Origin of the sequence: Crenobacter caeni (genome assembly GCF_010435965.1) — a bacterium.
Classification (GTDB): Bacteria; Pseudomonadota; Gammaproteobacteria; order Burkholderiales; family Chromobacteriaceae; genus Craterilacuibacter; species Craterilacuibacter caeni.
This window is the reverse complement of the sequence record NZ_JAAGAA010000002.1, coordinates 220582-275922: the sequence shown is the minus strand read 5'-3', so window position 1 is coordinate 275922 and position 55341 is coordinate 220582. Positions and strand designations below refer to the sequence as shown.

The following is a 55341-nucleotide window of genomic DNA, read 5'->3' as shown; positions in this document are numbered from 1 at the left end:
GTCGACACCGCCGTGATGGAACGCGTCGAAGGCGCGCTCAAGGCGCACCAGATCACGCCGGACGGCGTCTACCTTGACGGCGGCAGCCTCAAGGTGCGCTTCAAGGACACCGACGTGCAGATCAAGGCGCGCGACGTGATCGAACAGGCGCTGGGCGACAACTACATCATCGCGCTCAACCTGCTCTCCGCGTCGCCGCAGTGGCTGACCAAGATCCACGCCAACCCGATGTTCCTCGGCCTCGACCTGCGTGGCGGCGTGCACTTCCTGCTCGAAGTGGACATGAAGGCCGCGCTCGACAAGACCATGGAGCGCTACGCCGGCGACATCCGCCGCGAGCTCAAGGACAAGAAGATCCGTTACGGCACGATCCGCCGTGACGGTGAAACGCTGACCGTACAGCTGCGCGACCAGGAAACGCTCGCGGCCGCCGAGAAGGCGATCGTGCGCACCCTGCCCGGCCTTAACCTGAAGGCCGACGACGCGAACTACACGCTGAAACTCGCGCTCAAGCCCGAAGAGATCACCCGCATCGAATCGGATGCGGTCAAGCAGAACATCACCACGCTGCACAACCGCGTCAACGAATTGGGCGTCGCCGAGCCGGTGATCCAGCAGGCCGGCCCCAACCGCATCGTGGTGCAGTTGCCGGGCGTACAGGACACCGCCAAGGCCAAGGACATCCTCGGCCGCACCGCGACCCTGCAGGTACGCCTGGTCGAGGACGACCCGGGCAAGGTGAACGAGGCGATGGCTGGCAGCGTGCCGATGGGCTACGAACTGCTCGACGAGATGACCCCGCGTGGCCCGACCAAGATCCTGGTCAAGAAGGACGTCGAGCTGACCGGCGACAACATCAACGACGCGCAGCCGGGCTTCGACGAGAACGGCGCGCCGGCCGTGCACATCGGCCTGGATTCGACCGGCGCCGGCATCTTCCGCCAGGTCACCGCCGAGAACATCGGCCGCCGCATGGCGATGATCCTGGTCGAGAAGGGCAAGGCCGAGGTGGTGACCGCGCCGGTGATCCGCTCCGAGATCGGCGGCGGCCGCGTGCAGATTTCCGGCTCGATGAACCCGGCCGAAGCCAACGACACCGCGCTGTTGCTGCGCGCAGGCTCGCTGGCGGCGCCGATGCAGATCATCGAGGAGCGCACCGTCGGCCCGAGCCTGGGCAAGGAAAACATCCAGAAGGGCTTCAACTCGACGCTGTGGGGCTTCGCCGCGATCGCCGTGTTCATGCTGGTCTACTACCACGTGTTCGGCCTGATCTCGGTGCTCTCGCTCGGCGTGAACGTGCTGATGCTGGTCGCGCTGTTGTCGATGCTGCAGGCGACGCTGACGCTGCCGGGCATCGCGGCGATCGCGCTGACGCTGGGCATGGCGATCGACGCCAACGTGCTGATCAACGAGCGGGTCCGCGAGGAGCTGCGTAACGGCATGCCGCCGCAGTCGGCGATCCAGGCCGGCTACCAGCACGCGTGGGCGACCATTCTCGACTCGAACGTGACGACGATGATCGCCGGCCTTGCGCTGCTGATCTTCGGCTCGGGCCCGGTCCGCGGCTTCGCCGTCGTGCACTGCCTGGGCATCCTCACCTCGATGTTCTCGGCGGTGCTGGTCTCGCGCGGCTTCGTCAACCTGTGGTACGGACGCCGCCGTCGCCTGAGCTCGATTTCGGTCGGCCAGATTTGGAAACCGGAACAAGAGGCCAAGTAAGGGGACACCATGGAGCTTTTCCGCATCAAACGGGACATCCCGTTCATGAGCTACGGCAAGCTCACCACGACCATCTCGCTGGTGACCTTCATCCTTGCCGTGTTCTTCCTGTTCAGCAAGGGGCTGAACCTGAGCGTCGAATTCACCGGCGGCACGGTGATGGAAGTGCAGTACACGCAGTCCGCCAACCTCGCCGACGTCCGAGGGCGGGTCGACCGCCTGAAGCTCGGCGAAGCGCAGGTACAGAGCCTGGGCACCAGCCGCGACGTGCTGATCCGCCTGCCGGTGAAGAAGGACGTCAGCGCCGCCCAGCTCTCCAACCAGGTGCTCACCGCGCTCAAGGCTGGCGACACCCAGGTCGAGCTGCGCAAGGTCGAGTTCGTCGGCCCGTCGGTCGGCGCCGAACTGGTCGAGAACGGCCTGATCGCGCTGACCGTGGTGTGCCTGGGCATCATCGCCTACCTCGCGCTGCGCTTCGAATGGCGCTTCGCGGTGTCGGCGATCATCGCCAACATGCACGACGTGGTGATCATCCTGGGCTGCTTCGCGCTGTTCCAGTGGGAGTTCTCGCTGACCGTACTCGCCGGCGTGCTCGCCGTGCTCGGCTACTCGGTCAACGAGTCGGTGGTGGTGTTCGACCGGATCCGCGAGAACTTCCGCAAGCCCGGCATGAAGCACATGACCACGGCCGAAGTGATCGACCACGCGATCACTTCGACGATCAGCCGCACCATGATCACCCACGGCTCGACCGAGGCGATGGTGCTGTCGATGCTCTTGTTCGGCGGTGCCGCGCTGCACGGCTTCGCGATGGCGCTGACCATCGGCATCGTGTTCGGCATCTACTCGTCGGTGCTGGTGGCAAGCCCGCTGGCACTGGCGCTGGGGATCAAGCGCGAGCACATGATCAAGCCGCCCAAGCAGAAACAGGAAGCGGTGGTCTGACCGACCCCGCCCGCAAAAAGGGCCGGCACCGCCGGCCCTTTTCGCCTCCCCCACCCTGCTTGCCCGAGCCCCTGCCCCGCAGCGGGGGTTCCGGCAAGCACCGAGGACCCTGATATGGAATACCTGCAGTTCATCATCGACTTCATCCTGCACATCGACGTGCACCTGGCGGAGCTGGCCGCCGCGTACGGGCCGTGGATCTACGCGATCCTGTTCCTGATCGTGTTCTGCGAGACCGGCCTCGTGGTCACGCCCTTCCTGCCGGGCGACTCGCTGCTGTTTGTCGCAGGCACCTTGGCCGCGCTGGGCGAGATGAACATCCACGCGATGGTCGCCCTCTTGATCGTCGCCGCCGTGATCGGCGACGGGGTCAACTACGCGATCGGCCGTTATTTCGGCGAGAAGCTGGCGGCCCGCTTCCCTAGGCTGATCCGCCCCGAGTATCTGGAGAAGACGCACGCCTTCTACGAGAAGCACGGCGGCAAGACCATCATCCTCGCCCGCTTCGTGCCCATCGTGCGCACCTTCGCGCCGTTTGTCGCCGGCATCGGCAAGATGGGCTACCGCCACTTCGCCTTTTACAACGTCACCGGCGCCGTACTGTGGGTCGCGAGCTTCGGCTACGCCGGCTACTTCTTCGGCAACATGCCCATCGTCAAGCAGAACCTGACGCTGTTGATCTTCGGCATCATCTTCGTGTCCATCCTGCCGGGCATCATCGAGTTCTGGCGCCACAAGCGCGCCGCGGCGCGGGCCGGCGCACGATGAAGCGCATCCGCAAGCTGCCCGACCACCTGGTCAACCAGATCGCCGCCGGCGAGGTGGTCGAACGGCCGGCCTCTGCTCTCAAGGAGATGCTGGAGAACAGCCTGGACGCCGGCGCGCGGCGCATCACCGTCGACATCGCGCAAGGCGGCATCAAGCTGATCCGCGTCAACGACGACGGCAGCGGCATCGCCGCGGACGACTTGCCGCTGGCGCTCGACCGCCACGCGACCAGCAAGATCGGCTCGCTGGACGAACTGGAGCGGGTGGCGACGCTGGGCTTTCGCGGCGAGGGCCTCGCCAGCGTCGCCTCGGTGTCGCGACTGACGCTGGTGAGCCGCCCGCATGGCGAGGCACACGCGCACCAGATCATCGCCATCGACGGCACCCTGCACCCGGTCGAGCCGGCCGCGCACCCGGAAGGCACCACGGTCGAGATGGTCGACCTCTACTTCAACACGCCGGCGCGCCGCAAGTTCCTGAAGAGCGAGGCGACCGAGTACGCGCACTGCGCGGCCGCGTTCGAGCGCGTCGCGCTGGCCCACCCCGGCGTCGAGATGATCCTGCGCCACAACGGCAAGGTCACCGCCCGCTTGCCGGTGCAAAGCCTGGCCGACCGCGTCGGCGCCATCCTCGGCCGCGACTTCGTCGACGCCTCGCTGATTGTCGACAGCGAGGCGGGCGGCCTCACCCTACGCGGCCTCGTCGCGTCGCCCACCTTCTCCAAGGCGAGCCGCGACGCGCAGTTCTTCTACGTGAACGGCCGCTTCGTGCGCGACAAGACCGCGCAGCACGCGCTGCGCCAGGCGTACCGCGACGTGCTGCACCACGAGCGCCACCCGGCGTACGCGCTGTTTTTCACCCTCGACCCAGCCGGCGTCGACGTCAACGTGCACCCGACCAAGGTCGAGGTGCGCTTTCGCGAGAGCCAGGCCATCCACCAGTTCCTGTTCCACTCGGTGCACAAGGTACTCGCGGCGGGTGCGGGCGAAGGCCGCGCTGCCGTCGACGCCCAGCTCGCCGCGCCCGATGCCGCGCAGCCGGCGCCGTCCGCCACGGCGCCGCTGTTTCCCGCCGCGGCTGATACAGCGCCCCGCGCGGGCACGCCCGGGCGCGCCCCGCTGCCGCAACGCTTCGAGCAGCAGCGCATCCCGCTTGCCGTCGCCCGCGAGGCGGTCGGCGTGTACGACGCGATGTTCTCCGCCATCCGCGCCGAGGAACGCGCGGCGGACGCATCCCCCACCATCAGCGCGCCGGCGCCGATGCCGGATGCCGACACCGACGGCGTGCCGCCGCTGGGTTTCGCGCTGGCGCAGCTGCACGGCGTGTACATCCTCGCGCAGGCGGCCGACGGGCTGATCCTGGTCGACATGCACGCCGCGCACGAGCGCATCGTCTACGAGCGCATGAAATGCGCGCTCGAGACCGACAACCTGCCCTTGCAGCCCTTGCTGCTGCCGGTATCGTTCGGCGCCGACCGCTTCGAGGTCGCCACCGCCGACGAGCACGGCGACGCGCTGAAGCGGCTGGGGCTGGAACTCGCGCCGCTGTCGCCAACCCAGCTCGCGGTGCGCGCGGTGCCGCTGTGGCTGGCCGACGCCGACCCGGTCGAGCTTGCGCGCGCGGTGCTCGCCGACGTGCGTACCCACGGCGTCAGCGCCGCGCTGACCGAGCGGCGCAACGAGCTGTTGGCGACCATGGCCTGCCACGGCGCGGTGCGCGCCAACCGCGCGCTCAACCTTGCCGAGATGAACGCGCTGTTGCGCGACATGGAGGCAACCGAGCGCTCCGGACAATGCAACCACGGCCGCCCGACCTGGACGCGGCTGACCATGAAGGACCTGGACCGCCTGTTCATGCGCGGCCAGTGAAGAACCCATGCAGGACAATTCGCGCGAGATCGTGAGCGCGCAGGCGGGCATCCATGAGCGCCTCGCTGACGTGCTCGGCCGCCACGCGGCCCACCCCTACCGCAAGCCGTACGCGGCGTTCAACGTCGACGCCTGGCGCCAGGTGCGCGCGGCGTGGGGCGGCGCAGCGCCCCTGATCCTCGACACCGGCTGCGGCGTCGGCGTCTCCACGCTCAGGCTCGCCCGCGAGCACCCCGACCATTTCGTGGTCGGCGTCGACCAGTCGGCCGACCGCCTCGGCCGCGGCAAGGCGGAGCCCGTCCCCGACAACGCGCTGTTCGTGCGCGCCGACCTCATCGATTTGTGGCGGCTGATGGCGGACGATGGCGTACGGCTCGCCCAGCACTGGATGCTCTACCCCAACCCGTGGCCCAAGCCGCAGCACCTGCAAAGGCGCTGGCACGGCCACCCGGTGTTCCCGCTGCTGTTGCGCCTGGGCGGCGTGCTGGAATTGCGTACCAACTGGCGGATCTACGCCGACGAGCACGCGTACGCGCTCAAGGCGCTGACCGGCGAAACCGTGCCGGTCGAGGCCTGGCACCCCGACGATGCGCTGACCGCGTTCGAACGCAAGTACCTGGGCTCCGGCCACCGGCTGTGGCGGGTACGCCACGACCTTGGCCGCCCGGACTGACACCGGTGGCGGCAGAAATGCCGGCCACCGTCTTCAATGAAGGCTGACCAAGTTTTCGCCACGCCATGACCGAACCGCTATCCGATCCTGCTTTCGCGCCGCGCACCCTATGGGAAGTCGGCCTCATCCTGTTCTTCACGCTGCTCGCCTTCGCCGGCTGGTATCTGCTGCTGCGCCGCCTGGCGCGCGGCGAAGCCTCCTTGCGCCGCGGCCTGCTCAAGGCGTTCTGGCAGCAGGCGTCTCCGGTCGCGCTCGCGGTGATCGGCGTTGTCAGCGCCAGCCTGCTGCTCGACGTCGCCGCGCGCCACCTGCTGCCCGAACTGCTGCCGTGGATTGCGCCCTTACGCGCCTGCGCGCTGGCGCTCTCCGTGCTGTGGGGCGCGTTCCGCTACATCGACGCGTCCGAGCACATCCACGTCGACGCCGGCAGTGATGCGACCTCGGCCAACGCGGTCGCCAAGCTCGCCAAGGCCAGCGTGCTGCTGGTGGTCTTCCTCGGCGTCGGCCAGCAGTTCGGCCTCAGCCTGTCCGGCCTGCTCGCCTTCGGCGGCGCGGGCGGCCTGATCATCGGCCTGGCCGGCAAGGATATCCTCAGCAACTTCTTCGGCGGGCTGATGATCTTCCTCGACCGCCCGTTCAAGGTCGGCGACTGGATCAGCTCGCCCGACCGCAATATCGAGGGCACGGTCGAACATATCGGCTGGCGGCTGACCCGCATCTTCACCTTCCAGAACCGCCCGCTCTACGTGCCCAACTCGGTGTTCTCGACCATCGCCGTCGAGAACCCGCAGCGCATGAGCAACCGGCGGATCACCACCACCGTTGGCCTGCGCTACGAGGACAGCGCGCGCGTCGCGCCGGTGGTCGCCGACATCCACGCGATGCTCGCCGCCCACCCCGAGATCGACCAGACGCAGAGCCTCTTGGTCAACTTCAACGCCTTCGGCGAGTCGTCGCTGAACATCATGGTGTACTGCTACACGCGCACCACCGACTGGGCCAAGTGGCTCGCGGTGCAGCAGGAGGTGCTGCTCGCGATCGTCGACATCGTGCACCGCCACGGCGCCGACTTCGCCTTCCCCAGCCGCACGCTGTTCGTCGAAGCCGACAGCGCGCCCCGCGCCTGAAAACGAAACGCCCCGGCTGGGATGGCCGGGGCGTTCTAGATAGTGCGACGACGTTCAGTCGTGGTGCCGCCACTTGCGGTACTTCTTCTTGTGCTTGTGGCCGTGATGGTACGGGTAGTAGGTGGGCTTGCTGTGCTTGTTGACGACGGCGACGCCGACGCCGGCGCCCAGCGCCCCGCCGATCACCGCGCCGTCCCGCCCGCCGACCGCATCGCCGATCACCGCACCGGCAGCGCCACCGAGCGCGCCGCCGACGATCAGATCGGAAGTGGACGCAGCCTGCGCTCCGACGGAAGAGAAGCCCAACAGGGCAATGGGCAACAGGTATCGCAACTTCATGTTCGTTTCACTCGGGTTCGATCGTATTAGCCTGCATTCTCGCCAGCGTTGCCGGCGCGGTCGAGCAGCAAACTGTTGGCAAATGTAAATGCGAACGGGCGCCTGCAGCGCCCGTTGCTGTCCAGCCCGCAGACTGTCAGGTGCGCGGCAGCGTGACGCCGACCTGCCCCTGGTACTTGCCGCCGCGGTCCTTGTACGAGACGTCGCAGACTTCGTCCGACTCGAAGAACAGCACCTGCGCGACGCCCTCGTTGGCGTAGATCTTGGCCGGCAGCGGCGTGGTGTTGGAGAACTCCAGCGTCACGTAGCCTTCCCACTCCGGCTCGAACGGGGTCACGTTGACGATGATGCCGCAGCGCGCATAAGTCGACTTGCCCAGGCACACGGTCAGCACCGAGCGCGGGATGCGGAAGTACTCGACGGTGCGCGCCAGCGCGAAGCTGTTGGGCGGGATGATGCAGTAGCCCTTGCCCGACACCTCGACGAAGGAGTCCGGGTCGAAATTCTTCGGGTCGACGATGGTGCTGTTGATGTTGGTGAACACCTTGAACTCGTCCGCGCAGCGGATATCGTAGCCGTAGCTCGACGTGCCGAAGGAGATCACCTTCTGGCCGTCGATGTGGCGGACCTGGTCGGCCTCGAACGGCTCGATCATCGGGTGCTCGGCCACTTCGCACTGCCGGCGAATCCACTTGTCGGACTTGATGCTCATCTTGCTGATCCCTTCATTTCAATCGCGCGATTTTACTGCCTGCGCCCGCACATAGCCATCCCTTGACCCAAGTCATTGACACCCTGTTTGCCACAGGCATAGATTGGGAATCGTTCCCAATCAGACAGACGGCTTTTGCATGACGCTTGACAGGCTACGCGCGGGGACGCGCGGCATCGTGACCCGGCTTGACCTGGACGACGACACCCTGCGCCGGGTCGCCGCCTTCGGCTTGCGCCCCGGCCAGACCGTTCACCTCGCGCGCCGCGCCGCCTTCGGCGGCCCGCTGATGCTGGAAGTCGGCACCACCCAGTTCCTGTTGCGCGGCAGCCTCGCCCGCCATATCGAAGTCGACCAGCGCGCATGAGGCAGTTCGCGCTGGTCGGCCTGCCCAACACTGGCAAGTCCTCGCTGTTCAACCGGCTCACCGGCCTCTCGCAGCGCGTCGGCAACTGGCCCGGGCTGACCGTCGAACTCGCCCACGCGCGCCTGCTTCTGGGCAACCAGATGGTCGAGCTGACCGACCTGCCCGGCATCCACGACCTCTCCGGCTACACCGACGACGAGGCGGTGGTGCGCGACGTGCTCGGCGCGCGCGACTTCAACGCGCTGGTGCTGGTGCTCAACGCCGCCCAGCTCGACCGCCAGCTGCCGCTGGCCATCCAGCTGACCGCTACCGGCCTGCCCTGCCTGATCGTGCTCAACATGGCCGACGAAGCCGAACTGCTCGGCATCGACATCGACGCTGCGGCGCTCTCCCATCGCCTGGGTGCACCGCTGGTGCTGGTGAGCACCCGCAGCGGCCAGGGCTGGGCCGAATTGCAAAAGGCACTCGCCACGCTCGCCCGCCAGGCAGGCACCCCGCAACGCGCGCGCCTGGCCGGGCTGCCCGACACCCATGAGGCCGTCGAGCAGGCAGAGGCACTGCTCGCGGGCGTCTGGCGCCTGCCGCCGACCTTGCCCAAAAGGCTGAGCCACCGCCTCGACCAGGTGCTGATGCACCCGTGGCTGGGACTTGCCGCCTTCGCGGCGATCATGGCCGCGCTCTTTAACGGCACCTACCTGATCGGCGGCCCGCTGCAGGAAATGCTGGGCAACGCGCTGCAGGGCATGCGCGAGGCGTGGCTCGCGCCGCTGGCTACGCACCTGCCTAGCTGGCTGGCGAGCCTGCTGCTGGACGGCCTGTGGCAGGGGGTGAGCACGGTCGCCACCTTCGCGCCGATCATCTTCGTGTTTTTCGTGCTGATGGCGCTGATCGAGGACAGCGGCTACCTCGCGCGCGCCGCCTACCTGACCGACGCGCTGATGGCGAGGCTGGGGCTGGACGGCCGCGGCTTCGTGCTGCAATTGATGGGCTTCGGCTGCAACGTGCCGGCGGTGATGGGCACCCGCGTGCTGCGCGAGCGCAGGCAAAGGCTGCTCTCGATGCTGATCATCCCGTTCTCGCTGTGCTCGGCGCGGCTGCAGGTGGTGCTGTTCTTCAGCGCGGCGCTGTTCTCGCCGCGGCACGCGCCCTGGGTGCTCGCCGCCTTCTACGCGGTGAGCCTCGCCGCCGCCATGCTGACCGCCTGGCTCTTCAAGCGCCGGCTGTGCGCGTCCGAGGCCTATTTGCTCGAAGTGCCGCCCTACCGGCTACCTTCAGCGCGCCACGTGCTCACCCGCGCCTGGGGCGAGGTGGCCGCCTTCCTGCGCCTGGCGTCGACCTTCATCGTCGCCGGCGTCGTCCTCGTCTGGCTGCTGACCCGCCTGCCCGCCGGCGGCTACGGCAGCGTCGCCGACGCGATCGGCCACGTGCTCTCGCCGCTGCTTGATCCGATCGGCATTCCGGAGCCGCTGGCGGTCGTGCTGCTGTTCGGTTTCGTCGCCAAGGAAATCCTGCTGGGCTCGCTTGCCGTCGTCTACGGTGTCAGCGACGGCCAGCTGACCACCGCGCTCGCCGCCCAACTCGACTGGGTGTCGGCGATGAGCTTCCTGCTGTTCACGCTGATCTACGTGCCCTGCCTGTCGACCGTCGCCGCGATCCGCCGCGAGTCGAAGAGCGCGCGCTTCACCCTGCTGTCGGTCGGCTGGTCGCTGCTGCTGGCCTGGCTGGTCAGCTTCGTCTTCTTCCAGCTTGCCAGCCGCCTGTAGGACGCCCTTCCTCCGCGCTAGCGGCCCGTCCCCGGCTCATGCAAAAAAACCATTTGCACTTCGCCAAAAACAGACTTAGCATATCAACAAATCCTAATTTAGGATTCAATGATATGGCAGCACCAGAATGCTGCCACGCCAATAAAAGCCCTACCCAAAGGAACATGGCATGCTTGCAAACCTGTACGTCACGGAGTGCGCCAACAGCGCTGAAGAAGAAGAAAACGAACTGAGGGCGGACGACGCGCCGGATGAAATCGCCAGCGCCGACGCCCAGAACGACGAAACCTTCGACATCGCCCAGATCTACCTCAACGACATCGGCCGCCGCCCGCTGTTGAGCGCCGAAGAAGAACGCCAGCTCGCCCTCCGGATCAAGGAAGGTGATTTCAAAGCCCGCCAGGAAATGATCGAACGCAACCTGCGTCTGGTCATTTCGGTCGCCAAGCGCTACACGGGCCGCGGGGTCAGCTTCCTTGATCTGGTGGAAGAAGGCAACCTCGGGCTGATGCACGCGCTGGACAAGTTCGACCCGTCCCGTGGCTTCCGCTTCTCGACCTACGCGATCTGGTGGATCCGCCAGAACGTCGAGCGCGCGATCATGAACCTGTCGCGCACGGTGCGCCTGCCGGTGCACGTGGTCAAGGAGCTGAACGGCTACCTGCGCACCGCGCGCGCGCTGGAAAACGCCAACGGCCACGCGCCCAGCGAAGACGAGATCGCCGCCCGGATGGACGTGCCCGTCCAGCAGGTCCGCCAGATGCTGCTGCTGAACGAGCGGACCTGCTCGCTCGACGCGCCGCTGGACGACGACCCGATGCTGACGCTGGGCGACGCCATCTGCGACGAGGAACAGGAAGCGCCCGAGCTGCAACTGCACCACGGCCGGGTCGACGCCTACGTGCAGGACTGCCTCGCGCAACTCTCCGAGCGCCAGCGCTACGTGATCGAGCGCCGCTTCGGGCTCAACGCGCACGACACGCAGACGCTCGAATCGCTGGCCGGCGAGCTCGGGCTCAGCCGCGAGCGGGTGCGCCAGACACAAATCGAGGCGCTCGACCACCTCAAGCGCATCCTGCGCCAGCAGGGCATCGACGCCACGCTGCTGCTGTAAGCGTCAGCGCGCTGCCTCTTGGGCGAGCACGCCCGCCAGCGCGGGCGTGTCGAACAGGCCGCCCGCAGGCGGGCAGGTGAAATCGAACGCCTCGCCGCCCAGCCGGAACGCCAGGCGGTAGGCGTGCAGGTAGACGCGGTCGGCGGGACTGCCGCCGTACAGCGCGTCGCCCAGGATGGGCGCGGACACGCTCTTGAGCGCGACGCGCAGCTGGTGGGTGCGTCCGGTCTGCGGGTAGAGCATGAAGAGCCGCACGCCGGGCGCGAGCGATACGCTGTCAAAACGGGTGACGGCCGGCGAATCCAGCGTATGCGTGAGCCGCCACGCGCCGCCGCGCGCCTTCACCATGTCGCCGCGCACCCACCCCTGCTTCTTCTTCGGCTTGCGGTCCGACAGCGCAAGGTAGGTCTTCTCCACCTCGTGCGCGGCAAACGCCGCGCCCAGCGCCGCGGCGACAGCGGCCGAGCGGGCGACGACAATCAGCCCGGAGGTGACCAAGTCCAGCCTATGCACCGGCCACAGGGCCGTATCGGCCAGCCCCTCGCGCAGGTAATCCATCAACCCCGGCGTGTCGCCCTCGCGGTGGAAGCCGACGCCGGCGGCCTTGGCGACCACGTAAAAGCGCGCGTCGGCGTGCACCAGCGTGAAGGGCGGCGCGCTCATGCGTCACCCCCGACCTCGCGGCGCATCCGCTCGGCAGCCTCGACGCGCATCTTCTTGCGGATTGCCGCCTCGCGAAAACGCTTGTGCTGCGCCTCGTCGCGCAATTCCAGCGGCGGCACCGCCGCCGGCTGGCCGTCTTCCATCGCGACCATCGTGAAGTAGCAGCTGTTGGTGTGGCGGACGGTGCGCGCGCGGATGTCCTCGGCGACCACCTTGATGCCGACCTCCATCGAGGTGCGGCCGACATGGTTGACCGCGGCGAGGAAGGTCACCAGTTCGCCGACGTGAATCGGCTGCTTGAACAGCACCTGGTCGACCGACAGCGTGACCACGTAGTGGCCGGCGTAACGGCTCGCGCACGCGTACGCGACCTGGTCGAGCAGCTTGAGCAGCACGCCGCCGTGCACGTTGCCGGAGAAATTCGCCATATCGGGCGTCATCAGTACCGACATCGTCAATTCATGCGGGTTGATCGCGTCCATCGCTATCCTTCAAAACGGGTCATGTCCGAAATGCGCCATCCGGCATGAGCTGCCCGACATGGGCTACCGGCGATGGCAATGCAGGATGGTACTATCTAACATTGGTTTTGCAACTTCGCACGCCTGCCCGCGGCAGGCCGTGCCTCACCCACCCCGAGGGAGAACAAGACATGCTGAACAAAAAGCAGGTACTGATCGCCGCCATCGTCGCCGGCGCGCTCGCTGTCACCGGTTGTACCACCAATCCGCTGACCGGCCAGCAGGAAATGAACAAGACCGCGACTTACGGCCTGGGCGCCGCCGCCGCGTGCGGCATCGCCGGCGCGCTGATTTCCGGCGGCAAGGGCGCGCGCAACGCCGCGCTCGCCTGCGGTGCGATCGGCGCCGGCGTCGGCCTCTATATGGATAACCAGGAAAAAGAGCTGCGCGCCAAGCTCGCCAACACGCAGGTCCAGGTCGAGCGCGTCGGCGACCAGATCAAGCTCGTCATGCCGGAGAACATCACCTTCGCGCTGAACAGCTACGCGGTCAGCGGCGCGGCGCAGCGCGCGCTGGGCGATGTCGCCCGCGTGCTCAACCAGTACCCGGAGACCACCATCACCGTCAACGGCTACACCGACAGCAGCGGCGCCCTCGCCTACAACATGAAGCTGTCGCAGCAGCGTGCGCAGGCCGTCGCCAACGTGCTGCGCGCCGACGGCGTCGCCGGCAGCCGCATCAGCACCCGCGGCTACGGCCCGGAAAGCCCGGTGGCCACCAACGCAACCGCCGACGGCCGCGCCAAGAACCGCCGCGTCGAGATCCTGATCAACCCGAAACCGCAGCAGTAAGCCGGTAACGGCTGACAGAAAGGCGGCGCCCGATGGGGCGCCGCCTTTTTTGTTGAAGAGTGAGGTCTACAGCAGGTGGGCGAGCAAGGGAGCGAGCAGCACGGTGACCACCCCGCACAGCATCATGGTCAGGCTGGCGACCACGCCCTCCTCCTCGCCGATCTCGCAAGCCTTGGCGGTGCCGGCGCCGTGCGCGGCCGCACCGAACAGCGCGCCGCGCGCCGCGCTGCCGCGCACCCGCACCAGCGCCAGCAGCGCTTCGCCGAGCACCATGCCGACCACGCCGGTGATCACCACGAAGATCGCGACCAGTTGGCCGTCGCCGCCGAACGAGGGGGCGGCCGCCAGCGCGAACGGCGTGCTGATCGAGCGCGGCGCGAGCGCGTGCTGCAGCGCCGGCGGCAGATCCAGCAGGCGGGCCAGCGCGACCGAGCTGCCGACGCCGACCAGCACCCCGACCGTCACGCCGGCGGCCAGTTGCAGCCACTGGCGGGCGATCAGCGCGCGGTGGCGCCAGATCGGCAGCGCGAAGGCGACCGTCGCCGGCCCGAGCAGCCAGCTCAGCCAATGCGTGGTCTGCCAGTACGCCGCGTACGGGATACGGCAGGCAAGCAGGAGCAACACCAAGAGCACCGGCACCAGGAAGATCGGCGCCGACCACCAGCGGTGTAGGCGCGCGTGCAGGCGCTTGGCGCCGAAATAGGCGAGCAGGGTCACCGCAAAACTGAATACCCCGAGCACGGACAGCATGTCACACCTCCAGCGCGGCCAGGCGCACGCGGCGACGGCGCAGCCTGACGAGGCGGCCCGTCCATTCGACCGCGAACGCGGTGGAGAGCATCACCAGCGCGGTGGAGAGCACGATCACCAGCACGATGCGCGCGCCCGCGTCGGCAAACAGCTCGCCGAAATTCACGATGGCGATCACCGCCGGAATGAAGAACAGCAACAGCTCGGCGAGCAGCCAGCCTGCGCCGCGCTCGAACCAGGTAGGCGACACCTTGCCGCTGGCGAACAGGGCAAGCAGCGCGAGCATGCCCAGCACGCCGCCTGGCAGTTGCGGCAGATAGTGTACGGAGACGTATTGCGCCGCCATCCAGATCAGGGACAGCAAGGCGACCTGCCCCACGGTGAGCAGGATGGAAGAAATGCGTGAATTAGGTTCGGACATGATGGCGATGGATGGACAGCCGGGACGGCCGATCGGGACACTCGCAGTATAAGGCGCGCCATTTGATGCAAAAAATGAATTAAAGTAATGGCAACGATTCCACAAAGGAATGCAATGGACCTGCGCGCGCTGCGTTACTTTACCGAAGTGGTCCGCCAGCAGAGCTTCACGCGGGCAGCCGACACCCTGTGCGTCACCCAGCCGACCATCAGCAAGATGGTGCGTCAGCTGGAAGAAGAGCTGGGCCAGACGCTGCTCGAGCGCGACCGCCGCCAGGTGCGGCCGACCGACGCCGGCCGCGTGGTGTTCGACGAGGGCGAGGCACTGCTCGCCGGCGCGCGCCGCCTAAGCGCCCGGCTGGCCGAGCTGTCCTCGCTAGAACAAGGCGAACTGGTGCTCGGCCTGCCGCCGATGGTCGGTGCCGCGCGCTTCGCGCCCATCGTCGGCGCCTACCGCGCACGCTACCCGAAGGTGGCGCTCAAGCTGGTCGAAGACGGTGCGCGCGCCATCGAGCAACGGGTGAAGGCGGGCGAGCTGGAGATCGGCGTCGCCGTGCTGCCGGTCGACACCAGCGTATTCGACACGCTGGAGGTAGTGTGCGACCCGCTGTGCCTGATCTCCCCGGCGGGCAGCCGCTGGCGGGGAGTGGCCTCGGTGACGCTGACGATGATCGCCGCCGAGCGCTTCATCCTCTACCCAGAAGACTTCACGCTGTCACACCGCATCGCCGCGGCATTCGCCGCGCTGGGGCAGACGCTCGACGTTGCCGGGCGCAGCGCGCACTGGGACTTCATCAGCGAGCTGGTCAGCGCCGGCCTGGGCGTCGCCCTGTTGCCGCGCTCGGTCGCGCGGCGGCTGCCGGCGGACGCGTTCGAGATCACGACGCTGGCCGAGGACGCGCTAAACTGGCACCTTGCGCTGATCTGGCGGCGCGACGGCTACCTCACGCACGCCGCCCGCGCGTGGCTGGACACCACGCGGGCCACCCTCGATCAGACGAAAGGATGAACAATGTTCAAGCGACTCTTCGCCGCACTACTCGTTCTCACGCTCGCCGCGTGCTCGACGCTTAGCCTGAAAAAACCCGAGGTCAGCCTCAGCGACATCAAGCCCGCCGGCAAGTCCACGCTGTTCGAGCAGAACTTCGACGTGGCCTTGCGCGTGAGCAACCCCAACGCTTTTGCCTTGAGCGCGCGCGGCATGAATTTCACGCTGTTCGTCAACGGCGACAAGCTGGCCGACGGCCTGAGCGACCAGGCGTTCGAAGTGCCGGCCCGCGGCAGCGCGGTGGTGAACTTCCGCATGCGCACCTCGCTCGCCGACTGGCTGCGCCAGGCCGGCAGCCTGCTCAGTTCGGGGGGCGGCGTAGACTACCGGCTGCAGGGGCGCATCAACGACGTCAACGGTCTCACCGACCTGCCGATCGACCGCAGCGGTCGCTGGTCGCTGACGCGCTGACCGTCATCCCGTCCGGAACCCAGCCCTGCTCTGCTTTCCCTGGACATGGGCGGTGGCGGGCGGCCGACCGGCCTGCCCGTTCAATGCCCTATCAAGACCCAGGCGACCTCGGCCGCGGTCAACGCTCGCGCTCCCGGCCTTCGCTGGCCGACGCCTGCTCGAACAGCGCCTGCAGTTCGGCCAGCGCCTGCCGGCTCGACTGAGCGAGCGCTGCCTCGTCGCGCGAGAGTTCGGCCTGCTGGCGCAACAGCGCCTCGTCGCGTTCGCGAAAGCGCCCGACATTCTGCCTCGCCCGCTCGGGGGCAACCCCAAGACGGACCAAGGCGGCTTCCGCCATTTCCAGCGAAGACGCGAAGGTCTCGCGCCAGAGTTGCTCGATACCCAGTTGCCAGAGTTGGTAGACGTGCTGACGGTTGCGTGCACGTGCCAGCAGCGGCCGCCCGGGGAAAGCGTCGCGGATCAGGCGAGCCACTTCGAGCGAGACGTCGACCTTGCCGATGGCCAGCACGATCAGCGATGCGTCGGCCGCACCGGCAGTACGCAACAGTTCGGCGTTGCGGGCGTCGCCGTAGTAGACGCGGTTGCCGAAACGGCGGACAAACTCGATATGGCCGGCGTCGATATCGATCGCGGTAAACGGCAGGCCGTGTGCCTGCAACAGGCGGGCGACGATCTGGCCGACCCGGCCGAAGCCGATGATCAGCACCGGCGTACGTTCGTCTATGGTGTCGGCAGGCCGCTCAGGCGGCCGGCGCAAGGCCGCCGCCTTCTCGGCCAGCACCACCAGCACCGGCGAGAGCAGCATGCTGAGGGTGACCACCACCGTCAGCAATTCGGCGGCAGCCGCCTGCAACAGCTGGTGGCTGCGCGCCAGCGCCAACAACACGAAGGCAAACTCGCCGCCGACCATCATCATCAGCGCGAACCGCCACGGCGTCGCGCCGCGCCGGCCGGCGGCGAACGAGAGCAGCAGCAACAACAGGTATTTGCCGGCCATCCAGGCCAATAGCAAGGTGCACACCAACAGCGGCGCGGCGACGATCAGGTCCAGCCTCACCCCCATCCCCACCGCCATGAAGAAGAGCCCGAGCAACAGGCCCTTGAACGGGTTGATGTCCGCCTCCAGCGCATGCCGGTACTCGGAACCGGACAGCAGCACGCCAGCCAGGAACGCCCCCAGCGACATCGACAGCCCGGCCCATTCGGCCAGCAGCGCGGCAGCGGTGACCACCAGCAGGGCCGACGCGGTAAACACCTCGCTGCTCCTTGCCTGCGCGACATAGCGCAACAAGGGGCGCAGCAGGTAGCGTCCGCCCAGCAACAGGGCGCCTACCAGCACCAGGAGCCGCAGCGCGTGCCAGGCGTCAAAGCCACCGGCCTGCCCCGCCAGCGCCGGCATCAACGACATCAGCGGGATCGCGGACAGATCCTGCATCAGCAACACGGCAAACGCATCGCGGCCGACTTCACTCGCGAGTTGCTTGCGTTCGGCGAGCGACTGGATCACCAGCGCGGTCGACGAGAGCGCCAACGCGGTGCCGACCACCAGCGCCCCCTGCCACGGGATGCTCAGCCACCACGCGACGCCGCCGAACAGCAGCGCCGTACTGAGAACCTGCGCGCCGCCCAGCCCGAACACTGCCCGGCGCATCACCCACAGCCGCGCCGGCGCAAGCTCGAGTCCGATCACGAACAGCAGCAGGACGACGCCAAGTTCGGACAGCGCGGAGATCCGCTCGACGTCGTCGACCAGCCCGAGCAGGGACGGGCCGATCAGCAGGCCGGCCAAGAGATAACCCAACACGGCGCCCAGCCCCAGCCGGCGAAACAGCGGTACCACGAACACCGCGGCCGCCAGCAACAGGGCAAGTTCGGTCAGCATGGGGTGCATGGTCAGGCTCCGCCCGGCAAATACTGCCGGTATAGCCGCCTCGCCGGAAAAAGGCGCGCCACCATCCGTCCTGCCCCGCCTCGGGGCCGTCACACGCGCCCAGGTTGTCCTGCAACAGGCGTCCTGCAAACGGGAACCGTAGCCCCGCGCGCCCGCTCACTGGCGCAGCACGCCGCGGGCGTGGCGGATGCAGGCGTCCGACAGGGCCGACAGCACCCCGCTTTCCAGGCTCCAGCGGTGCCAGTACAGGGCGCGGCTGACGCCCTGCCCCGGCGTCAGCTCGACCAGTTCGCCACGCGCGAGCGCGCCGCCGACCATAGGCGCCGGGGCCAGGCAATAGGCGGCGCCCAGTACTGCCAGCTTGACGAAAGCCTCGGACGAGCGCGCGACATGGCGCGGCCAGCCGACCGGGGCCAGCGCGAAGTGCGCGGCGAGGAAACCCGCGTGCATGTCGTCGTTCCGGTCGTACACCACCGCGGGCGCGCGCGCCATCGCCGCCGCGTCCACCCCGTGCGGGAAGTGGCGGCGGGCAAAGCCGGGGCTCGCCACGCACAGGTAGTCCAGCTGCCCCAGGTAGTCGCTGACGCAGCCGGCCATCGGCGCGGGCTCGCTGCTGATGGCGACCACCGCCTCGCCCGAACGCAGCCGGTTCAGGGTACGGCTCTCGTCGTCGACCATCAGGTTGAGCACCAGTTGGCCGCCCTGCATCAGCGGCGCGAGCGCCGGCAGCAACCAGGTGGCCAGGCTGTCGGCGTTGGTGGCGATGGCGACCGGCAGCGGCGCGCCGCCCCCGTCTGGCGACAGGCCGGGCAGCAGTTCCTGCTCCAGCAGCAGGACCCGCCGGTAAAAACCGAGCAGGCGACGGCCGGCGGCGGTCGGCCGCGGCGGGGTCGCGCGTACCAGCACCGGCTGGGCGAGCCAGCGCTCCAGCTGCTTGATGCGCTGGGAGACGGCCGACTGCGTCACGCACAGCGCCTGCGCCCCCTTGTCGAAACCGCCGCAAGACACCACCGCGTCGAGCGCCGCGAGCCACTGGTAATCGAGTCCGCGCATGCACGCACCATTAGCAGCACTGATAATTCATTAAGATTATTAGATTTGCTAAAGACAAACCATTCCTTATGCTGCAAGCACCCCATAAGGAACACCCACCATGCTGACCACCCCACTCTGGCAGGGCCTGACCCTCAGCCTGGCCATGATCGTGCCGATCGGCGCGCAAAACGCCTTCGTCCTTGAACAGGGCATCCGCCGCCACCACCACCTGATGGTGGCGGCCATTTGCGTCGCCTGCGACATCGCGCTGGTCAGCCTCGGCGTGTTCGGCGCCGGTGCCGCGCTGGGCCAGTCGCCCGCCCTGCTGTCGGTGGTCACCGCCGCCGGCTGCCTGTTCCTTGTTTCTTACGGCCTGTTCGCGCTGAAAAACGCCTGGCGTCCCGCGCCGGCCGACGCCCCCGGCGCCGGCCAGGCGGCGCGCAGCAGCCGCTTCGCCGTCGCGCTCGCCACGCTGGCGGTCACCCTGCTCAACCCGCATGTCTACCTCGACACGCTGGTGATCCTGAGCGCGATTGGCGGCCAGCTGGCCGCGCACGAGCGGCCGTGGTTCGCACTGGGCAGCGCGCTGGCGGCGCTTTGCTGGTTCAGCGGGCTCTCGCTGGGCGCCGCCCGCTACGCGGCCACCCTGAGCCGGCCGCGCGTCAAGCGCGCCGTGGACGCCGCCGTAGGCACCCTGATGCTGATCCTCGCAATCCAGCTCGCGCGCACCCTTTGGCAACCCTGAACACGGAAGACATCATGACCCTGCAAGCCATCCACGCGCGCTGCGTCGCGCTGTTCACCGAAACCCGGGTCGGGTACCAAGCGTGGCAGCACGAACCCATCCTCGACTACGAGACCGACGAACGCGTCGGCCGGGCGCTTGGCTGGACCGCCGAGCCGACCAAGAGCCTGTTCCTGCGCTGCAAGGACGGCAGCCACGCGCTGCTGCTCACCCACCGCGACAGCCGGCTCGACGCGAAAAGGGTGAAGGCCCTGCTCGGCCAGCGCGTATCGGTGTGCGCGGACGAGGAGATTCAGGCCGTGACCGGCTGCCTGCCCGGCGCGCTCTGCCCGTTCGCGCTGTCCGCGCATATCCCGCTGCTGGTCGACCCGGCACTCGTCTCGATGCACTCGCTGATGTTCACGCCGGGACTGCCCGAACAAACCTTCGCGTTCGCCGCGCGCGACTTGCCGGCGCTACTCGCCGCGCTACCCAACCCGCTTTACTGGCTGGACGAAGCCGACGCCCCCCAGGGCTAGCCGGGCGCGGCTTGGTTTTTGACCGGGCAGCGTCCATGCTGTTGGAGGTTCTGTCCCTCCACCCCGCGCGGTGCCTTCCGGCTGGCCGCGCCCCGCAAACAGGCGGCTTTCCCATGATCGAATTTCGGCGCGCCGGCGCGCGCGGCCTCTCGCAGCTGGGCTGGCTGCACTCGCGCCACACCTTCTCGTTCAGCCACTACTACGACCCGCGCGAGGTCGGCTTCTCCGACCTGCTGGTAATCAACGACGACACCGTCGAGCCGGGGCAAGGCTTCGGCAGCCACCCGCACCGCGACATGGAGATCTTCTCCTACGTGCTGGAGGGCGGCCTTGCACACAAGGATTCGGCCGGCCACGAGGAAGTCTGCCGTCCGGGCGACGTGCAGATGATGAGTGCCGGCGGCGGGGTGTTCCACAGCGAGTACAACGCGTCGGCCAGCGAGCCGGTGCATTTCCTGCAGATCTGGATCGTGCCGGACCGCACGGGCGGGCCGGTACGCTACCAGCAGCGCCACTTCCCCGCGTCCGAGCGGCGCGGCCAGTTGCGGCTGATCATCTCGCCGGACGAGGCGAACGGCTCGCTGCCGGTGTGGCAGGACGTGCGCGTGTATGCGGGGCTTTTCGACGGCGCGGAGCAGACGAGCCTCGCCGTCGCCGGCCGCTACGCCTACGTGCACGTCGCCCGCGGCGCGCTCTCGGTCAACGGCGAGCGCTTCGCCGCGGGCGACGGCGCGCGCGTGCGCGAGGAGACGTCGCTCACCTTCAGCGACGGTGAGAACGCCGAAGTACTGGTTTTCGACTTGCGAGCGCACGAACACCCGGTGCGCTGACATACACCCGCCACGAGGAAACACGCCATGAGCAAGGATAAAGTCTCCCCCGGATCGAAGGCGGCCGACGCGCGCTACCGCATCGTCGTCCTCAAGGACGGCCCTTATCTCGTGTACGGCCAGCCGCCGCTTACGCAGCAATTCATCTGCAACAACGAGGACGGCAATTCGTGGACCTACGCCGAGGGCGCCGACTACCCGCTAGCAGAACCCGCCGCGCTGTGCCGCTGCGGCGCGTCGAAAAACAAGCCGTTCTGCGACGGCAGCCACGCCGAGGTAGGCTTCGACGGCAGCGAGACGGCCAGCAGCACGCCCATCCTGCAAGGCGCCGAGACCTTCGACGGGCCCAAGGTCCAGCTCACCGACAACCCGGATTACTGCGCGTTTGCCCGCTTCTGCGACGGCAAGGGACGGATCTGGAACCTGGTCGGCCTGCCGCAGCCGCACGCGGCCGACCACGTCAGGTACGAGGCCAACCATTGCCCGGCCGGGCGCCTGTTGGCGTGGGACAAGGCGAGCGGCACGCCGCTGGAAGACGTGCTCGAACCCGCGCTCGGGCTGATCGAGGACCCGCCTGCGCATTGCTCGGGGCCCTTGTGGGTGAAGGGCGGCATCCGCGTCGAATCGGCGGACGGGACGAGCTACGAGATCCGCAACCGCGTCACCCTGTGCCGCTGCGGCGCGTCCGAAAACAAGCCCTTCTGCGACGGCAGCCACGCCGGGCGCAACTGGGCGGGCAAGCGCTGGCAGGACGGCCTGCCCGGGCAAGCCGAGCCCGCGGACGGGGAATGAGCCGACCGGCCGGATCAGGCATCCGGCCGCGTCTGCGTCACCCAGATCAGCTTCCCGGTCGCGTAGCCAAGCTCGGCGGCCTTCGCGAGCAAGGCCGCCTTGATGTCGGCTGGCAGCGTCTTCTCGCGCGCGAGGATCCACAGGTAGTCGCGGTTGTTGCCGGCGACCAGCGCCCACTGGTAATGCGGATCCAGCGCGACCACGTGGTAGCCGGCGTAGAACGGGCCGAAGAAGGACACCTTGAGCGAGGCGACATCGGGCGAGGTGTTAAACAGCGCCCGACCCTCCGCCTCTTTCCAGCGCGCACCCGCCGCGTCGTAGCCACGGTTGAGCACCCTGAGCGAGCCGTCCGCCTTTTGCGTGTAGTCGGCGCTCACGTCGCTCAGCCCGCGCTCGAACACGTGGTCGAGCCGCGCGATCTCGTACCACTTGCCGGTGTAGCGCGCCGGCTCGAACCCCGTCACCGGCGTGATGCCCGCAGGCGGCAGCGTCGAGCAGGCGCCAAGCAGCAGGCAGCCCGCCGCGAGCAAACCCGTGCGTAAAGAAGCAAATCGCATCCGTTTCCCCCTTTCACGATCATTCCCCCGCCGCCCGCGCCAGAACGGCGGGCCGCAGCCGGGGTCAGTGTGCCTGCTTTATCCCTTGGTCGCCGTCCGCCGGATCAAGCGGCGGCACCATGAACCAGCCCCCGACCGCGGGCAGCTTGAAGCGCTCAGCCGGTATGCCCTTGGCCGCCATGGCGGCCGCCAGCGCCTGGCGGGGCGCCGCGTACGCCTCGTCGGCCATGGCGAACACCTCGTACTGCGTGCCCATCGCGTAGGTCTTGCCCAGGTCGAGGTAGGTCTGTACCGCCTCGGCCGGCGTCATGTGCGCGTACTGCATGAACCAGCGCGGCGCGTAGGCGCCCACCGGCAGCAGGCTGAACCTGGGCTTGCCGTACTTGGCCAGCACCTGCGTCGACAGGGCTTTCGCGTAGCCCGCGTCGCCCAGGAAGTAGATGGGGCCACCCGGCGCCTCGACCACGAAAGCCCCCCACAAGGCATGACGCCGGTCGAACACGCCGCGCGCCGACCAGTGCTGCATCGGCTCGAGCGTGAAGCGCAGTAGCGGGCCGAACGCGACGCCCTGCCCCCAGTCCAGCGCCTTGACGCGCAAACCCGGCATTTCTCCCTGCAGGATGGTGTCGTTGCCGAGCGGCGCGAGCACCAGCGGGTCGAACGCGTCGAACAGCCGGGCCAGCGTCGGCAGGTCCATATGGTCGTAATGGTTGTGGCTGATCAGCACCACGTCGATTGGCGGCAGGTCTTCGAAACGCACGCCCGGGGCGGCCACTCGCCTGGGGCCGGCAAAGCCGAACGGGCTGGCGCGCGCCGACCAGATCGGGTCAGTCAGGATGTTCACCCCTTGCGTTTGCAGCAGCACGCTGGCGTGCCCGACATAGGTGACCCGCAGCGCGTCGCCCGTTACCCGGCGCGGAGGGACGGAGGTGGACACCTTGACCGACTCCGGCCAGTAGCCGGGCGCTGCGATTACCCGCCACTTGAGAAAGTCCCAAAACTTCTCCGGCATCGGCGCCCACGGGTTGTCGAACTGCCGGCCGTCGAAGTGGGGCGTCACCGGGCCGCGGTAATAGCGGTTGCCGCAGCCCGCCAGCACCAGCGCAAACCCCGCGCACAACACGGCCGCGACCAGCGGCCGCGAAAAAAGAAGACATGCCCGCCCACTGCGCTGCGCGATACCGTTACCCGCCATCATGCCTCCCCTCTGCTGCAGGCTTCCATGCAGCGCTGCCGCTGGTGCGTCCCATATGCATTAGCAAACTTTATGAAATCCATAAGCAGCAGCCCGTTCAACTAATGGATACGCCTTCCTAGAATGGCCGCTTCCAGATACCCCATAAGGAAACGCCATGAGCTACCCACGCAATTTCAGCCATATCGGCATCACCGTCACCGACCTCGAAGCCGCCGTCAAGTTCTACACCGAAGTGATGGGCTGGTACCTGATCATGCCGCCGACCACCATCCGCGAGGACGACTCGGCCATCGGCGTGATGTGCAACGACGTGTTCGGCCCGGGCTGGGGTTCGTTCCGCATCGCCCACCTGTCGACCGGCGACAGGGTCGGCGTCGAGCTGTTCGAGTTCCCCAACAGCGAACGGCGCGAGAACAACTTCGAATTCTGGAAGACCGGCGTGTTCCACTTCAGCGTGCAGGACCCGGACGTCGAAGGGCTGGCCGCCAAGATCGTCGCCGCCGGCGGCAAGCAGCGCATGCCGGTGCGCGAGTACTTCCCGGGCGAGAAGCCGTACCGCATGGTGTATATGGAAGACCCGTTCGGCAATATCGTCGAGATCTACAGCCACAGCTACGAGCTGACCTACTCGGCCGGCGCCTACCAGGGCTGATCGGGGCCGCCTCAGGCGGCCACCTCGCCCGGGTCCACCCGCAACAGAATGACGGAACTGCCCCACTGGATCCGCAAAAGGAAGACGCCATGCCAGAGACCACCATGCAGGCCTTCGTGCTGGCGCACGCCCAGCCCGACTTCACGCTGCAGGCCGCCAGGCTGCCGCGCCCGGTGCCATCGGCGGGTGAAGTCAGGCTGCGCGTCGCCGCCGCCGCGCTCAACCCGGTCGACGCCAAGCTGTGCGCGAGCGGCCATCCGGCCTGGCGCAGGCCGCATGTGCCCGGCGTCGACGCCGCCGGCGTCATCGACGAGGTGGGCGACGGGGTGGACACCAGCTGGCTCGGCCAGCGCGTCATCGCGCACACAGCGCTTGCCCGCCCCGGCACCTTTGCCCAGTGGGTGGTGACGCCGGCGCACGGCGTGAGCACCGTGCCCGCTGACATCGACCCCGTCACCGCGGCCAGCCTGCCCTGCGCGGCGCTCACCGCGTGGCAGGCGCTGTCGCGCCGGCTGCGCCTGCAGGCGGGGCAGACCGTGCTGATCGAGGCGGCCGCCGGCGGCGTCGGCGGCTTTGCCGTACAGATAGCCAAGGCACTGGGCGCGCGCGTGATCGCCACCGCGTCGGCGTCCAACGCAAGCTACGTCGCGTCGCTCGGCGCCGACGCGGTGATCGACTACCGCAAGGAAGACGTGGCCGCGCAGGTGCGCGCGCTGACGGAAGGTGCGGGCGTCGACGCGGTGCTCGACGGCGTCGGCGGCGACACCGCGCGCCGCGACCTGCAGCTGATGAAGTTCGGCGGGCAGTTCGCCAGCCTGCTCGGCCTGCCCGACACGGCGGGCATCGATCTCTTCGCGCGTGCGCCGGGCATCCACGTAATCGCGCTGGGCGGCGCGTGGAGCAGCGGCGACCTTGCCCATCAGCACGATCTCGCACGGATGGGCGACGAGGTGCTGGCGATGCTGCAGCAAGGCAGGATCGCCCCGCTGCCGATCGAAGTGATCCCGGCCGACGCCGCGCAACTGACCGCCGCCTTGCACCGGCAACTGGCCGGACGGGTGCGCGGCAAGCTGGTGCTCGATCTAGCCGCCCCGGGCTGAAGCCCTTTAGAATGTGTTTCTACAAGACCCGCCCTTGCATGGCCGCCAGATGCGCACGCATCGCCTCCAGCGCATGCGACGCGGCCGCGCTCAGCGGCCACTCGCGCCGGGTGACCAGCCATAGCATGTCGACCACCGGCGGGTCCTGCTCCACCACATAAAGCCCGGCCGGACGGCCAAACGCGCTGAGCGCAAACTGCGGCAGCACGGTAAAGCCGAGGCCGCGGGCGACCGGCTCGAGGATCAGGCCGATCTGGTTGACGAAGCCGCGCTCGGGGAGCGTCGACACCCGCTGCCCCGGGTAGCAGCGGGCGAAGAGCCTCGCCGCCATGTCCGCGCAGTCCGGGTGGCCGATCATGCCCAGACGCTGCAAGGCGCCCCAGTCGGGTTTGGGGTGCCCTGCCGGCAGCACCAGCCGCAGCGCCTCGTCGACGAATTCGCTCGCCTCAAGCCGCGCATCGTCCGGCGGGCGCGTGGAGAGGCCGAATTCGATCTGCCCGTCCAGCAGCATGGCGGCAATCTGCGCGCTGGGCGCGAAACGGTGGCTGATCTGCAAGCCGGGGTGGCTCGCCTGCAAATCGAGCAGGCACGGATAGAGGGCGAGCCCGATGCTACCAGGCGTCGCCAGCGACACCGTTCCCTGCGTCGGGTCGTCGTCGGCCAGACGCGCCCGCAGGCGGGCGGTGGCGGCGGCAAGCGCCTCGGCGTATTCGAACAGCAGCCGCCCCTGCGGCGTCAGCTCGACCTGCCGCCGCTCGCGCAGCAGCAGTCGCCCGTAACGGTCCTCGAGATGGCGGATATGCTGGCTGACCGCCGCCTGCGTGATATCCAGCCGCTCGGCCGCACGCGTGAAGCTGCCGGTCGCCACCACCGCCAGCAAGGAGCGCAGCCACAAGGGGTTGATCAACTCGAACTCGGCCACGGCTCTCCTCCTGGATAACGTCTGTCGGCGCCGGCATGGCGCCGCTCAAGCAGCTTATCCTATTAACTGCAGCACCGGCCGCGCGCTGGCTGAGCCGTCCTTCATCGCCTGCAAGGCCTCGGGCAGCGCGTCAAAGGGGAAGGCCTCCAGCGGCACGCCGTGCAGGCGCTGCTGCGCGACGTCCGCGAGCAGCGCTTCGCCGCTTGCCATCAACGCGGCGCGCGCCGGCGCGTCCGCGTACTCGTGCACGCTGTTGAGCGCCACCTCGTGCAACGACAGCGCACTGGTGAACGCGGGCAGCGGCGGCGCTTCCTGCCGGTCCTGGATGCAGACCAGGTGCCCGTTGTAAGCGATCAGCGGCGCAAGCCGCGCCGCCGCCGTGCCGCTTGCGCTGTCGATCACCGCGTAAAACGGCGTGCCCATGCGTTGCAGCCGCTCATACCAGTCGACCGAGCACTCGTCGACACAATGTCGGGCGCCTAGGCTTGCCAGACGCGGGTGATGGCGGCCGCTGGCGGCGGCCCACACTTCGAAACCGGCCCGTGCCAGCAACTGGACGACAAAAGTGCCGACAGCCCCGCCGACGCGTGTGACCAGCACTGGCACGCCTTTGGCCGGCGGCAGCTTGGCGACGGCCTGGCTCGCGGTCAGCGCCGGACACGGCAGGCTGGCGGCGGTGGCGAAGTCGAGCGAGCCCGGCACGCACATCACCATGTCGGCAGCGAGCACGGTATGGCTGGCAAAGCTGCCGTCACGGAACAGGTTCTGGTGGTAGGCGACGCGGCTGCCTACCGGCAGCGTGACGCCCTCGCCGACGGCGATCACCACGCCTGCACCGTCCACGCCGGGGATATGGCCGTCCTGCCAGCGCGGGTGGCCCCAGTCGATGAACTTCCAGTCGACCGGGTTGAGGCCGACCGCATGGTTTTCGACCAGCACCTCGCCCACCTGCGGCCTTGGCCGCTCCAGATGGCGCAGAATCAGGTCGGTCGGCTGGCCCGGCTGTGTCCAGGTCCAGGCTTGCATACAGTTTTTCATGATGTGTCCCCCAGATACTGATGTCGTTATTGTCCCCACCCAGCGCCGGCGGAAAAAGCCGGCGCCAGGCAAGACGCTATTGTCTCGACGGCAATAATCGCCGGCCTGTGCGGCCGGGCCATACGGACATGCGCAAGCCTCCGCCGGAAGGCGGAGGCTCGGGGAAGGTCAGGCTCGCTTAATGCACGCCGACGGCGTGGGCCGGTTTGGCCAGCGGGTCGATGCCTGCTTTTTTGTCGAGACGGCCGGCCCAGGTGGTCAGGCCCAGTGCCGCGACCACGATCAGGGCACCGATCCACGGGGTGGCCAGCAGGCCGAGGGTGCTGACGATCACGCCGCCAATCCAGGCACCCAGCGCGATTCCGACGTTGAAGGCCGCGATATTCAGGCCGGAGGCGACATCCACCGCTTGCGGGGCTTCACGCTCGGCCTGCTGCACCACGTAGACCTGCAGGCCGGCCACGTTGCCGAAGGCGACTGCGCCCCAGGCCAGTACGGTGGCGATCACCAGCGGGGTCGACGGTGCGGTGAAGGTCAGCGCCAGCAGCACCAGGGCTAGCAGGGTGAAGATGATCTGTAGCGCGCGGATCGGGCCCTTCATGTCAGCCAGTTTGCCGCCCCAGATGTTGCCGAAGGCCACCGATACGCCGTACACCAGCATCACCAGGCTGACGCTGGCGGCGCCCATGCCGGTTACCTGTTCGAGGATGGGGGCAAGGTAGGTGAAGGCGGTGAACGAACCGCCGTAACCCAGCGCGGTCATCGCGTAGACCAGCAGCAGGCGCGGCTTCTTGAGCACGGACATCTGGGTCAGGATGGACGCCGGCTTGGGCTGCACGATATTGTTCGGCACCAGCAGCAGGCTGCCGACAAAGGCGACCACACCCAGCATGGCCACGGCGAGGAAGGTCGCTTGCCAGCCGAAGCTCTGGCCGATCCAGGTACCCAACGGCACGCCGGTGACCAGCGCGACGGTCAGGCCGGTAAACATGATGGCGATGGCGCTGGCCGCCTTTTCCTTGGGCACCAGGCTGGTGGCGATGGTCGAGCCGATCGAGAAGAACACGCCGTGCGCGAGGCCGGTCAGCACGCGGGCCGCCATCAGCGCCTCGTACCCCGGCGCCATCCAGGCGACCAGGTTGCCGACGGTAAAGAGGGCCATCAGCCCGAGCAACAACTGCTTACGCGGCACGCGTCCGGTCAGCGCGGTGAGTACCGGCGCGCCGACGGCGACGCCCAAAGCATACAGGCTGACCAGCAGGCCGGCGGACGGCACGGAAACGCCCAGCGACTGGGCAATGGTCGGGATCAGCCCGACGATGACGAATTCGGTGGTACCGATGGCGAAGGCGCTGAGCGTCAGCGCCCACAAGGCGAGTGGCATGATGTGCTCCTTTGGCGGCGCGGGAACATTCCCCGCTGACAGGCTGCGCATTGTGGGTACTTGCCGAGCGCGGATAAATCGGCTGTACTGGCAAACACTTGTGAGCTGGAGTCAACAATGCTGAACATCGACGCGCTGACCGCGTTTTGTGCCGTCATCGACGCCGGCTCTTTCTCGGCGGCGGCCGAGCGCCTCGGGCAGACGCCGTCCGGCATCAGCCGCACCATCTCGCGGTTGGAGAGCCAGCTGGGCATCAGCCTGATCACCCGCACCACCCGCCGGCTCGACTTGACTGAAGAGGGACGCTGGCTGCTGGAACGCGCCCGCGCCATCCTCGCGGAACTCGCAGAAACCGAGGCCCAGCTGGCAAACAGCCTCGGCCAGCCCTCAGGCCTCGTGCGCGTCAACGCGGCGACGCCGGTGCTGGCCCACCTGATCGCGCCGCTGGTAGCTGGGTTTCTGGACGCGTACCCGCAGGTGCAACTGGAACTGACCCACGGGGAAACCGTCGTCGACCTGATCGAGGAGCGCGCCGACGTCGCGATCCGACTGGGCACTCTGGCGGACTCGACCCTCAACGCGCGCAGGCTGGGTGAAACGGCCTTGCGGCTGGTCGCCGCACCCGCCTACCTGGCCCGCCACGGTACGCCCGCCAGCGTCGACGCACTGGCCGCGCACCGACTGCTGGGTTTCACCCAGCCCGTCTCGCTCAACCTGTGGCCGCTACGGCACGCCGGCGGCGACGGGCTCGCCATCCGACCATCGCTGGCGGCCTCCAGCGGGGAGACGCTGTACCGTCTGGCGCTGGAAGGCGCCGGCATCGCCTGCCTGTCCGACTTCCTAGTCGCCGACGCGCTCGCCCAGGGGAAGTTGTGCGAGGTATTACCTGCAGCAAGGCTGGACTGGAGCTTACCGGTATGGGCCGTGTTCTACCGGCAAGGCACACTGGCGCCGCGTCTGGCCGCCTTTGTCGACTATCTGGCAGCACATCTGGCCGCACGGCTGGGCGCCGGCAAGGGAAGGTAAGCGGGGAAAGGCAGGCGCGACGTCCCGGCTAAAGCGCGGGCAAGCGTCAGGCCACGCTGGACGGCGGCGGGCCACGCCCGATGCAGCGCTTGCGGCCCACGCGGCATTCAGGCATGCCCGGCAAGCAGGCCTGCCAGTCCTCCAACTGCGATCAACCACAGTGGATGCGCGCGGCAGGATAACGCGACCACAGCGGTCACCAGCGTCAACACCCAGCCAGACAGCCCGTGGTTGCTGGAGCGGGCCAAGATGCCACCCGACGCGAGCAACAGGCCGACCGTGGCAGGGGCCAGCGCAGCGAGCAGGGCTTTCACGAGCTGTTGCTGCCTGCCGCGCACCAGCGTGCAGGCACACAGGTAAACGAGCAGTGCCGCTGGCAAAAGCATGGCCAGGGTAGACACCAGCGCGCCCGCCAAGCCGGCCACCCGCCAGCCCAGCAAGGTCACCACGATCACATTGGGCCCGGGCGCCGTCTGCGCGAGGGCAAAGAGTTCGGCAAACTCGGCCGCGCCCAGCCACTGCTGCTCGACGACAAAAAAGCGCTGCATGCTTCCCAGGGCCACATTGACGCCGCCGAAAGCCTGCAGGGAAAGACGGCCGAAAAAAACCGCCAGCGTCCATAGCACCTGGGGGTCAGCCATCGCGCCGTCCTGTGTACGCGTGCAGGGCCAGCGCGGCGGGCACCAGCACGGCGAGCACCATCCACAGCGACCAGCCCAACACCCCCAGCGCGGCACACGCGGCCATTGCGAGCAGCACGTCGGCCCGCCGCCCGGATAAGCCTCTTAACAGGCTCAGCGCGCTGGCAAGCAACAGGCCCGCACCGACCGACGCCATGCCCGAGAGCGCGGCGTGCACCTGAGGCTGGTGGCCGAAATGCGCGTAGGCCGCGCCCAAGGCCAGGACGATCAGGCAAGGCGCACACAGCAAGCCGCCCAGGGCTGCGGCGGCGCCCCGCCAACCGGCAAACTGCGTGCCGACAATCAGCGCCAGGTTGCAGACGTTGGGGCCGGGCAGCACCTGCGCAATGCCCAGCAACTCCGTAAATGTTTTCTGGTCAAGCCAGCGCAACTTGTCGACCAGCGCGCGTTGGGCCCATGGCAGGCAGCCGCCAAAGCCGGAGAGGCCCACCTTGGCGAACTGCACGAAAAGCATGCCGGCATCCGGTGCGGCCATCCCCTCTTCCCCCTATCCAGAACAATTCAAGCAAGAACAGCACGCGTGGGCACCTCAAGACAAACAGGGCGGCGCCTGCTGGCGCCGCCCTGTGCCGACAGCGTGTCCCGGTCAGAACTTGTGGAAAATCCCGAAGCCTACGCCGTTGGCCTTGTCCAGATGGTCGGTATCGAAAGACCATTGGCCGGCAGCTAGCTCAAGATTGGTACGTTTGGAGAGATCGTAACGCACTGCCGCCGCGTATTGAAGGTATCCGCTATCACTTATGGTTCCCTGATCTGTCTGCAGGTCCCAACCCTTGGTGACATAGGCCTTCAGCCGCATTTTCTTGCCCAGCTTGTACTCGGAGGCCACCGACATTTCACGGTACTTGGCCGGATTGTCCTTCTTGTAATCCCAACCTAAATGCTTGCTAAGTACGTCTCTGAAAGCATCATCTTCATAGAGCGCTGTGCTAACTCCCTTGCCCTGCTGGTAAGCCACCGTCCAGAAAACCGTATCCCCGTCGTAACCAAGCTGGGCTCGGTGGTTGTACGCGTTTACCGGCAAATCAGGCTTCTTCTTCTGCCTGTTCTGTCCCTCAAACTTGGTGTACTCGTAGGCCGCCAGATAGGGGCCGTACTGGTAGCTGATACCCACGTCGTAGGTATGCTGGGCGTTGTCCGGATACTTGAGTTCTGCATCAGCCATCTGCTTGTGGTCGAGTTCGCTGGTGCCGTAGGTCAGTGCGAGTTCCCAGCCATACCAGTTGGGCGAGTAGTAGCTGACCGCATTCTTGACCCGCTCGCCGGTGACCCGTACGAAGTTGTTCTCGAACGCCTTGACCTTGATCGGGTCAATGTCGTCCATCCAGCTTTCCTTGCCGAAGTTGTCCAGGTAGCCCAGCTTGAACACCCCGTAGCCGGCGGTCTCCAGACCGATAAACGACTGGCGCGAAGCCCATGCCCGCTCCTTGGAGCCGTCTATCTCGATCCGGCTTTCCACCTGCCAGATGGCCGCCAGGCCATTACCCAGATTCTCCTTGCCTCGAAACCCGATCCGGGAGGTGTTGTCGTTGACCCCGTTGATGCGTTGCCCCTGTCCCTTGAGCGCGATTTCCTTGACCGAATCAAACCCCGCGTTGATCCGGCCGTAGATTTCCACCTCTGCCTGTGCAAACGCCGGCAACATGCAGAACGGCACCACGAGACTCCACTGCTTGGCTTTCATTTGACCCCCTTGAAGAAAATTAGGAATTAAAGCGGTTGATTCCGTAGCAGGCGGGTCTTCGAGCCACCAAACTTCTCAAACCCAGGCAACTGCATCTCGCGGACAGCCGGTGACAACACGACCTTGCGGTAAAACGCGTCTCCGGCCTCCACAAGCTCAGGGGTTTTGAAGTAATCGACGTCCTCGTAACCGTACGAGAATTCGCAAAGCATGGGGGCGCCGCCGGCCGTACGAGACCAGGTCTCCAGCTTGGCTTCGGCCTCCCCCATTCCCAGCGTGATCTTGCCGACGGTTGCCGAGCGGTAGTACGCCCGGGTCGCTTCAAGCTTGGTGTTGCCAGGCAGCCCGGACTTCTTGAGGTCCGGTACGTAGCGCGTGAACTCACCCAAGGTCATCCCCTCAAACTGCGAAGGCGCAAGCTTGAGGTCGACCCCCTTTTCGACGTTGCTGACCATCACGCCACCCTGGCCGAGACTGGGGTTGTCCTCGGCAGAGATCTTTCCCTTGGCGCCCCGCGTAAACAGCGACGTTCCCAGCACGAAGGCGGCATCCTTGCCGCTGGTCTTTACCGATACCCGCAGCGGATTTTCAGCAATGCCGTCTTCGTAACGGGTATTCACACGGACGATAAACCCCGCATGCTTCAGCGCGTCTGCAGGCGTATCCAGATAGTCTTTGGTGCCTTGCCTGAGTTTGAGCTTCTTGATGTCAGTAGCCGGAAAACCAGCTTTCTCCGCCTCAGTCCGGATGACGGCCCATACTTTCTTGAAATCCTGTGCGGGGTCGGCGCAGTATTTTCCGTCCAACTGGAACTTGTACTCCGCCCCGGAAACTTCCCCGTGCGGCTTCCACAACTGGCTGTTTGCAGCGTGGCGCTGTTGCGCCCCGGCCAGCGCGGACGAACTGGCCAGTACAAACGCACCAGCTACGGCAAACGGGATGGCGACCATTTTCCTCATGTGTACCCCCTCAACAAAAGATTCACGACCAATATAATGGAATTAAAACTTAGCGGTATCGCAAATAGAAATGCTACGTATAACAAAAGGAAATACAAAAAATTCAAACCAGCAAATAAAAATAGGGGGCCGTAGCCCCCTGCAAATCGCAACTCGCAACCTGAATCAAATCATTACCAGGTCTTGAAAGGCTGCTTCATCAGCATCGAGTTGTAGTAGCGGGTTTCACCCGTCACTTCCTCGCCCAGCCATTCAGGCTTGTCGAAGGCTTCGTCTTCGCTGGAGAGTTCGACTTCGGCTACGATCAGCCCCTCGTTGTCGCCGAAGAACTCGTCGACTTCGTAGGTATGTGCACCGGCCTGTACCAGGTGGCGGATCTTGTCGATCACGCCCGGTTCGCATATTTTCAGCAGTTCTTCAACTTCGGCGACCGGAATTTCCTTTTCCCACTCGTAGCGGGAGGCGCCCGACGCGCTGCCAATGCCCTTGATCGTGATGAAGCCCTTGTCGCCCTTGATGCGCACGCGCACGGTGCGCTCGGGAACCGAAGACAGGTAGCCCTGGGTAATGCGCTGCTCCTTGAGGACGGAAGTACGGAAGTCACCTTTTACCAGAAATTTGCGTTCGATTTCGTTAGCCATCTAATTGAATCCTTTTTGAATAATTGAAGTAGGCGGGGCATCGCCCCGCCGATCGGCATCAGTTTGCCAGTGGCTTGTTGATCATGCCGACCACACGCTTGATCGCTTGCAGGTAATTGATGTTCTCCACACCGGACAGGCGCACATCGTCTACCGTCTTCAGGATGTCGGCTACTTCGGTCGATTCGGAGTTGATCGACACCAGCTTGGCGCCGTTGATCAGCACATTGGCTACTTCGCAGATGGTGTCGTTTACCATGTAGCCGAAGCGCTGCTTGTGCACGCGAACCGCCTGCAGGTCGGGGTGGGCATCGATCAGGGCCAGGAACTCGTCCAGCGTCAGTTGCTCTTGTGTCAGCTGCGGCATCTCGACCTGGAAGGCCGGGAACACTTCTGCTTCCAGTTGTGCGCGCGACATCGGGAATTCGCCTTTCATCAGCGGATTCCATTGCTCAAGGCCATCCACAGTCTGCACATAGGTCTTGATGTCCATCTTGCCGTCGCGGATCTTGGTGTTGTTTACATCATTGGTGCGGGACATGATGTAAATCTCGTCAGACTGTCGCTCCCATACCTTTTCCGGCACCGGCTGGGACAGGCGGGCCATCCGCTTGGACGCTTCGCTGAAATCCTGGCCGAAAGTGCGGAATTCAAAACGCGGCTTGGAGATTTCACCAATGACGAGGGCTTTCTTTTCGGTCATGACATTTCCTTTTGATTTGGTATGGATGGTGGTTTTATTTTTCGCCTTCCGGCGAAGATTTGATATTTAAATTAGGCATCAGTTTTTATTTTGAATCAAGCATTTTTTGTTGTTTTTTTACCTACATACCCTGCCGTATATCCCGGGCAGCGAAAACCTTCGGCGTCTTCGCTCCGATTTTTTAACAAGCCGACGCACATGAAAATACAGCCATTTTTTTATCATATGCCTTCACCTCCATTGTTCGGAATTTTGAATTCCGCGTACAACTTTGAAAATACGAGTTCAATATGCTTGTTGAACTTTGCATTTAGCGGCGTTGATTCGCGCGGCAGCCAATGCGCGCCACACGCCTCGAGTGCCTGCCGCAATTGCCAGGTGTGTGTGAAGGTCGCACCTTTCAGAGCGAGCAGGTCCTGCTGTTGGGCTTGCGACAATAACGGCAGCGTCTGCCCGGGGTGGCCAACCACCATCGGCGAGGTCCGAGCCAGCGAGACCAGCGTTTCAAGCCCCGCTTCATCCGGCAAGCCTTGCTGCGCCAGATAGCGGCTCAGCTTATCGGCACGCTCAAAGGTGCGTCCTTCGGCCGCTTGCAAGGCCCCGACCTGCAGGCCTTGCCGGCGGGCTTCGAGCAGGACTTCTTCACTCAGCTCGTAGCGTTGTACCTCATGGACGGGCAGGCGCATCACGTTCTGTACGACCAGCAGGCAGGCGAGGCAGACCGCAGCTGCAATGAAGGGGGTCAGCACCCAGCCGCCGGTGATCCTTCCTGCCATGCGCCAGTTGATACTCTGCCCGCCCTTTAGCAGGCCGATGCCGATCACGGCGCCCACGATGGCTTGCGAACTGGAAACCGGCACCAGCGGAATCGTCGGCAGGTTGTGGCTGGCGAGAAAGGTCTGCAGGTCTTGCGAGGCGAACAGGAAGAGCACCACCGAGTGCGACATCACCACCACCCACGCCGCGACCGGCGACAGGGGCATCAGCCCCTGGCCTACGGTCAGCATCACCCGTTTCGAGTAGGTATACACCCCGGCCGCGATGGCGACGCCGCCGACCAGGAACAGGGTCTGCACGGGACTCAGGGTATACAGGCCCAGCGATAGCGACGGCAGCTGCACGCTGTTCATGAACACGCCCATCACGTTGGCAATGTTGTTGGCACCCAGGCTGTACGAACCAAACGCACCGGCGACAATCAGCGCCCAGCGCGCGCCCGCGTCCAGTGTCAACACATGCGGCTTAACATGCCTGAGCGTCCAGTCGGTCCCCCGGTACAGGGCAACCGCGACGATGGCCGACAAGATCGGGCAGAGCACCCAGGTCATCAGGATCTTGGAGAGCACGCTGGTATCGATCTGGGTACCAGAGAACAGGTTCCAGCCAATGATGGCGCCAATGATGGCCTGCCCGGTTGAAACCGGCAGCCCGTAGTGGGTCATCATCATCACCGCCGCTGCAGCGGAGAGCGCGGCGGCGAATGCACCACCCAGCTCGCTGATGGCGCCCAGTTGGGACAGGGTATGCGCGGCGCCGGCACCGCTGATGGTGGCGCCCAAGATCACGAAGACCGAGCAGATCAGCGCCGCAGTGCCAAAGCGCACCATGCGGCTGCCGACAGCGGTGCCGAATACGTTGGCCGCGTCGTTGGCGCCGAGCGACCAGCCAAGGAACAAGCCGCTGGAGAGGAGGAACAGGGCAATCGGGTCCATGTCCGGCCTCACATGCTGCGCTTAAGGGCAAAGATCACCAGCTGGTCGGCGAGATCCTCGGCCCGGTTGGCCACCATGTCGATGCGCTCGATGAAGTAGCGCATGTGCAGTTTCCAGGACAGTTCCTCGTCGCTGCTGAACACCGCACGTTTGAGGTCGGTGCACAGCCGGTCCGCCTCGCTCTCGCAGAAAATCACCTTGTGACAGTGGTCGCGGACGGCCGCGGTGTCGCGGAAGAAGGCCCGCGAGGCGAGCACCACATGCTCAAGACACTTTTGTACGCTCTGCTGCAACGCGATGAAGTCGGGCGCGAAGCGCTCGGGAATGGCGGGCTGCTCGACTTCCAGGCTGATGGCCAACGCCTTTTGCGCGTTGATCAGCGTATCGAGTTGCTCAATCATTTTCAGCACGTCGCTACGCAGGTCAGGAATCAAGGTCTTCTCGTAAACGTAGGTTTCGATACCGCGGCGCAGCGCGTCGGCGGCAAGCTCGATCTCGTTCAGCCGCTGCAGGCTCGCGTAAAAGGGCGGGTTAACCGAAGAAGTACTCATGTACTGGCCAAGCAGGCAGGCGAAGACCTCGCCTGCGTCGCCGACCAGGTCGAAATAGCTGTCCAGGTCATTACGCAGACGCTGGCTGTCGATCAATAAAGTGTTCTTGATCTTGTCGAAAATCATCATGCTCTCCCCAATTTCTCAAAAAATGACCTGGCCCGCGGATACTTCCCTTCCGACCGTGTTTCCAGTGACTGGATGCCCTTGTACGTCACATCCAGGTCGTAGCGTTGATAGCGGACACACTCCCCGCGCTGGTAGCGCAGTAACAGGCCGATCCGGTAGCGGGGCCTGACGGCCTTGTGCCTGATGCGCTCGCCTTCAAGAAACCAGATCTCCCGCTCGTCACGCGCCGCGTTGCGCAGCAGTTTCTGCAGGTTGATCACCTGCACGTCCTCGCAAGTGGACGCGGACAAGGCAGCGGTTGCCTGCGGGGCCACCAGTCGGGTGTAGGCCAGCAAGCTGGAGCCTTGCGGGTGGTAGCGCTTGCGGTAGCGCCGACTCATCGCCCGCAGTTGGCGGTCTGTCGCTTCAGTTGGCGTGCCCAGCCAGAATCTTTCGTAGATGCTGGCAATGCACCCCCGTGCCGTCCGGCACTCAAGTGAAGTCCGGTAATCAAACAGGCGCCGGCTAAGCCGCCGTATGGTCTGCAAGCGGCTGACTTCCTTGACCCGATCCTTGAGGATGTACCCGGCGACCATCGCGATCAGAAAGGGTGCGGTGAAGTTGCCGTACTTCATCTGCGACCAGAACGCGATCAACATCGCGATGGTCATCGCCAGCGCTGCGGCCATGCCGCTAATCACGTGCTGCACCCAGACACCAGACTCCACACGTTTGGCCAGTGGTAGCAGCGGGGTCAGGCAGAAATGCTGCAACGTGGTGAAGTGCTGCAATTCGGCGCCTTTGTGTGCGCCGCTCGGCAAGCCTGGCAGCCCCCGCTCCCGCCGCCAGTCCCGCTCCAGTTGCAACACTTCGACCAGTTGGCTACTCGCTGCGCCGTCGCTTTGGCGCGCGAAATGCTGCAGGTACAACTGCTGCAATTGCTGGCCCAGATAGTCGTTGACCATCAGGTAGGCAGCCCTGAGCATCACCGGCTCGATACTCCTGAAACGGGCCAGGGCATGTCGGGCCTGTTCGCCCACTTGGCGCAGAACAGCTTCGTCTGTCGCCTGTCCGAGCCCCTCACCCAACGCTTTGGAGAACTGCCGCGCCCAGCGGGCGGCTGCCTCGTGGTAGCGCGCCGGCCCGGTCCTTGCCGCTTCGGTCAAGCTAGCAATACAGGCCGGCTCGGCCAGTTCCGCAAGCGTCCTGCATTCGGGCAGCAGCGCAAAACGGTTCTTCAGGTATCGGTAAAACAGCTCCCGTGAAAAATTAGCCGGCTGGATATCGAGTTGCGCCGGCACCAGCATGAAAACGTCCAGTTGGCTACGGGCGGCAAGAAGCTTTCCCTGCGCCGTTATCCTCAGCTGCATTGCGTCGTGCACGCAGGCGGCCAACTCGACCCTATCCTCCATCAACGTCCTCCTTCTGCTTGCCGGGCCTTGCGCGCGAGTTCCTGCTGCATTTGCCCGGCAATCACGACAGGCGCCAGCCGGAACAGGCGGTGGGCCCTGACATCATGCTCGGCAGGATCGTCGACGATCTCGTAGCGGGTGATCTCGCCGGTTTCAAAATCGCTGACTTCCATGTATTCCGCGCAAATCGAAGACATAGCTTCCCCCTTGCTCCGGCCGGCATGGGCCGGAGCATCAGACAGGATGAAAATCGGGAGGACTTGCTTAGAAGAAACCGGGGGTGATGCCCAGCCAATGCAACCAGGTGCCGCCTGCGACCAGCATCAGCAACCAGGCGACAACCGACATGGTCGCGCCGTACTTCCATGCTTCACCCATGGTGTATTTGTTGCAGCCGTACAGCATCGCGTTGGGCTTAGCGTTGAACGGCAACGTCCAGCACATGTTGATGCACAGCGCGACAGGCAGGGCGAGTGACATCACATCCAGTTGCAGCGTCTCGGCCACCCCGATCACGATCGGCAGGAAGATCAACGTGCGCATGTTTTTGGACTGGAAGATCCAGTGCGAGGCGATGAACAGGCCGGTCAGCACCGCATACAGCTCGAAGTAGCCCATGCTGTTCATGCCGAGGGAGTCCATCAGCTGCGTGGTCAGCACGGTCATCAGCTTGGTCTCGTTAAGCCCAGCGCCCAGTGAGTACGCACCCGCCGAGAACAGCATCAGGTGCCACGGGATGTCGACCTTGTTCCAGTCGATCAACTTGGTCTGCGGCATCAGCATCACGGTTGCACCCAGCATCGCCACCACCGTGGCGTTGAGTCCGTGAAGCTTGTCGGTCGCCCAGATGGCCAGTACGGCAAAGAAGATCAGCGCGGCCTTCACCTCGCCCAACTTGAACTTGCCTAGTTTGTCCAGTTCGCGCTGCAGCGCTTCGCGGCCACCCTCCAGCTTGGGCTCCTTGTCTTCCTTGGTCAGCGGGAAGATGAAGCGCACGCCGATCACATAGGTCAGGATCCCCAGCGCGATGGTGATCGGCAGGCCTGCTGCCAGCCAGTCGATGTAGTAGACGGTGACGCCAGCGCCGGCCAGCAGCGCCACGCCCATCAAGTTGGCCCCGGAGCCGGTCATGAAGGCGTTGGAGCCCGCGTTGATCATCAGCAGGTTATGCAGCACCAGGTTGCGCGCAAAATTGTTGGTGGTATTGGTACCCGGCGCGCCGTACACGGCGGAAACCACCATGAACAGCGGCATCATCAGTGCGGCCTTGGCGGCGGTTGCGTTGATGAAGGCGCTCAGGATGATGTTGATCGCCATGAAGCTCAGGAACAGCGCTCCCGCGTTCTTGCCAAACTTGAGCACAAAGGCCAGCGCAGCGCGTTTGGCCAGGTCCGTACTGACCATCGCCGAAGCCATGATGAAAGCGGAAACGTTCAACCAGATGGTGGGGTCGCCGAGGGTGGCCATTGCGGCCTTGGCTTTGAGGGTCTTGGTGAGAATGAGGCCGCAGATCAGCAGCATCGAGGTGAGGTAGTTGGGGACAGCCTCGGAAATCCACAGGAACAGCGCAGTAGTAAAGAGACCGAACATGACTTGCTGTTTGGCGTCCAGTCCGGGCATCGGCAGCAGATACGCGGTCAGTACAAAGACCACGCCGGCTAGCAACAATCCCCACTGCTGGAAAAACACCCCGACTTGGGTCGGCGCCCGCTTGGGCAGCTTGGACAAGGAGTACTGGCTCATGTCCAGCGGATCGAACCCTGCATCCGCCCTCATGTCGGGCTTGCGTGCTTCTGGCTGTCGCCCGCCCATGCCGGCAACGCCGGGCAATGTCGTGCTTCCCATAACTACCCCCTTTAAATGGCATTTCAGGATGCATGTGGTTGCCGGTCGTGCCGGCAATCCGAATGCCGACAGTATTCCAGATTGCGCTCACTCTCTTGATAGTGTTTAATTATGCCAAGCATAACTTTATGTAATATCAAGTCGTGCATACATTCTATTTATGGAATGCACCCCTGAAGCCTTGACTGGTAATGCCGTATGGATTTGAAACGTTTGCGTTATTTCTGCACGATTGTCGAGCAGGGACAGATCAGCCGTGCTGCGGAAGTGCTGTGCATCACCCAACCGGCGCTCAGCCAGCGCCTGCATGAACTGGAAGAAGAACTGGGGGTACCACTGATCCTGCGCAAAGGCAGGCAGTGGAAGGTAACCGAGGCGGGCAAACTGCTCTACCAGCGCGCCCGCCGCATCCTGATGCTGGTCGAGGAGACCTCTTCGGATGTGCAGGAGTTGACCGAAGGCAGCAACACCCGCATCGCCATCGGCATCTCGACCATGTGCCTGAGCGTACTGCTGGATGTTCTGCCGCTGCTCTACGAGATCATGCCCGGGATCAAGTTCAGGCTCATCCACGGCAACTTCACCAACCTGGAAGCGCTGGTCAACAAGCACCAGATCGACTTCGCGATTACCCAGCCGCCGCATGACGCCAGCGCGTATCAGGTGTATCCGCTACCGCCCAGGGCATTTTGCGCGCTGGTGGCCGGACGCTACCGCAACGAGCTGACGGGTAGTGCCATACATCTGTCCGAGTTGACCTCTACCCCGCTGGTGGTCACCCGCAGGACCTTCGGCGCCGAGATCGACGACTTCCTGCTGGACAGCATCCGCAAGGTCATTCCCCGCCCCAACATCCTTATCGATTGCCACGATATCCGTACGCTGATGGACGTGATCGATACCGGGATCGACGCCGTCGCCGTGGTACCGGAATCCGAACTCGCACGCCGAACGCTACACCACAGTGAAGCCAGAAAGCTCGTCGGGCTGCCCGACTCCTTCAATGCGGCGATCATCCATCAGCAAGACCACTTCCTGTCTTCTGCGGCCCGCTTTGTAATCCAGAAGATCATCGAGCATGCAGCCAGCCAGAACGCCCCGACTGCGGATAATGGCAACCGCCAGGCAAGCGCCCTCCCCCAACCCGACGCTTCAATCGCTTGACCGTGGCCTGCTGCACGAAAAAGTACTGCCCCTGAAGACGATGATGCGGACTCAGGCATCAGCCGCCTTCCGCGCCTCGAAAGGGCTGGAGGGTCGAGAGAGTCCGGCTGGCGAATGATGGCCTTAAGCGGGCCAGGGCTCCGTCGGGTAATGCTGACCTTACTGATCTTTCTGTTAAGGGGGATGCGTATGGCGAAGCGGCGGTGAGACAGGGGACAGCTTTTGCTGCATGCGGCGGCGAGTGCAGCAAAAATGCAGCACAAAGCAAAAAGCCCACCTAATGGCGGGCTAAATGCTTGAATCTATTGGCTCCCCGAGCAGGGCTCGAACCTGCGACCTGCGGATTAACAGTCCGTTCCAAACGCCTTATTCGGCCGAGAAGAACCACTGAAAGCTCATAGAAATCATGCATTTAACCTACTGCCGATTCCCGCGATTTACCGCTGTTTACCGCACTCAGTGCAGCAAAATTGCAGCAACGCTGACGTCATTATGGTCGCGCTTTGCAGCATCCGCAATGCTGCGAAAAATAAGGTGTCACAAAGTGGCCGCGCCGCGCTATACGGTCAAGCTGGCAGGTGCCAGCGCACCGGACGCACCTAATGTCGACTGCCTTACTGACGCCCGCCGAGCTCGCGGAGATGCTCGGACTTTCCGTTCAGACGATTTACAACCTCCGTTCTAATGGGGGGGCCTTGCCACCAGCGATCGTTGTCGGTCGACGGGTTCGTTACCAGTTATCCGATGTGGAAGCCTGGCTGCAGGGTCAGTACGAGCACACCCCTGCACTACAGGAGGCCAAGGCTCCTCATCAAGCAGGACCGGTCAAAAGAGGCCGGCCCAGTAAGGAGGAAGCAATCCGCAGACGGCTCCGGGCAAATAATCCAGATCGCAGCTTCCCTTTAAATGGCGCCCCCCTCGGAAGCGAGTTTCCGCACGAGTCGTGACAACAATCATCCCAAACTCACCTGTGGCCAGCCAACACGGAGCGACGCAAGCAGGAACAGGGCCGCATGAGCTGAGTCTGGCAGTCGATGAATATTTCCAAAGAATAATGGGCTTGATCCGACATGCCACCGACACACCCTGCTGGTCTGCCTTGATTGATATTGCCACCTATGGGGTCGGCTTGTTCACACTGGTCATTCTGGCCTCATTTTGCGTGAACGATGTCGGAGTAAGCTTGACTGGAAGTGATGCCGCAGCCAGCTGCGGTAGCATCTAGTGAACCTCGCCCTGCTGCTAGGTGCCGTGGTCAACTTGTATTTCGTTCCGAGGTTGGGTGCGATCTGCGCCCAATTGGCCGGCAGTGTCGGCATGGTCGCCATGCATGGCGCTGATGCTGCTCTGCTTGGCATGGCTAGCGAGCATGTACGAGTGTCGTGGTCAAATTTTTTCGGACACCCCGATAGGGGGTGTTGCTGCCACAATCCGCTCGTAGGCGTTGGGTGACAAATACCCCAGCTTCGAATGCAGCCGTTCGCTGTTGTAGAAGCCGACGATATAGTCCGAGACGTCCCGATCGGCCTCGGCATGGTTAGCGTAGTCGCGCTGCCAGACCCGCTCTATCTTCAGGTTCAGGAAAAAGCGCTCCATCACCGCGTTGTCCCAGCAGTTTCCTTTGCGGCTCATGCTTGCTCGTGTGCTATGGCGGGCTAGCAGCGGGCGGTAGGACTTACTGGCATACTGGCTACCTCGATCCGAGTGGACGATCAGCCCGGGTGCCGGCCGACGTTGGGCGATGGCCAGCCGCAATGCGGCGCAGACCAGTTCGGCCGGCATTTTCGGTGCCATCGCCCAGCCGATGATCTTGAGTGGGAACAGGTCCATCACGACCGCCAGATACAGCCAGCCGCTGCGGGTACGCAGGTAGGTAATGTCGGAGACCCACGCCTAGTTGGGGCCGGCAGGGTCGAATTGCCGGTCCAGCACATTGGGCGCCACCGGCAAGCCGTGCCAGCTATCGGTCGTGTGCACGAACTTGCGACGACAGACCGTGCGCAGCCTGTGCTCACGCATCAGCCGGCGAACCCGATGGCGGCCAAGCTGCAGCCCTTTGGCGCGCAGCACCTTCAATAACCGGCGGCTGCCGTAACTGCGCCCTGACTTGTCAAAAGCAGTCTTCAGCTGAAGGCTCACCGGACAGATGCTGGGCTACGCAAGCACTCGCTGCTACGCGGCGTAGTAGCCGGATCGGCTGACGCCGAGCACCCGGCAGACTTTGTCCACGCCTCCGGGCTTCTCCTGCAGCTGAACAATGCTCCGGTAAATCATCGGAGTTGCCGGGCGAAGAAAGCCGATGCTTTTTTAGAATTTCATTGTCCCCGCGCAAGCGCTAGACTTCGGCTTCCAAAGCGCGGATGCGCTGTTGTTCGGTAGTCAGTGACAAGCAAACCCCGGGTAACCCCTGCTGCTCAGCCTCGTACTGGACGATCCAACGACGGACAGCCGTCTCGCCGAGGTCGAGATCCCGGCAGACCTGGCTGACGCGCAAGCCTGCCCCTTCATCACCTTTACGATCTGGAGCTTGAAGTACGCGTCGAATGTTCTGCGTTGCTTGGTCATCAATATTTCCTCGATGGGTGAATGATCCACCCATCGAGGTGTCCGTGGGAATTGGACCACTCCACGAGCTTGGACGCTGGCTGGCTTCGCTCTCGACAACCCGACCATGAATACAGCGCCGAACGCTACGACCTTCGCCCTAGTTCCGATCTTGTTTCCAACCCAATTGCGCGGCTCAGCCAGCGGCTTGGCCGCAAGTGTGGCCAGGCTAGGCGCCAGCACGGGACCACTTGTCTCGCCGACATCGCGTGTCCAAGGCCGAGTCGTCTCGGTTCTAGGCATGGTACTCGCAGTCAGCCTGACGGGTGCCACACTCACGGTCTGGCCAGGACGGCGCTGCAACCTACTATGCCCATTAAAGACCCACCACCAAGAAAAAGGCAGACACGCCCTAGCCGTGGAAAATAAAGCGGTGCATACACGCTAGTGCTGGTGCTATTTGCCGGGTGCGGCAAACAAATCCTGTCCTAACCAATCGATGCGCCCGTCGATGAGACCCGGCACGATCACGGGTTCGAAGTTCGTCGCGTCATTGATGTCACCGTGGCCGCGATAACGGGCTTGCTGTGGGTAGGGGTAGAGCGGACGAGTACGAATCACTTTGCCGCTGTTGCCGCCGGCCGTGGGGTCTGAGAATCCGCCTGAGGCGGCTTTGCCTGCGGTTTGGCTCGCGATGATCATGTCAGGAGCCATGCCGCGTTCGACCCAGTTTTCGAGCGGCGTAAGAAGATCAAATTGATCCGGCCCGATGCCGCCACTGCAGTGGTACATGCCGGGCACCATGAACAAACGGGCAAATTTTTGCGCAGCCGGAAAACTACCCGCCGCGTCCGCCACGGCCTGGTAATAAGCGACCGTACCAAAGGGCGGGATCGCCGGGTCAGCCCAACCCGCATAGAGAATCAGCTTGCCGCCGCGTGCAGAGAAGGGTGCGAGATCGGGATTGGTGGCGTTGTAGGTCTCGCCCATTGGCCGCAGGCGATCAAAGCCAGCGGCGTCAAAGCGCCAATCCAGATAAGTGAAGTCTGCTGGGGGGGTGGTCTCGAAGGCCAAAAACTTCAGATAGCCGTTGGCGATCCCGCTGGTGATGGTGGTCGCCGGGGCGGCGCCCCCCCCAAACGGGACTACCCAGCCAAGCCATCCCAATTCAGAACCGAAAGCCTGGTAGCCAGGATAGAGCAAGCGCCCGGACTCGTCACGCGGGCCGCCATAGAGTTTGTTGACGACATCAAGCTGAGCCCGTGTCAGGCAGGAACCCGGTTTGGCTTCCGGATTGGCGCCCGAAGGGCAGAGAAGAACCTCGGGTTGGAAATGGCACGCACGCGGGTCGGTGATTTGTCCGTCCCGGAGTCCATCAACGGCATCACACTGTTCCATGACGGCCCGATGCAGAAAAGGAAGTTCGGCTGCGGTGAGAATCGGACTGCCGTTTTCTGACCGGTTGGCGCGCGCGTTCCAAACCTCGTACTCGCCATTGAGCGGGGCCTGAATCGCCGCCGGCGAGCCCGCGATTACGCCATCGAAATCGGTCGGGAAGCGCTGCGCTTCTTGCAGTGCCTGCCGGCCACCGTTTGAGCAGCCTTGATAGTAGGAGCGTTGCGGTTTGCGGCCGTAGAAGCTGTCAATGATGGCCTTGGCTGCGGCCGACATGACGTGTTCGGAGCGCCACCCAAAGTCCGTGCGCAAGCTGGGATCCTCGCCCCAGAAGGCGTCTGCAGCGCCATTGCCGCCGCGCCCACCGCTGACATGGCCACCATTGGTGTATGCCACCGCATAGCCGCGCGCGAGTGCCTGACGCGCCTGTCCATTCGGAATCAGCTCCTGCCCGCAATAGCCGCCACAGCCGACCTGCAAATAGCGGCCATTCCAAGCGGAGATCGGCAGCAGCATTTCAAAGCCGATCTGCGGTGCGATCAAACCGCGTACCGCGCAATGCTCGGGCTGATCGGCGTTGTCGGGCACAACGCGGGTTCGGCTGATCGACGTTGGCGCGCCAGGCAGCGCGAAATAGCCGGAGCGCGCAAGTTCGCCACAGGAACCAGGCGCGAAGTTGGGGATCGGGGGTTGTGCTATTGCGCTACCTACCAAGCCAGTAAGTAACAAGATAAATTTTTTGAGCACCAATAATCCTTTTGATGCGAGTATAGGGAGCAGCTCTACGAGCTAGACGATATCGAACGAAAGATGAATTTCAATCCACGGGAAAGAGTTGACTGGCATTCGACTGAAAACCATTTTCACGAAGTAGACATACCCATGGACTGATGAATCTGCAGTACATTTCACCTATCCACATGCCTGAGTCTTCAGTCAATTTATTCAATCTCATGAAGATTTATCACCATGACGGCCAAACACAAAATTCATAGGCAATACAACAAATAAAATCGCACCAATTACATTTCCGATTGCCGCTGGAATTATACTCCAAATCAACGCAACATCCCAAGGAACCCCGACACCAAAAGCTGAAGCCAATGAAAAAAACCCCATGTTAGCGGGGCTGTGCTGAAAATTAGCAGCATCAAAAAAAGTAACCGCCAAGAAAACCGGTATATACTTACCTGTAACTGTAGGCGCCATAAATGCAAAAATCGTAGCCAAGCCAACCATCCAATTTGCAAGCATGGCCGAAATAACTATTTTCCCCCACTCAAAAACACCCCCTGCATAGTAATAACTTAACTTCAGTTCTATTATCTCCCGAATGGTATTTATTGTCTCATGAGAATAATGCTGCGCACTACTAACCATCCAAGAAAAGAAAAACGCGCCAATAAAATTGGTTATTAGCGTTAGAATCCAGAATCGGATGGCATCACTCCACCGGCAGCACATGTTTCTATTTATCAACGACAATGGCAGTATTGTATTAACCTCAGTAAGCAATGCCGCGTGAGATATTATTACCAGAAAAAATCCAGCAGAAAAACCAAAACCCCCAAGTAATCTTGCCAGTCCTTCGTTCGATACCCCGCTAGTCAGAAGAACCATAAACAACGCTCCTGACGATATTAGAGCTCCTCCCAAAACGCCGAGAGACGCTAACTGCCATACCGAATAACTAACCACGCGCACCCGACCGGCTCTAGCCAACTCATCCACTACACGTTCAGGAGATAGGGGAAGCAAGGCAAATATACTATTAGAATCATCTGGTCGCGGCACTTTAACACCTCCATTAGAATTAAGAATAAACAACCAATAAACAATTACAAACAAAAACAAAAACAAAAACAGCACAAAATAAAAAAATACCCACTACAAGCACACCAAAGAAAACCACATAAACCTACAAAAGGCCTGAATGCAAAATCAATCAGGAAAGCTTCCTCCTAATATTATCCCTCACTGCAAACAGATACGAAACAGAAAGACCAAACATAAGCATGCCTACACATGACTCAAAAGCGCCCGTAAGCCGCCCCATTTCACCTGCCGGACCGGTGCTATAAATACCAACTGTGGAGTAGCTCGATAAAGAATAGAAGAATGCGTTTCCAAAAACCGGAATATCCAGAATAAAAAAATACCCAATCGCCCACACAAAAATAGCAAAAAGATGCACAACCATCAAAAGACATGATAAAACACTAAACAAAATAGACTCGCTGGCAATGCCAGGCTTGGCATTATTCAGTAAATGCTTTTCGATATTTGATATAAAATATATACCAAAAACATGAATTGAAACCGTAAAAAGCATCATCACCAAACAAAACAGTATCACCAGCACAATTACGCCCTCCATAATTTTAATGGCTAACTATTTTTTAGAAGAAGTTCCAGCCTCAAGAATCGACACAATTGAAAAAAGAGTAAAACAAACTGCACCCAAGCCAACCATTACTCTAGCTGGAATGTAAAAACCTTGGTTATACATGGCAGCCTCGGCCATGAATGAAGAAAAAAACAAACAGCCAAGGCAAGTCACCACAGGAATCAATGGAATTCTATTAGCTAACAAGCACTCGCGTCGCCAAACCAATGCCAGCAACCAAACTTTAGAAATAATGCTGTAGCAAACCATTCCAATTCCAATGAGAAGACAGCCCGGAGCCAAGCGTTCAGTACCTGAAGACCCTACTAAAACCAGCAATCCCCATGCGATGCAAAATGAGCCCACCAAAAATACCCAGCCACTCCAATACCAACGCTCCGTATCATTGAATGAGTTTCTGACCTGTCTAACAACAGTAGCAACCAAAGCGACTAGGCAAGCGCAAATAGCAGACAACCCTGCCAACACATGGCCAACCACGTAATTTTCACTGCTCGCTTCAGAAAATATACGCATTGCCATAAAAAAACCAACAGCAGCACACACCACAGGGACCGCAATTAACGCAACCCCAACCGATTTTGAATATGCCTGGCTAGGGACGCCATCAGAATGCCGACCGGCTGCATTGAGTGGGATCAAGGTAAATTTACTTGAGGCAGCTGCCACGGTTGACACACAAGCAGAAACCAAGCCAACACCAAAAACAACATGCCCCGCAACAAAATAGTAAGCATCAACACCACGCGAGATGATAAACAGCCCCCATAACATGACAAATATGGCAGCAGCGTAACCTGCTGCCGGTAAAGCAAACATCAGAAAACGACTAAAAGAGTTTGTCAATTGACGAATAATGACAGCAGCTGTTGTGAACAGGGCGAAACATATTGCAGTTAGCGCTACAAGTACATGACCTGCAACAAAATGATTTGCACCTTGATCACTCTGCATCACGTACAGACCAAAAGAAAAACATACAGCACCCATCGATAGTGGGATCATTCTAAAAAGAACACTAATTCCGTAGTTCATGGCTGATGCCCTTTCCGGAAGATGGCTTACTTTCCCCCAATCCCAGCTTTGCTGAAAACTGGAGGTCATTCGTTAACACATACCTGTAAAACACAAAACGAACAATGACGCAAGTACAAAGAAAATGGCCATGAAAATCCATAACCACAACCGACGAAAATTTACCACCACAAGATAATCAACAAAAACGAAAAGTCAATTTCAAACTGCGCAGTGCCATGCGCGTACAAAAATGCAGCCGCCAAAATCCCACACTAACAACAAATTAAGCGTGCTTTATTTATAAAAAACACCATCAAAATCGCGTTACCTGCACGCATATAATTCTTATGTCATTTTTTGCTAAAAACTTGACGAAAATAATGCATGTCCTAAAAAGCAGGCATCTGCCTACAGCAGGTAGACAGAGGCGCCTCTGATCCATAGCCAAGAACACTTGCTATGGATGGGTTTCGTTGTTTCGAACCGGTTCTCCCCCGTCATGCCAAGAGGTTTATATGCATCTAACTCCTAGAGAACTCGACAAGCTGATGATCTACACCCTCGCCGATGTCGCACTCAAACGAAAGGCCAAGGGTTTGAAGCTCAACCATCCAGAAGCCGTTGCGATCATCTCCAGCGCAGCCATGGAAGGCGCACGAGAAGGCAAGTCTGTCGAAGACGTGATGAAAGACGCCAGCACCGTACTTACCCGTGCTGATGTGATGGAAGGCGTCGCCGAGATGATCCCCATCGTGCAAGTTGAAGCCGTGTTCACCGATGGCAGTCGTCTGGTGACCGTACACGCGCCGATCAAGTAACTCCCTCCACTCTGCGGAGCTCTGTCCATGTCCAATCCGACACCAAGCTGCCCGGTAGGCGGGCTCATCCTGGCCGACGGCGCTATCGAGCTGAACGCCGGCAAACCAACCACCACCCTCAAGGTACGCAATACTGGCGACCGGCCGGTTCAAGTCGGCTCGCATTTCCACTTTTTTGAAGCAAACGCTTATCTGGAATTTGACCGCGCACAAACCTTCGGCAAGCGCCTCGACATTCCCGCGACCACCGCTGTCCGTTTCGAACCAGGCGATGAGAAGGAAGTGACGCTGATCCCGATCGGCGGAGGCCAGCGGGTATACGGTTTCAACAATCTGGTGGACGGCTGGACGGGTAGCGAGCATGACCATGCCTATCGCCCCCGCTTCGGCGAAGCCATGCGCCGCATCGAACTGCGTGGCTTTAAAAACAAACGTTGAGCCGTCTACATCAAGAGGATTAATTCTATGTCGAGCATATCCAGACAGCAGTACGCCGACCTATTCGGCCCGACCACCGGTGACAAGATCCGGCTGGGAGACACCGACCTTTACGTTGAGATCGAAAAAGACCTGCGCAGCTACGGTGACGAAGCAGTCTACGGCGGTGGTAAGACCTTGCGTGACGGTATGGGCATGGATAACCAGCTCACGGGCTTTGCCGGCTCGCCTGATCTTGTGATCACCAACGTGACCATCGTCGATGCCCGCCTTGGTGTCATCAAGGCAGACGTGGGCATCAAGGATGGTCTGATCTGCGGCATCGGCAAGGCTGGCAACCCTTCAACCATGGACGGAGTCACCCCATCGCTGGCCATCGGCCCGTCGACGGACGCCATTTCTGGCGAACACCTGATCCTGACCGCCGGCGGCAACGACGGTCACGTCCACATGATCTCTCCGCAGCAAGCCTACGCAGCACTTTCCAACGGGATTACCACGCTGTGGGGCGGCGGCGTTGGCCCGACCGACGGCACCAATGGCACAACCATCACTTCCGGCGTATGGAACATGGAGATGATGATGCGGGCCTTTGACGCCCTGCCCATTAATGTGGGTCTGCTAGGCAAGGGCAACTCCTCCGGAATTGCACCACTTGTTGAGCAAATCAACGCAGGCGCCGCGGGGTTCAAGATACATGAGGACTGGGGTGCAACCCCGGGTACGATCCGCAGTTCGCTCAAGGTCGCCGACGACATGGATGTTCAGGTGTGCATCCATACGGACACCCTGAACGAAGCCGGCTTTGTCGAAAACACCATCGCTGCGCTCGAGGGGCGTACGATCCATACCTACCACACCGAAGGGGCTGGCGGCGGCCACGCGCCGGACATCATCCGCGTAGCCTCCCTGCAGAACGTGCTTCCCAGCTCGACCAACCCGACGCTGCCTTATGGCGTGAACTCGCAGGCCGAACTCTTCGACATGATCATGGTGTGCCATAACCTCAACCCGAAAATTCCTTCGGACGTGGCATTCGCCGAGAGCCGGGTCCGTGCCGAGACCATCGCTGCCGAGAACGTCCTGCACGACATGGGGGCGATCTCGATCATCTCGTCCGACTCTCAGGCAATGGGCCGGGTGGGCGAAAGTTTCCTGCGTGCGATTCAGACAGCCAACTGCATGAAGAAGGCGCGCGGCAAGCTACCAGAGGACGCTCCGGGCAACGACAACTTCCGCGTGCTGCGCTTTGTCGCCAAGGTCACCATTAACCCAGCTATCGCGCAGGGGGTGAGTCACCTGATTGGCTCAGTCGAGGTGGGCAAGATGGCCGACCTGGTCCTGTGGGATCCGGCGTTTTTTGGCGCAAAGCCCAAGTACGTGATCAAGGGCGGCCTGATTTCCTGGGCGCCAATGGGTGATCCGAACGCCTCGCTCCCCACCCCGCAACCGGTCATTTACCGGCCGATGTACGGCTCCTTCGGTTCAGCGCTGCACAAGACCTGCATCACCTTCACGTCAAGGGCAGCGTACGAAAACGGGATTGCCGACCGCTACGGCCTACAGCGTCGGGTGGAGCCGGTTTACCGGACACGACAGGTCACCAAGCGGGACATGGTGCGCAACGACGCGACCCCCCTGATCGAAGTCGATCCGGAAACCTTTGCCGTACGGGTGAACGGGGTACACGCCACCATCCCCCCGGCAGCGTCGATTGCCTTGAACCAGCTGCACTTCTTCAGCTAACCCGGCAAGGAGAGAGGCGATGATGACACCACTGGACGTGATGTGGATCGGGTTAGGCGGAGGACTGGGCTCGCTGCTGCGTTGGCGCATCGGCGCTATCGTCGGCGAGCATTACCACGGAGACTTTCCGCTTGGCACCTTTCTGATCAACGTTACAGGGGCGTTCGTCATCGCCTATCTGGCGATCCTGTTCGGTGTCGACTGGCGAGACCGCTTCGGCAGCGCCCTGAACGCAGGGGTGCTCACCGGCGTACTAGGCGGATACACCACCTTCAGCAGCATGCAACTGGACGCAGCCAAGCTGGCGGATGCTGGCAAGGGCTGGCTTGCCACGATCTACCTACTCGTATCGACATCCGCGGGCCTCGCCGCAGCCGTTTTCGGCGCATGGCTTGCCGTGCTGCAAGACTAGGAGCTAGTCATGGCGAACCTGATCATTCTGATCTTTGTCGGCGGTGCATTCGGTGCGATGTGTCGGGAGTTCATCATGCTGATGGTTCCCCCCATGGCCGACGGATTTCCACTCGACGTTTTCGCGGCCAACATGGTTGCCTGCTTCCTACTTGGTCTGTCGACCTCGTTTCACCAGCGGGTCAAGATTCACCATCACGTCCACACCATGATCGGCACCGGCATCATGGGAGGCATGTCGACCTTTTCAAGTTTCGTCTATGGCACCTCGACCGTCATGAAGACACCTGGCGAATTCGCGGTCGCACTGGCGTATATCGTCGCTAGCCTGTTTGCGGGCTTCCTGCTGATGATCGCAGGTTTGAAGCTTGCAAAGAAAACGGTTGGCTGAGCGGTCTCCTTACCATTACCACCCACCAACAAGGGGCTTTCAATGATTCTGATCGAGACAGTACTAGGAAATCGCCAGACACCGGAATGGGCATCCCGCCTGGCTGGCTGGGACGTCGACACTCTGGCACTTGACCAGTGGGAGGCCCAGAAAAACCGCCTGCGCAAGAAAACGCTCGCTGGAAACGAAATCGCCATCGCCCTGCCCAGACAAAGCCACCTGCACGACGGCGATATCGTCGCCCTCGACGAAGATGCTCGCACCGCCATCGTCGTCAGTATCACGCTCAAAGATGTCCTGGTGATCGAACTCGAAGGTACCCAAGCGTTGTCTGCCGAACTGATCGCGCGGACTTGCTTCGAACTCGGGCACGCACTGGGTAACCAGCACTGGCCAGCCGTGGTAAAAGGTTCGCGTGTCTACGTGCCGCTGACCGTAGACCGTAAGGTCATGGATTCGGTCATGCGCACGCATCACTTCGAACATATCCGTTACCAGTTCATCCCAGGCGCAGAGGTGATTCCCTATCTTGCGCCACACGAATCCCGCAGGCTATTTGGCGGAGCAGACGCCACCCCTCACAGCCATAGCAAACCTTTCGAGCAAGCCGCACCCGCTGTGCATGAGCACCAACACGAACATGAGCATACCCACGAGGGTGGTAGCTGCCATGCTCACCCGCACAGTCATGCCCATCAGCACCCACACGCGGCGGCACCGACAGGTGAACACCGTCACGCCGAGTTACATGGCAACTATACACAGCACCGGCATGACCATGACTAGACGAAACGCGACAGGTTCACTGACGGAACTGATGCGGGTGCTGCAGTTTGGCGACTCGACCTTACCGGTCGGTGCGTTCGCTTTCTCCAATGCGCTTGAGTCGGCCCTACAAACCGGCATCGTGCACGACGTCACTACACTGGAAGGCTTCGTACTGGCCGCAACGCGGCAGGCAGCTTCGCTGGACGGGGTCGCGCTGCTGCATGCACACCGGGCAGCATGCGAAGGGTCACTTGAAGGCGTGTTGCTAGCCGACCATGCGCTGCTATCTCGTAGGGTCGGCGAGGAGCAGCGGCTGATGACCACCCGGATGGGCAAGAAGCTGGCCGAACTGGGTGCCAAGCTGCCCGATGCGGGCATGGTACCTACGTGGCTCGACGAGATTCGGCAGGGGCGGACGCCGGGTTGCTACGCGATCGCCCATGCGCTGATGTTTGCCGATCGCCGGCTGCCGGAAGAGGACGCCTTTACCGTCCACCAGTACGGTGTAGCGTCGATGATGCTCGGCGCAGCGCTCAGGATGATGAAGATCGACCACTACGACACTCAGCAACTGCTCTATCGAGTGAACGGCACCGCCAATGATGCTTACCAGCACAGCCGGCAGCTGTCCCTTGACGAGATGTCCGGCTTCGCGCCTGTCTTTGACGTGTTGGTCGCCCATCACGTCGGTGCCCATGTACGCATGTTCATGAACTGACCGCAATTGGTTGCGGCCTCACGGGGGAATCACCATGAAGAAAATCACACGAATCGGTATCGGCGGCCCTGTGGGGTCGGGTAAAACAGCCATCATCGAGGCGATCACGCCGCTGATGCTCGACTTGGGCATCCGGGTGCTGATCATCACCAACGACGTCGTCACCACCGAAGATGCGCGGCATGTGCAGCGTACCCTCAAGGGCATTCTAGTGGAGGAGAAGATTCTCGGTGTCGAGACGGGCGCCTGTCCGCATACCGCGGTGCGGGAAGATCCGTCGATGAACCTGGCCGCAGTCGAAGAAATGGAGGCGCGTTTCCCGGAAAGCGACGTGGTGCTGATCGAGTCCGGCGGCGACAACCTGACGCTGACCTTTAGCCCAGCACTCGTTGACTTCTTCATTTATGTGATCGACGTCGCCGCGGGCGACAAGATCCCGCGCAAGAACGGTCCGGGCATCTGCCAGTCCGACATTCTGGTCATCAACAAGACCGACCTCGCCCCCTACGTCGGCGCTAGCCTTGAAGTGATGGACCGTGACTCGCGCCTGATGCGGCCGGACAAACCCTACCTGTTCACCAATTGCAAGACTGGCGAGGGCATCACTGAACTCGTGAGCCTGATCCACGAGATGGCGCTATTCGACGTTCCCATCCGTGAAAAGAGCCTGCCATGATGCGCGACGCAGAACTGCTCGCCCAGTTGGGCGAGCTTGGCGGTCTGCCCGAACTTGCAGGGTATCAGGATCACCCGGCGCAGATGCCAGCAGGCGCGCCAGGCAAGGTAGGTCTACTCAGGCTGGGCTTCGAGTTGCGGAACGACCGTTCCATCCTCGCCGACCTCTATCGCAAAACGCCCCTGCTCGTACAGCAAGCCTTGTATTGGGACGAGGCCATGCCGCAGTTGCCCATCTGCATGGTGACCTCGATCGGTGGGGGCATTCTGCAAGGCGACCGTCTGGGGATTTATGTCACGGTCGGCGCCGGCGCCTGCGCGCATGTCACGACCCAAGGCGCAAACAGGGTTCACGCGATGGATGCTAACTACGCATCGCAGGTGCAGACGCTGGTGCTCGACGAAGACGCCTATCTGGAGTACATGCCCGAGGTCACCATCCCCTACCGCCACGCTCGCTACGCGAGTCTGACCCGTATCGTGCTTCCAGCTTCGGCGACGCTCGTCTGCTCCGAGTCGGTCATGTCGGGTCGCAAGCACCACGCCGAGCGTTTTGCATACGACGTACTTTCTTTGCGCACCGAGGTGCGGCGGCCGGACGGCACGCTACTCTTCACCGAAAAACTGCTGGCGGAACCCGCTGGCGGCAGCCTAGCCCTGCCCGGTGTGATGGCCGGCTTTGACGTATTCGGCAACCTGCTGATCCTGACCTCGCCCTCCATCGCCGAGCGGATCTGCGCGAGGGTTTCTCCCCGCTTCGACCGCGCAGAAGGTGTCGCCAGCGGGCTCAGTCGTCTGCCAGGGGAAGCCGGATTGATGTTCCGGGTAGTCGGACAGGAAAGCCAT

The 55341-nt window shown here is 63.2% G+C and carries 58 protein-coding genes and 1 pseudogene (2 of these 59 cut by a window edge); 30 read left to right on the top strand and 29 right to left on the bottom strand.

The features are described 5' to 3' along the window. From secD to GZH52_RS03405, 6 genes are all read left to right on the top strand, one after another. Positions 1-1719, top strand: partial view of a protein translocase subunit SecD gene (gene secD, locus GZH52_RS03430; RefSeq protein ID WP_163315104.1) — the 3' portion only. The gene continues 132 nt to the left of window position 1, outside the view; only the last 1719 of its 1851 coding nucleotides appear in the window; its start codon lies beyond the left edge, outside the window; the stop codon is at positions 1717-1719. Positions 1720-1728: 9 nt separating this feature from the next. Continuing rightward, positions 1729-2664 carry a protein translocase subunit SecF gene (gene secF / locus GZH52_RS03425; RefSeq protein WP_163315103.1) on the top strand — a complete coding sequence of 312 codons (936 nt, stop codon included), beginning with the start codon at positions 1729-1731 and terminating at the stop codon, positions 2662-2664. 114 nt (positions 2665-2778) lie between these two features. After that, positions 2779-3432: a DedA family protein gene (locus GZH52_RS03420; protein ID WP_163315102.1), complete on the top strand. Its 654-nt coding sequence runs from the start codon at positions 2779-2781 to the stop codon at positions 3430-3432. Further along, complete coding sequence (gene mutL, locus GZH52_RS03415; RefSeq protein ID WP_163315101.1) at positions 3429-5300, top strand: DNA mismatch repair endonuclease MutL; 1872 nt, start codon at positions 3429-3431, stop codon at positions 5298-5300. Before GZH52_RS03420 ends, mutL begins: the two co-directional genes overlap by 4 nt. A gap of 7 nt (positions 5301-5307) precedes the next feature. Then, positions 5308-5973, top strand: coding sequence for a tRNA (guanine(46)-N(7))-methyltransferase TrmB (trmB, locus tag GZH52_RS03410; RefSeq protein ID WP_163315100.1), 666 nt, complete (start codon positions 5308-5310; stop codon positions 5971-5973). A 65-nt stretch (positions 5974-6038) separates the two neighbouring features. Beyond that, positions 6039-7100 carry a mechanosensitive ion channel family protein gene (locus GZH52_RS03405; protein WP_163315099.1) on the top strand — a complete coding sequence of 354 codons (1062 nt, stop codon included), beginning with the start codon at positions 6039-6041 and terminating at the stop codon, positions 7098-7100. 54 nt (positions 7101-7154) lie between these two features. Here the strand turns inward: GZH52_RS03405 and GZH52_RS03400 are convergent, their stop codons facing one another. Together GZH52_RS03400 and dcd are read right to left on the bottom strand one after the other, a co-directional pair. Next, on the bottom strand, positions 7155-7439 hold the full coding sequence (locus GZH52_RS03400) for a YMGG-like glycine zipper-containing protein (protein WP_163315098.1): 285 nt from the start codon (positions 7437-7439) through the stop codon (positions 7155-7157). A 136-nt stretch (positions 7440-7575) separates the two neighbouring features. Then, positions 7576-8151 (bottom strand): dCTP deaminase, encoded by a 576-nt coding sequence (dcd, locus tag GZH52_RS03395; protein ID WP_163315097.1) that lies wholly within the window; start codon positions 8149-8151, stop codon positions 7576-7578. Positions 8152-8290: 139 nt separating this feature from the next. Between dcd and GZH52_RS03390 the strand changes: the two genes are divergently transcribed. The 3 genes from GZH52_RS03390 (at position 8291) to rpoS (ending at position 11395) form a co-directional block, all read left to right on the top strand. Continuing rightward, complete coding sequence (locus GZH52_RS03390) at positions 8291-8518, top strand: FeoA family protein (RefSeq protein ID WP_163315096.1); 228 nt, start codon at positions 8291-8293, stop codon at positions 8516-8518. Further along, positions 8515-10281, top strand: coding sequence for a ferrous iron transport protein B (gene feoB, locus GZH52_RS03385; RefSeq protein ID WP_163315095.1), 1767 nt, complete (start codon positions 8515-8517; stop codon positions 10279-10281). Before GZH52_RS03390 ends, feoB begins: the two co-directional genes overlap by 4 nt. 169 nt (positions 10282-10450) lie before the next feature. Continuing rightward, positions 10451-11395: an RNA polymerase sigma factor RpoS gene (gene rpoS, locus GZH52_RS03380; protein WP_163315094.1), complete on the top strand. Its 945-nt coding sequence runs from the start codon at positions 10451-10453 to the stop codon at positions 11393-11395. Between the two features lie 3 nt (positions 11396-11398). Here rpoS and GZH52_RS03375 read toward each other — a convergent pair whose 3' ends face one another. Both GZH52_RS03375 and GZH52_RS03370 read right to left on the bottom strand, forming a co-directional pair. Beyond that, positions 11399-12058, bottom strand: coding sequence for a TIGR01621 family pseudouridine synthase (locus tag GZH52_RS03375; RefSeq protein ID WP_163315093.1), 660 nt, complete (start codon positions 12056-12058; stop codon positions 11399-11401). Then, a complete protein-coding gene (locus GZH52_RS03370) occupies positions 12055-12540 on the bottom strand; it encodes an acyl-CoA thioesterase (protein ID WP_163315092.1) in 486 nt (161 codons plus the stop codon). The genes GZH52_RS03375 and GZH52_RS03370 overlap by 4 nt, the downstream gene beginning before the upstream one ends. A 170-nt stretch (positions 12541-12710) precedes the next feature. Between GZH52_RS03370 and GZH52_RS03365 the strand changes: the two genes are divergently transcribed. Further along, positions 12711-13370 carry a YiaD family glycine zipper/OmpA-like lipoprotein gene (locus tag GZH52_RS03365; protein WP_163315091.1) on the top strand — a complete coding sequence of 220 codons (660 nt, stop codon included), beginning with the start codon at positions 12711-12713 and terminating at the stop codon, positions 13368-13370. 66 nt (positions 13371-13436) lie between these two features. Here the strand turns inward: GZH52_RS03365 and GZH52_RS03360 are convergent, their stop codons facing one another. Then, positions 13437-14120 carry an LrgB family protein gene (locus GZH52_RS03360; protein WP_163315090.1) on the bottom strand — a complete coding sequence of 228 codons (684 nt, stop codon included), beginning with the start codon at positions 14118-14120 and terminating at the stop codon, positions 13437-13439. Position 14121: 1 nt separating this feature from the next. After that, positions 14122-14541: a CidA/LrgA family protein gene (locus GZH52_RS03355; protein WP_163315089.1), complete on the bottom strand. Its 420-nt coding sequence runs from the start codon at positions 14539-14541 to the stop codon at positions 14122-14124. Positions 14542-14655: 114 nt separating this feature from the next. Between GZH52_RS03355 and GZH52_RS03350 the strand changes: the two genes are divergently transcribed. Both GZH52_RS03350 and GZH52_RS03345 read left to right on the top strand, forming a co-directional pair. Beyond that, positions 14656-15549 (top strand): LysR family transcriptional regulator, encoded by an 894-nt coding sequence (locus GZH52_RS03350; protein ID WP_163315088.1) that lies wholly within the window; start codon positions 14656-14658, stop codon positions 15547-15549. 3 nt (positions 15550-15552) lie between these two features. Continuing rightward, a complete protein-coding gene (locus GZH52_RS03345; protein WP_163315087.1) occupies positions 15553-15999 on the top strand; it encodes an LEA/WHy family protein in 447 nt (148 codons plus the stop codon). A 118-nt stretch (positions 16000-16117) separates the two neighbouring features. Here the strand turns inward: GZH52_RS03345 and GZH52_RS03340 are convergent, their stop codons facing one another. Continuing rightward, positions 16118-17890, bottom strand: coding sequence for a monovalent cation:proton antiporter-2 (CPA2) family protein (locus GZH52_RS03340; RefSeq protein ID WP_239057992.1), 1773 nt, complete (start codon positions 17888-17890; stop codon positions 16118-16120). Between the two features lie 156 nt (positions 17891-18046). Further along, a complete protein-coding gene (locus GZH52_RS03335; RefSeq protein WP_163315086.1) occupies positions 18047-18943 on the bottom strand; it encodes a LysR family transcriptional regulator ArgP in 897 nt (298 codons plus the stop codon). A 100-nt stretch (positions 18944-19043) separates the two neighbouring features. Between GZH52_RS03335 and GZH52_RS03330 the strand changes: the two genes are divergently transcribed. The 4 genes from GZH52_RS03330 to GZH52_RS03315 all read left to right on the top strand — a co-directional run bounded on the left by GZH52_RS03330 (position 19044) and on the right by GZH52_RS03315 (position 21810). Next, the gene (locus GZH52_RS03330; protein WP_163315085.1) at positions 19044-19670 is read left to right on the top strand and encodes a LysE/ArgO family amino acid transporter; all 627 of its coding nucleotides are present in this window, start codon (positions 19044-19046) and stop codon (positions 19668-19670) included. 14 nt (positions 19671-19684) lie between these two features. Next, positions 19685-20188 carry a YbaK/EbsC family protein gene (locus GZH52_RS03325; protein ID WP_163315084.1) on the top strand — a complete coding sequence of 168 codons (504 nt, stop codon included), beginning with the start codon at positions 19685-19687 and terminating at the stop codon, positions 20186-20188. A gap of 113 nt (positions 20189-20301) precedes the next feature. Next, positions 20302-21018, top strand: coding sequence for a pirin family protein (locus tag GZH52_RS03320; RefSeq protein ID WP_163315083.1), 717 nt, complete (start codon positions 20302-20304; stop codon positions 21016-21018). A gap of 27 nt (positions 21019-21045) precedes the next feature. After that, positions 21046-21810, top strand: a complete 765-nt coding sequence (locus tag GZH52_RS03315) for a CDGSH iron-sulfur domain-containing protein (protein WP_163315082.1) — start codon at positions 21046-21048, stop codon at positions 21808-21810. Positions 21811-21824: 14 nt separating this feature from the next. Here GZH52_RS03315 and GZH52_RS03310 read toward each other — a convergent pair whose 3' ends face one another. Both GZH52_RS03310 and GZH52_RS03305 read right to left on the bottom strand, forming a co-directional pair. Then, complete coding sequence (locus GZH52_RS03310; RefSeq protein WP_163315081.1) at positions 21825-22367, bottom strand: lipocalin family protein; 543 nt, start codon at positions 22365-22367, stop codon at positions 21825-21827. Between the two features lie 64 nt (positions 22368-22431). Then, on the bottom strand, positions 22432-23565 hold the full coding sequence (locus tag GZH52_RS03305) for an MBL fold metallo-hydrolase (RefSeq protein ID WP_163315080.1): 1134 nt from the start codon (positions 23563-23565) through the stop codon (positions 22432-22434). A gap of 154 nt (positions 23566-23719) precedes the next feature. Between GZH52_RS03305 and GZH52_RS03300 the strand changes: the two genes are divergently transcribed. Further along, complete coding sequence (locus GZH52_RS03300; protein WP_163315079.1) at positions 23720-24217, top strand: lactoylglutathione lyase family protein; 498 nt, start codon at positions 23720-23722, stop codon at positions 24215-24217. An 89-nt stretch (positions 24218-24306) separates the two neighbouring features. Then, positions 24307-25317 (top strand): zinc-binding dehydrogenase, encoded by a 1011-nt coding sequence (locus GZH52_RS03295; RefSeq protein ID WP_163315078.1) that lies wholly within the window; start codon positions 24307-24309, stop codon positions 25315-25317. A gap of 19 nt (positions 25318-25336) precedes the next feature. Here GZH52_RS03295 and GZH52_RS03290 read toward each other — a convergent pair whose 3' ends face one another. From GZH52_RS03290 to GZH52_RS03280, 3 genes are all read right to left on the bottom strand, one after another. After that, complete coding sequence (locus tag GZH52_RS03290; protein ID WP_203525603.1) at positions 25337-26239, bottom strand: LysR substrate-binding domain-containing protein; 903 nt, start codon at positions 26237-26239, stop codon at positions 25337-25339. Positions 26240-26293: 54 nt separating this feature from the next. After that, positions 26294-27265 carry a zinc-binding dehydrogenase gene (locus GZH52_RS03285; RefSeq protein ID WP_163315077.1) on the bottom strand — a complete coding sequence of 324 codons (972 nt, stop codon included), beginning with the start codon at positions 27263-27265 and terminating at the stop codon, positions 26294-26296. Positions 27266-27455: 190 nt separating this feature from the next. Continuing rightward, positions 27456-28661: an MFS transporter gene (locus tag GZH52_RS03280; RefSeq protein ID WP_163315076.1), complete on the bottom strand. Its 1206-nt coding sequence runs from the start codon at positions 28659-28661 to the stop codon at positions 27456-27458. Between the two features lie 117 nt (positions 28662-28778). Here GZH52_RS03280 and GZH52_RS03275 point away from each other — a divergent pair, with 117 nt between their 5' ends. Then, complete coding sequence (locus tag GZH52_RS03275) at positions 28779-29687, top strand: LysR family transcriptional regulator (RefSeq protein ID WP_163315075.1); 909 nt, start codon at positions 28779-28781, stop codon at positions 29685-29687. 107 nt (positions 29688-29794) lie between these two features. Here the strand turns inward: GZH52_RS03275 and GZH52_RS03270 are convergent, their stop codons facing one another. From GZH52_RS03270 to GZH52_RS03220, 11 genes are all read right to left on the bottom strand, one after another. Continuing rightward, complete coding sequence (locus GZH52_RS03270; RefSeq protein WP_163315074.1) at positions 29795-30328, bottom strand: chromate transporter; 534 nt, start codon at positions 30326-30328, stop codon at positions 29795-29797. Beyond that, positions 30321-30863: a chromate transporter gene (locus tag GZH52_RS03265; protein ID WP_163315073.1), complete on the bottom strand. Its 543-nt coding sequence runs from the start codon at positions 30861-30863 to the stop codon at positions 30321-30323. Before GZH52_RS03265 ends, GZH52_RS03270 begins: the two co-directional genes overlap by 8 nt. A 111-nt stretch (positions 30864-30974) precedes the next feature. Beyond that, entirely contained in the window at positions 30975-32072 is a 1098-nt protein-coding gene (locus GZH52_RS03260) for a porin (protein WP_163315072.1), read from the bottom strand. A 26-nt stretch (positions 32073-32098) separates the two neighbouring features. Further along, on the bottom strand, positions 32099-33031 hold the full coding sequence (locus GZH52_RS03255; protein ID WP_163315071.1) for a hypothetical protein: 933 nt from the start codon (positions 33029-33031) through the stop codon (positions 32099-32101). Positions 33032-33204: 173 nt separating this feature from the next. Then, a complete protein-coding gene (locus GZH52_RS03250; RefSeq protein ID WP_163315070.1) occupies positions 33205-33672 on the bottom strand; it encodes a CYTH domain-containing protein in 468 nt (155 codons plus the stop codon). 58 nt (positions 33673-33730) lie between these two features. Then, positions 33731-34375: a hypothetical protein gene (locus GZH52_RS03245; RefSeq protein WP_163315069.1), complete on the bottom strand. Its 645-nt coding sequence runs from the start codon at positions 34373-34375 to the stop codon at positions 33731-33733. A 221-nt stretch (positions 34376-34596) separates the two neighbouring features. Further along, entirely contained in the window at positions 34597-36087 is a 1491-nt protein-coding gene (locus GZH52_RS03240; RefSeq protein ID WP_163315068.1) for an inorganic phosphate transporter, read from the bottom strand. Between the two features lie 8 nt (positions 36088-36095). Continuing rightward, entirely contained in the window at positions 36096-36767 is a 672-nt protein-coding gene (locus tag GZH52_RS03235) for a DUF47 domain-containing protein (RefSeq protein WP_163315067.1), read from the bottom strand. Next, a complete protein-coding gene (locus GZH52_RS03230) occupies positions 36764-38158 on the bottom strand; it encodes a hypothetical protein (protein WP_163315066.1) in 1395 nt (464 codons plus the stop codon). The genes GZH52_RS03235 and GZH52_RS03230 overlap by 4 nt, the downstream gene beginning before the upstream one ends. After that, the gene (locus GZH52_RS03225; RefSeq protein ID WP_163315065.1) at positions 38158-38331 is read right to left on the bottom strand and encodes a hypothetical protein; all 174 of its coding nucleotides are present in this window, start codon (positions 38329-38331) and stop codon (positions 38158-38160) included. Before GZH52_RS03225 ends, GZH52_RS03230 begins: the two co-directional genes overlap by 1 nt. A 91-nt stretch (positions 38332-38422) precedes the next feature. Next, complete coding sequence (locus GZH52_RS03220) at positions 38423-40003, bottom strand: SLC13 family permease (RefSeq protein ID WP_203525602.1); 1581 nt, start codon at positions 40001-40003, stop codon at positions 38423-38425. Between the two features lie 198 nt (positions 40004-40201). Between GZH52_RS03220 and GZH52_RS03215 the strand changes: the two genes are divergently transcribed. Together GZH52_RS03215 and GZH52_RS17100 are read left to right on the top strand one after the other, a co-directional pair. Beyond that, the gene (locus GZH52_RS03215; protein ID WP_163315064.1) at positions 40202-41167 is read left to right on the top strand and encodes a LysR family transcriptional regulator; all 966 of its coding nucleotides are present in this window, start codon (positions 40202-40204) and stop codon (positions 41165-41167) included. Positions 41168-41769: 602 nt separating this feature from the next. Further along, a complete protein-coding gene (locus GZH52_RS17100; RefSeq protein ID WP_163315063.1) occupies positions 41770-42114 on the top strand; it encodes a helix-turn-helix transcriptional regulator in 345 nt (114 codons plus the stop codon). 439 nt (positions 42115-42553) lie between these two features. Here GZH52_RS17100 and GZH52_RS03205 read toward each other — a convergent pair. From GZH52_RS03205 to GZH52_RS03185, 5 genes and pseudogenes are all read right to left on the bottom strand, one after another. After that, positions 42554-43732: pseudogene (locus GZH52_RS03205) on the bottom strand (IS3 family transposase). Positions 43733-44167: 435 nt separating this feature from the next. Beyond that, positions 44168-45853, bottom strand: a complete 1686-nt coding sequence (locus tag GZH52_RS03200) for a tannase/feruloyl esterase family alpha/beta hydrolase (protein ID WP_163315062.1) — start codon at positions 45851-45853, stop codon at positions 44168-44170. 204 nt (positions 45854-46057) lie between these two features. After that, entirely contained in the window at positions 46058-46837 is a 780-nt protein-coding gene (locus GZH52_RS03195; protein ID WP_349290632.1) for a formate/nitrite transporter family protein, read from the bottom strand. A gap of 214 nt (positions 46838-47051) precedes the next feature. Next, a complete protein-coding gene (locus tag GZH52_RS03190) occupies positions 47052-47468 on the bottom strand; it encodes an ion channel (RefSeq protein WP_163315060.1) in 417 nt (138 codons plus the stop codon). Between the two features lie 30 nt (positions 47469-47498). Further along, a complete protein-coding gene (locus GZH52_RS03185; RefSeq protein WP_163315059.1) occupies positions 47499-48548 on the bottom strand; it encodes a DUF2776 family protein in 1050 nt (349 codons plus the stop codon). A 497-nt stretch (positions 48549-49045) separates the two neighbouring features. Here GZH52_RS03185 and GZH52_RS03180 point away from each other — a divergent pair, with 497 nt between their 5' ends. The 9 genes in view from GZH52_RS03180 to GZH52_RS03140 are tightly spaced (at most 42 nt apart) and all read left to right on the top strand, a layout consistent with a single transcriptional unit that may run on beyond the window. After that, a complete protein-coding gene (locus GZH52_RS03180) occupies positions 49046-49348 on the top strand; it encodes an urease subunit gamma (protein WP_163315058.1) in 303 nt (100 codons plus the stop codon). A gap of 27 nt (positions 49349-49375) precedes the next feature. Then, complete coding sequence (locus GZH52_RS03175) at positions 49376-49786, top strand: urease subunit beta (RefSeq protein ID WP_163315057.1); 411 nt, start codon at positions 49376-49378, stop codon at positions 49784-49786. A gap of 27 nt (positions 49787-49813) precedes the next feature. Continuing rightward, entirely contained in the window at positions 49814-51532 is a 1719-nt protein-coding gene (locus tag GZH52_RS03170) for an urease subunit alpha (RefSeq protein WP_163315056.1), read from the top strand. A 19-nt stretch (positions 51533-51551) separates the two neighbouring features. Further along, positions 51552-51944, top strand: coding sequence for a fluoride efflux transporter FluC (locus GZH52_RS03165; RefSeq protein ID WP_239057991.1), 393 nt, complete (start codon positions 51552-51554; stop codon positions 51942-51944). 9 nt (positions 51945-51953) lie between these two features. Beyond that, positions 51954-52334, top strand: coding sequence for a fluoride efflux transporter CrcB (crcB, locus tag GZH52_RS03160; RefSeq protein ID WP_163315055.1), 381 nt, complete (start codon positions 51954-51956; stop codon positions 52332-52334). Between the two features lie 42 nt (positions 52335-52376). Next, positions 52377-53120 carry an urease accessory protein UreE gene (locus GZH52_RS03155; RefSeq protein WP_163315054.1) on the top strand — a complete coding sequence of 248 codons (744 nt, stop codon included), beginning with the start codon at positions 52377-52379 and terminating at the stop codon, positions 53118-53120. Then, entirely contained in the window at positions 53113-53820 is a 708-nt protein-coding gene (locus GZH52_RS03150) for an urease accessory protein UreF (RefSeq protein WP_203525601.1), read from the top strand. Before GZH52_RS03155 ends, GZH52_RS03150 begins: the two co-directional genes overlap by 8 nt. 34 nt (positions 53821-53854) lie before the next feature. Beyond that, positions 53855-54496 (top strand): urease accessory protein UreG, encoded by a 642-nt coding sequence (ureG, locus tag GZH52_RS03145; protein ID WP_163315052.1) that lies wholly within the window; start codon positions 53855-53857, stop codon positions 54494-54496. Then, positions 54493-55341 carry the 5' portion of an urease accessory protein UreD gene (locus tag GZH52_RS03140; RefSeq protein WP_203525600.1) on the top strand. 90 nt of this gene lie beyond the right edge of the window, so 849 of the gene's 939 nt are visible here — the first part of the coding sequence; it begins with the start codon at positions 54493-54495; its stop codon lies off the right edge, out of view. The genes ureG and GZH52_RS03140 overlap by 4 nt, the downstream gene beginning before the upstream one ends.

Excerpts from the sequence above, each read along its gene's own strand:
- GZH52_RS03420 (WP_163315102.1), top strand. The coding sequence starts at position 2,779 with ATGGAATACCTGCAGTTCATCATCGACTTCATCCTGCACATCGACGTG.
- GZH52_RS03175 (WP_163315057.1), top strand. The coding sequence starts at position 49,376 with ATGTCCAATCCGACACCAAGCTGCCCGGTAGGCGGGCTCATCCTGGCC.
- GZH52_RS03235 (WP_163315067.1), bottom strand. The coding sequence starts at position 36,767 with ATGATGATTTTCGACAAGATCAAGAACACTTTATTGATCGACAGCCAG.
- GZH52_RS03300 (WP_163315079.1), top strand. The coding sequence starts at position 23,720 with ATGAGCTACCCACGCAATTTCAGCCATATCGGCATCACCGTCACCGAC.
- crcB (WP_163315055.1), top strand. The coding sequence starts at position 51,954 with ATGGCGAACCTGATCATTCTGATCTTTGTCGGCGGTGCATTCGGTGCG.
- GZH52_RS03225 (WP_163315065.1), bottom strand. The coding sequence starts at position 38,331 with ATGGAAGTCAGCGATTTTGAAACCGGCGAGATCACCCGCTACGAGATC.
- GZH52_RS03405 (WP_163315099.1), top strand. The coding sequence starts at position 6,039 with ATGACCGAACCGCTATCCGATCCTGCTTTCGCGCCGCGCACCCTATGG.
- dcd (WP_163315097.1), bottom strand. The coding sequence starts at position 8,151 with ATGAGCATCAAGTCCGACAAGTGGATTCGCCGGCAGTGCGAAGTGGCC.
- GZH52_RS03335 (WP_163315086.1), bottom strand. The coding sequence starts at position 18,943 with ATGCGCGGACTCGATTACCAGTGGCTCGCGGCGCTCGACGCGGTGGTG.
- GZH52_RS03150 (WP_203525601.1), top strand. The coding sequence starts at position 53,113 with ATGACTAGACGAAACGCGACAGGTTCACTGACGGAACTGATGCGGGTG.
- GZH52_RS03295 (WP_163315078.1), top strand. The coding sequence starts at position 24,307 with ATGCCAGAGACCACCATGCAGGCCTTCGTGCTGGCGCACGCCCAGCCC.
- GZH52_RS03265 (WP_163315073.1), bottom strand. The coding sequence starts at position 30,863 with ATGGCCGCACCGGATGCCGGCATGCTTTTCGTGCAGTTCGCCAAGGTG.
- GZH52_RS03340 (WP_239057992.1), bottom strand. The coding sequence starts at position 17,890 with ATGCACCCCATGCTGACCGAACTTGCCCTGTTGCTGGCGGCCGCGGTG.
- GZH52_RS03400 (WP_163315098.1), bottom strand. The coding sequence starts at position 7,439 with ATGAAGTTGCGATACCTGTTGCCCATTGCCCTGTTGGGCTTCTCTTCC.
- GZH52_RS03360 (WP_163315090.1), bottom strand. The coding sequence starts at position 14,120 with ATGCTGTCCGTGCTCGGGGTATTCAGTTTTGCGGTGACCCTGCTCGCC.
- GZH52_RS03255 (WP_163315071.1), bottom strand. The coding sequence starts at position 33,031 with ATGAGGAAAATGGTCGCCATCCCGTTTGCCGTAGCTGGTGCGTTTGTA.
- GZH52_RS03365 (WP_163315091.1), top strand. The coding sequence starts at position 12,711 with ATGCTGAACAAAAAGCAGGTACTGATCGCCGCCATCGTCGCCGGCGCG.
- secF (WP_163315103.1), top strand. The coding sequence starts at position 1,729 with ATGGAGCTTTTCCGCATCAAACGGGACATCCCGTTCATGAGCTACGGC.
- GZH52_RS03220 (WP_203525602.1), bottom strand. The coding sequence starts at position 40,003 with ATGGGAAGCACGACATTGCCCGGCGTTGCCGGCATGGGCGGGCGACAG.
- GZH52_RS03250 (WP_163315070.1), bottom strand. The coding sequence starts at position 33,672 with ATGGCTAACGAAATCGAACGCAAATTTCTGGTAAAAGGTGACTTCCGT.
- GZH52_RS03330 (WP_163315085.1), top strand. The coding sequence starts at position 19,044 with ATGCTGACCACCCCACTCTGGCAGGGCCTGACCCTCAGCCTGGCCATG.
- GZH52_RS03165 (WP_239057991.1), top strand. The coding sequence starts at position 51,552 with ATGATGACACCACTGGACGTGATGTGGATCGGGTTAGGCGGAGGACTG.
- ureG (WP_163315052.1), top strand. The coding sequence starts at position 53,855 with ATGAAGAAAATCACACGAATCGGTATCGGCGGCCCTGTGGGGTCGGGT.
- feoB (WP_163315095.1), top strand. The coding sequence starts at position 8,515 with ATGAGGCAGTTCGCGCTGGTCGGCCTGCCCAACACTGGCAAGTCCTCG.
- GZH52_RS03180 (WP_163315058.1), top strand. The coding sequence starts at position 49,046 with ATGCATCTAACTCCTAGAGAACTCGACAAGCTGATGATCTACACCCTC.
- GZH52_RS03245 (WP_163315069.1), bottom strand. The coding sequence starts at position 34,375 with ATGACCGAAAAGAAAGCCCTCGTCATTGGTGAAATCTCCAAGCCGCGT.
- GZH52_RS03370 (WP_163315092.1), bottom strand. The coding sequence starts at position 12,540 with ATGGACGCGATCAACCCGCATGAATTGACGATGTCGGTACTGATGACG.
- GZH52_RS03320 (WP_163315083.1), top strand. The coding sequence starts at position 20,302 with ATGATCGAATTTCGGCGCGCCGGCGCGCGCGGCCTCTCGCAGCTGGGC.
- GZH52_RS03315 (WP_163315082.1), top strand. The coding sequence starts at position 21,046 with ATGAGCAAGGATAAAGTCTCCCCCGGATCGAAGGCGGCCGACGCGCGC.
- GZH52_RS03215 (WP_163315064.1), top strand. The coding sequence starts at position 40,202 with ATGGATTTGAAACGTTTGCGTTATTTCTGCACGATTGTCGAGCAGGGA.
- GZH52_RS03185 (WP_163315059.1), bottom strand. The coding sequence starts at position 48,548 with ATGAACTACGGAATTAGTGTTCTTTTTAGAATGATCCCACTATCGATG.
- GZH52_RS03155 (WP_163315054.1), top strand. The coding sequence starts at position 52,377 with ATGATTCTGATCGAGACAGTACTAGGAAATCGCCAGACACCGGAATGG.
- GZH52_RS17100 (WP_163315063.1), top strand. The coding sequence starts at position 41,770 with ATGTCGACTGCCTTACTGACGCCCGCCGAGCTCGCGGAGATGCTCGGA.
- GZH52_RS03375 (WP_163315093.1), bottom strand. The coding sequence starts at position 12,058 with ATGAGCGCGCCGCCCTTCACGCTGGTGCACGCCGACGCGCGCTTTTAC.
- GZH52_RS03170 (WP_163315056.1), top strand. The coding sequence starts at position 49,814 with ATGTCGAGCATATCCAGACAGCAGTACGCCGACCTATTCGGCCCGACC.
- GZH52_RS03390 (WP_163315096.1), top strand. The coding sequence starts at position 8,291 with ATGACGCTTGACAGGCTACGCGCGGGGACGCGCGGCATCGTGACCCGG.
- GZH52_RS03310 (WP_163315081.1), bottom strand. The coding sequence starts at position 22,367 with ATGCGATTTGCTTCTTTACGCACGGGTTTGCTCGCGGCGGGCTGCCTG.
- GZH52_RS03345 (WP_163315087.1), top strand. The coding sequence starts at position 15,553 with ATGTTCAAGCGACTCTTCGCCGCACTACTCGTTCTCACGCTCGCCGCG.
- GZH52_RS03285 (WP_163315077.1), bottom strand. The coding sequence starts at position 27,265 with ATGCAAGCCTGGACCTGGACACAGCCGGGCCAGCCGACCGACCTGATT.
- trmB (WP_163315100.1), top strand. The coding sequence starts at position 5,308 with ATGCAGGACAATTCGCGCGAGATCGTGAGCGCGCAGGCGGGCATCCAT.
- GZH52_RS03325 (WP_163315084.1), top strand. The coding sequence starts at position 19,685 with ATGACCCTGCAAGCCATCCACGCGCGCTGCGTCGCGCTGTTCACCGAA.
- rpoS (WP_163315094.1), top strand. The coding sequence starts at position 10,451 with ATGCTTGCAAACCTGTACGTCACGGAGTGCGCCAACAGCGCTGAAGAA.
- GZH52_RS03275 (WP_163315075.1), top strand. The coding sequence starts at position 28,779 with ATGCTGAACATCGACGCGCTGACCGCGTTTTGTGCCGTCATCGACGCC.
- mutL (WP_163315101.1), top strand. The coding sequence starts at position 3,429 with ATGAAGCGCATCCGCAAGCTGCCCGACCACCTGGTCAACCAGATCGCC.
- GZH52_RS03280 (WP_163315076.1), bottom strand. The coding sequence starts at position 28,661 with ATGCCACTCGCCTTGTGGGCGCTGACGCTCAGCGCCTTCGCCATCGGT.
- GZH52_RS03305 (WP_163315080.1), bottom strand. The coding sequence starts at position 23,565 with ATGATGGCGGGTAACGGTATCGCGCAGCGCAGTGGGCGGGCATGTCTT.
- GZH52_RS03260 (WP_163315072.1), bottom strand. The coding sequence starts at position 32,072 with ATGAAAGCCAAGCAGTGGAGTCTCGTGGTGCCGTTCTGCATGTTGCCG.
- GZH52_RS03230 (WP_163315066.1), bottom strand. The coding sequence starts at position 38,158 with ATGGAGGATAGGGTCGAGTTGGCCGCCTGCGTGCACGACGCAATGCAG.
- GZH52_RS03350 (WP_163315088.1), top strand. The coding sequence starts at position 14,656 with ATGGACCTGCGCGCGCTGCGTTACTTTACCGAAGTGGTCCGCCAGCAG.
- GZH52_RS03270 (WP_163315074.1), bottom strand. The coding sequence starts at position 30,328 with ATGGCTGACCCCCAGGTGCTATGGACGCTGGCGGTTTTTTTCGGCCGT.
- GZH52_RS03355 (WP_163315089.1), bottom strand. The coding sequence starts at position 14,541 with ATGTCCGAACCTAATTCACGCATTTCTTCCATCCTGCTCACCGTGGGG.
- GZH52_RS03240 (WP_163315068.1), bottom strand. The coding sequence starts at position 36,087 with ATGGACCCGATTGCCCTGTTCCTCCTCTCCAGCGGCTTGTTCCTTGGC.